General features: G+C 71.2%; 47 protein-coding genes (2 of these 47 cut by a window edge). 25 read left to right on the forward strand and 22 right to left on the reverse strand.

Translation table 11 applies throughout. From position 1 onward, the window contains the following. The 4 genes from RY076_RS18325 to RY076_RS18340 form a co-directional block, all read right to left on the reverse strand. Positions 1–453 carry the 5' portion of an arsenate reductase/protein-tyrosine-phosphatase family protein gene (locus tag RY076_RS18325; protein ID WP_323100593.1) on the reverse strand. The gene continues 219 nt to the left of window position 1, outside the view, so only the first 453 of its 672 coding nucleotides appear in the window; it begins with the start codon at positions 451–453; its stop codon lies beyond the left edge, outside the window. Further along, a complete protein-coding gene (locus RY076_RS18330; RefSeq protein WP_323100595.1) occupies positions 450–1,058 on the reverse strand; it encodes a dTDP-4-dehydrorhamnose 3,5-epimerase family protein in 609 nt (202 codons plus the stop codon). The genes RY076_RS18325 and RY076_RS18330 overlap by 4 nt, the downstream gene beginning before the upstream one ends. An 81-nt stretch (positions 1,059–1,139) precedes the next feature. Beyond that, on the reverse strand, positions 1,140–2,018 hold the full coding sequence (gene rfbA / locus RY076_RS18335; RefSeq protein WP_323100597.1) for a glucose-1-phosphate thymidylyltransferase RfbA: 879 nt from the start codon (positions 2,016–2,018) through the stop codon (positions 1,140–1,142). Positions 2,019–2,040: 22 nt separating this feature from the next. Continuing rightward, positions 2,041–2,976 (reverse strand): beta propeller repeat protein, encoded by a 936-nt coding sequence (locus RY076_RS18340; RefSeq protein WP_323100599.1) that lies wholly within the window; start codon positions 2,974–2,976, stop codon positions 2,041–2,043. A 176-nt stretch (positions 2,977–3,152) separates the two neighbouring features. Here RY076_RS18340 and RY076_RS18345 point away from each other — a divergent pair, with 176 nt between their 5' ends. Further along, complete coding sequence (locus tag RY076_RS18345; protein ID WP_413785796.1) at positions 3,153–4,736, forward strand: tyrosine-protein kinase domain-containing protein; 1,584 nt, start codon at positions 3,153–3,155, stop codon at positions 4,734–4,736. Positions 4,737–4,823: 87 nt separating this feature from the next. On the opposite strand, the gene RY076_RS18350 is transcribed toward RY076_RS18345, so the two are convergent. Next, positions 4,824–5,417: an arsenate reductase/protein-tyrosine-phosphatase family protein gene (locus tag RY076_RS18350; RefSeq protein ID WP_323100603.1), complete on the reverse strand. Its 594-nt coding sequence runs from the start codon at positions 5,415–5,417 to the stop codon at positions 4,824–4,826. Positions 5,418–5,910: 493 nt separating this feature from the next. Between RY076_RS18350 and RY076_RS18355 the strand changes: the two genes are divergently transcribed. Then, positions 5,911–7,296 (forward strand): right-handed parallel beta-helix repeat-containing protein, encoded by a 1,386-nt coding sequence (locus tag RY076_RS18355; RefSeq protein WP_323100604.1) that lies wholly within the window; start codon positions 5,911–5,913, stop codon positions 7,294–7,296. Positions 7,297–7,360: 64 nt separating this feature from the next. Here RY076_RS18355 and RY076_RS18360 read toward each other — a convergent pair whose 3' ends face one another. Beyond that, positions 7,361–8,704 (reverse strand): UDP-glucose dehydrogenase family protein, encoded by a 1,344-nt coding sequence (locus RY076_RS18360; RefSeq protein ID WP_323100605.1) that lies wholly within the window; start codon positions 8,702–8,704, stop codon positions 7,361–7,363. Between the two features lie 73 nt (positions 8,705–8,777). On the opposite strand from RY076_RS18360, the gene rfbB reads away from it, so the two are divergent. The 8 genes from rfbB to RY076_RS18400 all read left to right on the forward strand — a co-directional run bounded on the left by rfbB (position 8,778) and on the right by RY076_RS18400 (position 17,907). Next, the gene (gene rfbB, locus RY076_RS18365) at positions 8,778–9,791 is read left to right on the forward strand and encodes a dTDP-glucose 4,6-dehydratase (protein ID WP_323100606.1); all 1,014 of its coding nucleotides are present in this window, start codon (positions 8,778–8,780) and stop codon (positions 9,789–9,791) included. Continuing rightward, positions 9,788–10,651 (forward strand): dTDP-4-dehydrorhamnose reductase, encoded by an 864-nt coding sequence (gene rfbD / locus RY076_RS18370; protein WP_323100608.1) that lies wholly within the window; start codon positions 9,788–9,790, stop codon positions 10,649–10,651. The genes rfbB and rfbD overlap by 4 nt, the downstream gene beginning before the upstream one ends. 68 nt (positions 10,652–10,719) lie before the next feature. Next, positions 10,720–11,307 (forward strand): acyltransferase, encoded by a 588-nt coding sequence (locus RY076_RS18375; RefSeq protein WP_323100609.1) that lies wholly within the window; start codon positions 10,720–10,722, stop codon positions 11,305–11,307. A 22-nt stretch (positions 11,308–11,329) separates the two neighbouring features. Further along, positions 11,330–12,619, forward strand: coding sequence for a nucleotide sugar dehydrogenase (locus RY076_RS18380; RefSeq protein ID WP_323100611.1), 1,290 nt, complete (start codon positions 11,330–11,332; stop codon positions 12,617–12,619). A gap of 91 nt (positions 12,620–12,710) precedes the next feature. Further along, positions 12,711–14,453 (forward strand): glycosyl hydrolase family 28-related protein, encoded by a 1,743-nt coding sequence (locus tag RY076_RS18385; protein WP_323100612.1) that lies wholly within the window; start codon positions 12,711–12,713, stop codon positions 14,451–14,453. A gap of 52 nt (positions 14,454–14,505) precedes the next feature. Next, on the forward strand, positions 14,506–15,594 hold the full coding sequence (locus RY076_RS18390) for a DegT/DnrJ/EryC1/StrS family aminotransferase (protein WP_323100613.1): 1,089 nt from the start codon (positions 14,506–14,508) through the stop codon (positions 15,592–15,594). Continuing rightward, the gene (locus RY076_RS18395; RefSeq protein WP_323100615.1) at positions 15,594–16,583 is read left to right on the forward strand and encodes a Gfo/Idh/MocA family protein; all 990 of its coding nucleotides are present in this window, start codon (positions 15,594–15,596) and stop codon (positions 16,581–16,583) included. The genes RY076_RS18390 and RY076_RS18395 overlap by 1 nt, the downstream gene beginning before the upstream one ends. A gap of 7 nt (positions 16,584–16,590) precedes the next feature. Then, a complete protein-coding gene (locus RY076_RS18400; protein ID WP_323100617.1) occupies positions 16,591–17,907 on the forward strand; it encodes a lipopolysaccharide biosynthesis protein in 1,317 nt (438 codons plus the stop codon). Here RY076_RS18400 and RY076_RS18405 read toward each other — a convergent pair. The 7 genes from RY076_RS18405 to RY076_RS18435 form a co-directional block, all read right to left on the reverse strand. Beyond that, the gene (locus RY076_RS18405) at positions 17,816–19,222 is read right to left on the reverse strand and encodes an O-antigen polymerase (RefSeq protein ID WP_323100618.1); all 1,407 of its coding nucleotides are present in this window, start codon (positions 19,220–19,222) and stop codon (positions 17,816–17,818) included. The genes RY076_RS18400 and RY076_RS18405 overlap by 92 nt on opposite strands. Before the next feature lies 1 nt (position 19,223). Next, positions 19,224–20,117, reverse strand: a complete 894-nt coding sequence (locus tag RY076_RS18410) for a glycosyltransferase family 2 protein (RefSeq protein WP_323100620.1) — start codon at positions 20,115–20,117, stop codon at positions 19,224–19,226. Continuing rightward, a complete protein-coding gene (wecB, locus tag RY076_RS18415) occupies positions 20,114–21,244 on the reverse strand; it encodes a non-hydrolyzing UDP-N-acetylglucosamine 2-epimerase (protein ID WP_323100621.1) in 1,131 nt (376 codons plus the stop codon). Before wecB ends, RY076_RS18410 begins: the two co-directional genes overlap by 4 nt. After that, on the reverse strand, positions 21,238–22,347 hold the full coding sequence (locus RY076_RS18420; RefSeq protein ID WP_323100623.1) for a polysaccharide biosynthesis C-terminal domain-containing protein: 1,110 nt from the start codon (positions 22,345–22,347) through the stop codon (positions 21,238–21,240). The genes wecB and RY076_RS18420 overlap by 7 nt, the downstream gene beginning before the upstream one ends. Next, complete coding sequence (locus RY076_RS18425) at positions 22,344–23,375, reverse strand: polysaccharide biosynthesis protein (protein ID WP_323100625.1); 1,032 nt, start codon at positions 23,373–23,375, stop codon at positions 22,344–22,346. The genes RY076_RS18420 and RY076_RS18425 overlap by 4 nt, the downstream gene beginning before the upstream one ends. Positions 23,376–23,582: 207 nt before the next feature. Continuing rightward, complete coding sequence (locus RY076_RS18430) at positions 23,583–24,179, reverse strand: GNAT family N-acetyltransferase (protein ID WP_323100626.1); 597 nt, start codon at positions 24,177–24,179, stop codon at positions 23,583–23,585. Between the two features lie 26 nt (positions 24,180–24,205). Beyond that, positions 24,206–25,351, reverse strand: coding sequence for a glycosyltransferase family 4 protein (locus RY076_RS18435; protein WP_323100627.1), 1,146 nt, complete (start codon positions 25,349–25,351; stop codon positions 24,206–24,208). A 9-nt stretch (positions 25,352–25,360) separates the two neighbouring features. On the opposite strand from RY076_RS18435, the gene RY076_RS18440 reads away from it, so the two are divergent. Together RY076_RS18440 and RY076_RS18445 are read left to right on the forward strand one after the other, a co-directional pair. Continuing rightward, a complete protein-coding gene (locus tag RY076_RS18440) occupies positions 25,361–26,731 on the forward strand; it encodes a DegT/DnrJ/EryC1/StrS family aminotransferase (protein ID WP_323100628.1) in 1,371 nt (456 codons plus the stop codon). Next, positions 26,731–27,348: a sugar transferase gene (locus RY076_RS18445; protein ID WP_323100630.1), complete on the forward strand. Its 618-nt coding sequence runs from the start codon at positions 26,731–26,733 to the stop codon at positions 27,346–27,348. Before RY076_RS18440 ends, RY076_RS18445 begins: the two co-directional genes overlap by 1 nt. Before the next feature lie 48 nt (positions 27,349–27,396). Here the strand turns inward: RY076_RS18445 and RY076_RS18450 are convergent, their stop codons facing one another. After that, positions 27,397–29,211, reverse strand: a complete 1,815-nt coding sequence (locus tag RY076_RS18450) for a nucleoside-diphosphate sugar epimerase/dehydratase (protein ID WP_323100631.1) — start codon at positions 29,209–29,211, stop codon at positions 27,397–27,399. A gap of 334 nt (positions 29,212–29,545) precedes the next feature. On the opposite strand from RY076_RS18450, the gene aqpZ reads away from it, so the two are divergent. From aqpZ to RY076_RS18480, 6 genes are all read left to right on the forward strand, one after another. Further along, entirely contained in the window at positions 29,546–30,361 is an 816-nt protein-coding gene (gene aqpZ, locus RY076_RS18455; protein WP_323100633.1) for an aquaporin Z, read from the forward strand. A 41-nt stretch (positions 30,362–30,402) separates the two neighbouring features. Then, positions 30,403–32,238 carry a hypothetical protein gene (locus RY076_RS18460; RefSeq protein WP_323100634.1) on the forward strand — a complete coding sequence of 612 codons (1,836 nt, stop codon included), beginning with the start codon at positions 30,403–30,405 and terminating at the stop codon, positions 32,236–32,238. Between the two features lie 34 nt (positions 32,239–32,272). Beyond that, positions 32,273–32,953 carry a SatD family protein gene (locus RY076_RS18465; protein ID WP_323100636.1) on the forward strand — a complete coding sequence of 227 codons (681 nt, stop codon included), beginning with the start codon at positions 32,273–32,275 and terminating at the stop codon, positions 32,951–32,953. Then, positions 32,950–33,735 (forward strand): hypothetical protein, encoded by a 786-nt coding sequence (locus RY076_RS18470; RefSeq protein ID WP_323100638.1) that lies wholly within the window; start codon positions 32,950–32,952, stop codon positions 33,733–33,735. Before RY076_RS18465 ends, RY076_RS18470 begins: the two co-directional genes overlap by 4 nt. A gap of 157 nt (positions 33,736–33,892) precedes the next feature. Further along, positions 33,893–34,246 (forward strand): hypothetical protein, encoded by a 354-nt coding sequence (locus tag RY076_RS18475; protein ID WP_323100640.1) that lies wholly within the window; start codon positions 33,893–33,895, stop codon positions 34,244–34,246. Positions 34,247–34,391: 145 nt separating this feature from the next. Beyond that, on the forward strand, positions 34,392–35,381 hold the full coding sequence (locus RY076_RS18480) for a malate dehydrogenase (protein WP_323100642.1): 990 nt from the start codon (positions 34,392–34,394) through the stop codon (positions 35,379–35,381). Positions 35,382–35,623: 242 nt separating this feature from the next. Here the strand turns inward: RY076_RS18480 and RY076_RS18485 are convergent, their stop codons facing one another. The 8 genes from RY076_RS18485 to RY076_RS18520 all read right to left on the reverse strand — a co-directional run bounded on the left by RY076_RS18485 (position 35,624) and on the right by RY076_RS18520 (position 48,528). Continuing rightward, positions 35,624–35,944 (reverse strand): DUF3017 domain-containing protein, encoded by a 321-nt coding sequence (locus tag RY076_RS18485; RefSeq protein ID WP_323100644.1) that lies wholly within the window; start codon positions 35,942–35,944, stop codon positions 35,624–35,626. A gap of 9 nt (positions 35,945–35,953) precedes the next feature. Next, positions 35,954–36,811, reverse strand: a complete 858-nt coding sequence (locus RY076_RS18490; RefSeq protein ID WP_323100645.1) for a bifunctional methylenetetrahydrofolate dehydrogenase/methenyltetrahydrofolate cyclohydrolase — start codon at positions 36,809–36,811, stop codon at positions 35,954–35,956. 77 nt (positions 36,812–36,888) lie between these two features. After that, on the reverse strand, positions 36,889–38,163 hold the full coding sequence (locus RY076_RS18495) for an NAD(P)/FAD-dependent oxidoreductase (protein ID WP_323100646.1): 1,275 nt from the start codon (positions 38,161–38,163) through the stop codon (positions 36,889–36,891). Between the two features lie 413 nt (positions 38,164–38,576). Further along, positions 38,577–40,562 carry an ABC transporter ATP-binding protein gene (locus RY076_RS18500; protein WP_323100648.1) on the reverse strand — a complete coding sequence of 662 codons (1,986 nt, stop codon included), beginning with the start codon at positions 40,560–40,562 and terminating at the stop codon, positions 38,577–38,579. Further along, positions 40,559–42,547 carry an ABC transporter ATP-binding protein gene (locus RY076_RS18505; protein ID WP_323100649.1) on the reverse strand — a complete coding sequence of 663 codons (1,989 nt, stop codon included), beginning with the start codon at positions 42,545–42,547 and terminating at the stop codon, positions 40,559–40,561. Before RY076_RS18505 ends, RY076_RS18500 begins: the two co-directional genes overlap by 4 nt. Before the next feature lie 115 nt (positions 42,548–42,662). Beyond that, positions 42,663–44,336 (reverse strand): sialidase family protein, encoded by a 1,674-nt coding sequence (locus tag RY076_RS18510; RefSeq protein ID WP_323100651.1) that lies wholly within the window; start codon positions 44,334–44,336, stop codon positions 42,663–42,665. Between the two features lie 246 nt (positions 44,337–44,582). After that, complete coding sequence (locus RY076_RS18515; RefSeq protein WP_323100652.1) at positions 44,583–47,579, reverse strand: oxamate carbamoyltransferase subunit AllG family protein; 2,997 nt, start codon at positions 47,577–47,579, stop codon at positions 44,583–44,585. Continuing rightward, positions 47,572–48,528 (reverse strand): oxamate carbamoyltransferase subunit AllH family protein, encoded by a 957-nt coding sequence (locus tag RY076_RS18520; protein ID WP_323100654.1) that lies wholly within the window; start codon positions 48,526–48,528, stop codon positions 47,572–47,574. The genes RY076_RS18515 and RY076_RS18520 overlap by 8 nt, the downstream gene beginning before the upstream one ends. A 144-nt stretch (positions 48,529–48,672) precedes the next feature. On the opposite strand from RY076_RS18520, the gene RY076_RS18525 reads away from it, so the two are divergent. From RY076_RS18525 to RY076_RS18555, 7 genes are all read left to right on the forward strand, one after another. After that, positions 48,673–50,340 carry a PucR family transcriptional regulator gene (locus tag RY076_RS18525; RefSeq protein ID WP_323100655.1) on the forward strand — a complete coding sequence of 556 codons (1,668 nt, stop codon included), beginning with the start codon at positions 48,673–48,675 and terminating at the stop codon, positions 50,338–50,340. A 152-nt stretch (positions 50,341–50,492) separates the two neighbouring features. Further along, entirely contained in the window at positions 50,493–51,968 is a 1,476-nt protein-coding gene (locus RY076_RS18530; protein ID WP_323100657.1) for a uracil-xanthine permease family protein, read from the forward strand. A gap of 204 nt (positions 51,969–52,172) precedes the next feature. After that, a complete protein-coding gene (locus RY076_RS18535; protein ID WP_323100658.1) occupies positions 52,173–53,072 on the forward strand; it encodes an FAD binding domain-containing protein in 900 nt (299 codons plus the stop codon). Next, on the forward strand, positions 53,069–53,629 hold the full coding sequence (locus RY076_RS18540; protein ID WP_323100660.1) for a (2Fe-2S)-binding protein: 561 nt from the start codon (positions 53,069–53,071) through the stop codon (positions 53,627–53,629). The genes RY076_RS18535 and RY076_RS18540 overlap by 4 nt, the downstream gene beginning before the upstream one ends. Then, entirely contained in the window at positions 53,626–56,079 is a 2,454-nt protein-coding gene (gene cutA, locus RY076_RS18545; RefSeq protein WP_323100662.1) for an aerobic carbon-monoxide dehydrogenase large subunit, read from the forward strand. Before RY076_RS18540 ends, cutA begins: the two co-directional genes overlap by 4 nt. Further along, complete coding sequence (locus tag RY076_RS18550; RefSeq protein ID WP_323100663.1) at positions 56,076–56,759, forward strand: SRPBCC family protein; 684 nt, start codon at positions 56,076–56,078, stop codon at positions 56,757–56,759. The genes cutA and RY076_RS18550 overlap by 4 nt, the downstream gene beginning before the upstream one ends. Before the next feature lie 3 nt (positions 56,760–56,762). Further along, positions 56,763–57,671 carry the 5' portion of a carbon-nitrogen hydrolase family protein gene (locus tag RY076_RS18555; protein WP_323100664.1) on the forward strand. Its footprint extends 15 nt past the window's final position, so only the first 909 of its 924 coding nucleotides appear in the window; it begins with the start codon at positions 56,763–56,765; the stop codon falls past the right edge of the window.

Here is a 57,671-nt window from a genome sequence, read left to right on the forward strand (position 1 = left end):
CAGGGCCTCAGCGCGCGCGGCGGACAGGTCGGTGTCGGCGAGCAGGTCGGCGAGCTCGCCGAGGGTGAAGGTGCGGCGCAGGACGCGCGGGTTGAGCGCGACGGCGTCGGAGCGGTGCTTCTGGGTGGCCGCGACGACGAGGTCGGCTTCGGCGAGGATCGCCGGCGTCAGCTGCCGCGAGGCGAACCCGGCGGCGTCGGCCCCGGCCCGCTCGAGCAGCTCCACCGAGCCGGGCTCGATCGGTGCGCCGACCATAGCCCGGGTGCCGGCGCTCGACACGACGAGCCCGGCGTCGCCGAGCAGCTGGGCGAGGCGGCGCTCGATGTAGGGCGAGCGGCACACGTTGCCGGTGCAGACGACGAGCACGCGGCCGGCCGGGACCGCGCCACCGGCGTCGGGCGACACCTCCCGGCTCACCGGGCTCTCGAGGCTCTCGGGGCTCTCGGGGCTCATCGGGCCGCCTGCTCGGCGAGCTCGCGCGAGAAGGCCAGGCACGCGTCCCACGTCGGCAGGAGGCCGGCGGCCGCTCCCTCGTCGAGGGTGGGGGCGGCGGCGTCCTTGGCCGAGACGATCGGCTCGAAACCCGCCGGCAGGTCGAGGCCGACGCGCGGGTCGAGCGGGTTGATGCCGCCCTCGGTGGCGGGGTTGAACACCTCGGAGCACAGGTAGACCGCCGTGCCGTCCTCGACGCAGGCGAGCGCGTGCCCGAGGCCCTCGGCGACGTAGACCGAGCGTCGGTCGATGGTGTCGAGCAGCACGGAGTCCCACTCCCCGAAGGTCGGCGACCCGATGCGCAGGTCGACGACGTAGTCGACGAAGACGCCGCTCGTGGCGGTGACGTACTTGGCCTGCGAGGGCGGCACGTCGGCGAAGTGGATGCCCCGGAGTGCACCGGCCCGCGACACCGAGATGTTCGTCTGGCGCACCGCCATCTCGTGCCCGATGGTCCCCGCGAGGTGGTCGACGCGGAAGCCCTCGGCGAACAGTCCCCGGTCGTCGGGGAACTGGCGGGGCGTCACCTCGAACGCGCCGGCGATGCGCAGCGGTCGGATGTCCATCAGGGGTGTCCTCCGGTTGTGAGGTTGTGAGGTCGTGAGGAGGTCGGGTCAGGCGGCGCCGTCAGTGGGGTCGGGCGGCCGCTACAGCGAGTCCCTGCCCTCGTCGAGGAGCCCGTGCAGGTAGCGACCGTAACCGCTCTTGACCTGCTCCTCGGCATGCACCCGCAGGCCGTCGTCGTCGAGCCAGCCGTTGCGCCAGGCGATCTCCTCCACGCAGCCGATCTTCTGCCCCTGCCTGGCCTCGACGACGTGGACGAACTGGCTGGCCTCCATGAGGCCCTCGAAGGTGCCGGTGTCGAACCAGGCCGTGCCGCGGGGCAGGACGCTCACCGTGAGGTCGCCGCGGCGCAGGTAGGCCTCGTTGACGGCGGTGATCTCGAGCTCGCCGCGGGCGCTCGGGGTCAGGCCGGCGGCGATCCCGACGACGTCGTTGTCGTAGAAGTAGAGGCCGGGCACGGCGAAGCTGCTGCGGGGCCGCTCCGGCTTCTCCTCGATCGACACGACGCGCCCGGTGTCGTCGAACTCGACGACGCCGTAGGCCGTCGGGTCGGCGACGCGGTACGCGAAGACGTGCCCTCCGGTCAGCGTCGTGTGCTCGGCGAGGCGGGTGCCGAGGCCGGGGCCGAAGAAGATGTTGTCGCCGAGGACGAGGGCGACGGTGTCGCCGCCGATGAAGTCGGCGCCGAGGACGAACGCCTGGGCCAGGCCGTCGGGGCTCGGCTGCACGGCGTAGCTGATCGACATGCCCCACTGGGAGCCGTCGCCGAGGAGCCGGCAGAACTGGTCGGCGTCCCACGGCGTCGTGATGACGAGCACCTCACGGATGCCGGCCATCATCAGCGTCGAGAGCGGGTAGTACACCATCGGCTTGTCGTAGACGGGCATCAGCTGCTTGCTGATGCCGCGCGTGATCGGGTGCAGCCGGGTGCCGGTACCGCCGGCGAGCACGATCCCCTTCATGGTCAGCCAGCGTAGGGGGCGGTCACGTGGTGCGGGTCCACGTGCGCAGGTCGCCGCCGGAGCGCCAGACGGTGTCACCGACGGCGAGCCAGCCGGCCGCGTCGACGACGGAGATCGAGACGCGTCCCTCGGGCAGGCCGTCCGGGGTCGCGATGCAGGCGACGCTCGTCGCCGACTTGCCCGTGACCCGGGCGAGCTCGACGCCCTCGCAGCCGTCGGCGACGCGCGCGACGTAGGCGCGGGCGGAGCCCTTCTCCTCGCGCACCGACAGGGCGAGGGCGCCGTCGGCCTGGGCGAAGGTCTTCCACGTGGCGCCGCCGTCGCCGGAGGTCGTCAGCGATCCGTCACCGCAGAGGGCGCGCGCGGCCGTGCCGGAGACGCGAGCGAGGTCGACGAGCGAGCCCGACCCGCACGGGCGAGCGTCCGGGCGCTCGGGTGTCACGACGGTGCCCGACGCGCCACCGGGGGTTCGCGACCAGCCGCCCTGGAGGGCGCGCGGGCCGTCCCACGTGCGGGCGCCGTCCTCGGTGATGTACTCCCCCGCCTTGCAGCCCGCATCGGCGGCGATGACGAAGGCGCGGTCGGCCGAGACGGGCTGGACGCGTCCGAGCGCCTTGGCCTTGGCCGGGAGCGCCCGGGTGCCCCACGTGCGGCCACCGTCGCCGGTGACCTCGATCGCGGCACCACCCTTCTCGCACGTGCCGAGCACGGCGCGCCACGCCCGGGAGTCGTCGAGGGCGACGACGACCTGGCGCAGCGGCACCGGCCGGGTCTCGGGGGTCTGCGAGGGTGTCGGGGTCGAGGTCACCGGGGTCGAGCGCGGCGCCGGCGTCACGGGCTCGGCGCCCACGGCTTCGGGGCGGAAGGCGAGCGCGACTAGGGCGGCGTCGACGACGAGCAGGACGAGCAGGCCCACGAGGGCGAGCCGTCCGGTCGAGGAGCGCATCCAGCGGGTCACGAGCCTCACTCTACGGACCCGCCGGGACGAACCGGCGCAACTCGGGCGCGTCGGCACTAGGATGCGGCGCAGAGCGAACGTGTCGGATGTACCCCGGGGGATCGACCTACCGAGAGTTCCCGGAGGCCGACCGACGGAGAGAGACGAGACTTGTGGAGCTCCAGGACTACCTGAGCGTGATCCGGAAGCGGTGGATGATCATCGCCGCCGTCACACTCGTGACCCTCGGCCTCGCGGCCGCCTACACCGCGTTGTCGCCCCGCACGTACGCATCGTCCACACGATTCTTCGTGTCGACGACGAGCGACGACTCGGCAACGTCGCTGCAGCAGGGCAGCACCTTCACGCAGGCGCGCGTCAAGACCTACGCTCAGGTCCTCGAAGACCCGAAGGTGCTCCAGCCGGTCATCGAGAAGCTTCACCTCTCCACGACGCCGGCGGCCCTGGCCGGCCAGATCAGCTCCTCGATCCCCCTCGACACCGTTCTCATCGACGTGACCGTCACCGACAGCACGCCCGTCGGTGCGCAACGCATCGCGTCGGCCATCGCCGAGGTGTTTCCGAAGTACGTCGCCGAGATCGAGAGCCGCCCGGGCAAGGACTCGCCCATCGAGGTGGCCGTGACCACGCCGGCCACGCTGGAGACCGCGCCGGTCAGCCCGAAGCCGACCCGCAACCTCGCGCTCGGCCTCGTCATGGGTCTGCTCCTCGGTTTCGGTCTCGCGCTGCTGCGCGATGTGCTCGACAAGTCGGTCAAGAACCAGCGCGACCTCGAGATCGTCACCGACCGCACGCTGCTCGGCGCCATCGCCTTCGACACCGACGCGTCGGCGCACCCGCTCATCGTCCAGGTCGACCCGCGCAGCCAACGCGCGGAGGCCTTCCGCTCGCTGCGCACCAACCTGCAGTTCATCGACGTCGCCAACCCGCCGAAGTCGATCGTCGTCACGTCGTCGCTGCCCGGTGAGGGCAAGTCGACGACGACGGCCAACCTCGCCCTCAGCCTCGCCGAGACCGGCCTGTCGGTCGTCGTCATCGAGGGTGACCTGCGGCGGCCGCGCCTGCTCGACTACCTCGGCTTCGAGGGGTCCGTCGGCCTCACCGACGTGCTCGTCGGCCGGGTCGAGGTCGACGACGTGCTCCAGCCGTTCGGCCGTACCGGGTTGCGACTGCTCGGCGCGGGCCCGATCCCGCCGAACCCGAGCGAGCTGCTCGGCTCGGCCAACATGGAGCGTCTCGTCGAGGACCTCTGCAACCGCTTCGACTACGTGCTCATCGACGCTCCCCCGCTGCTGCCGGTCACCGACGCCGCCGTGCTGAGCACGATCGTCGACGGGGCCATCGTCGTCGTCGGCGCGGGCGTGGCCCAGCGCGAGCACGTGCGCCGGGCCCTCGCGTCGCTCGAGGCCGTCAACGGCTCGGTGCTCGGCGTCATCCTCAACCGGGTGCGCGTCAAGGACCTCGGCTCCGGCTACGGCACGTACGAGTACGACTACCGGCCCGAGAGCGAGCGGCAGCGCGCGAAGGACCGCGGCCCGCGTCGGTTCCGCCGGCCGGTGGCCGACCCCGACGACCGCCACGACGTCCTGCCGCGTGGCTCCGCACGCCCGGCCGAGCCGACCATCAACGACACCGGCTTCGGTGCAGGGCACGGCCCAGCGACCAACGGCGCTCCCCCGCCACCCGCGGCCGCCGCCACGCCTGCCCGCCCGGTCCAAGGACGCGACGCGGACGCACCCGCGCAGGGGATCTTCCGCTGAACGAACTGGATCTTCCGCTGAACGAACGACGGAGGCCGCCGCACCCCTCGGGGAGCGGCGGCCTCTCGCGTGCGTGGCTGCGGGGGTTCAGACCCGGGCCGACCCGACGACCGACGCGAGCGCGGTGACGACGACGTCCAGCTGGTCCTCGATGCGGGACAAGGCGTCCTCGTGCACGCGTGCGGACTGCCTGAAGGGATCGACGACGTCGATCTCGTCGGCGTCGCGGGGCACCACCGTGCCTCGCGCGGCGGCCGCCTCGGTCACCACCTGGTCGAGCCACGGCTGCGTCGGCAGGATCGAGCGCCAGGTGCGCGACTCGGCGCACAGGTCGGCGAAGTCGCCGAGGGCGAAGATGCGACGCATCGCCGCCGGGCGCAGCCGGGCCACCTGGCCCCGGTGTGCCCGGGTCATCGTCAACACGAGGCCGGCGGCATCGACCATCTCCGGGCTCACCTGGCGCGCACGGAAGTCGGTGACGTCGGCCCCGAGGCGACGCAGCTGCTCTCGCGTCGCGTCCTCGATGCCCGATCCGACGACCGCGCCGGTCCCGGCGCTCTGGATCAGAGCCCCGGCGTTGGGCAGGAGCTGCCGCAGGCGACGCTCCGCGTAGGGCGAGCGGCAGATGTTGCCGGTGCAGATGAAAAGAATGCCGCGGGTCTGAGGGTTGTCCCCGAGCACCGAACCCCCTAGGTCGATCTCGACATGCCAACTGGCATGGACCCATGGTAGGTCGCCAATCTGGGCATTCCCGGGAGAACCGCTCGGATTCGTCAAGAAAGGGTAAATACAGTCAGATCGGAAGGAATGAATCAGGCATACGGCGCATGTCGGGTTTCCTTGGTACGCAACAAAACTCAAGATTGCGAAATCGACGGACGAGAGTCCGAACCGGGATCTACCTTGGTCGCACGTCGAGTCGCTGGGGGGCGAGGTTCTCGACGGGTCACGGGGAGGGGAGGGACCCGCCATGTCCATGCGCCGATTTTTCGCAGCCTCGGCAGCTGCCGCCACAATCTTGGCTGCGGGATCACCGGGAAGCCAGTTGCGGGCCAGCGAGGTGACCGACCTCGGAGCAATGGACCCGGTTGTCGCATCCGCCGTCAGCACCCCGGGCACTGAGACACAGTCGGCACTCGACGATCGATACCTTCAGCTTGGGGACGCTGCTGCCGTGGTCGACGCTCACGTGGGTCCGACGCTCTCCGCGCCGTCGTCTGGCGACAGCACAAGCATCCTGAGGGCGTTCCTGGCCACGTCCACGCCACGGGGGGTGAAACGGCTCATTGGCTCGTTCTCCGTATCAAGTGGCTTGATGGTCCCCGCGGGTGTGTATCTCGACGCCTCCCAGGCCACCATCACCCAGACGGCCTCAAACGCCGTCACCCTCACCCTTGGCTCCGGATCCACGCTGTTCGGCGGGCAGTTCATCGGCAAGGGCACCGACTACGTCGCAGGTAGCTCCCCGCTTGCCATGGGCGTCTCCGTCGCTGCCGACAACGTCACGATTTCCCAGACGAGGTTCACCAACTTCTCCGGTGCGGCGATCCGGCTCAGCGGCACAGCCGGTGTCCGGATCGTTGGCGTCACCATCGTTGGCGTCGGGCCGGGCATCTCCTCGGGAGTCGGTTCCCCGGGCTTTGGCATTCTCCTCAGCGGCGGTAACTCATACGTGGGGATCAACGACGTCGACATCTCTGGGACGTCCCAGGGCATCATCGGGTCGCTCACCGACACGCACGTTATGATCGATGGCTCGCACATTCACGACATCCGCGGCCAGCACGGGGTGTACCTACAGAACGGCACTGGCGTGAACATCGCCGGCCTGGACCTGAGATCCATCCCCTTGAACGGGCTGAAGATCCAGTTGTCTGCGGCAAGCGCTGGTGACTCGGTCGCGACCTCGATCACGGGGGTCACGGCCGACTCGTGCGGAGACGTCGCCGTCAGCCTCAACAACACGGCCTCCGACCTCAGATCAGCCAAGAAGTTCCGAGCCGTCACCGTCTCAAACGTCACGGCCACGAACTGCGGGCGGGGGCTGTACCTCGGGTCGGTGCGAGGCGGCACCATCAGCAACGTCGCCGTCTATAACTGCATGCTCGACGGACTGACAATCCTCGACAGCCACGACGTCGAAGGCACGGCGCTCGTGGTCGACACCTGCGGTCGCGTCGGTCTACGTTTCTCGTCCACGACGGGGTCGAGTCAGGATCGAATCCGTTTGTCGGGCGTCCGCATCCACAACGCCGGGAACAAGAACGTGGCGAGGAACATCTACGGCGTCTACGTTGCACAGGGCTCCAACATCACCCTCGATGGACTCGTCGTCACCGCCACCAACAGGTTCATGCAGTACGGCCTGTTTCTAGCCTCCACGGTTGCAAGGGACCAGCGGACGTTCGCCTTGCGGAACGCCGATCTGTCCGGCGACACCGGTTCGTCGGCCAGATTCCAGAATCCGAGGACCACGGTCAAGGACTGGGGCAACAACCGGATGACAGGTGCCCCGACGTTCAAGCCAACAGGAGTGTCCGCTGTCGTTGCGGTGCCCTAGTCGACGTGGCCGCACAACCGCTGCGAGAGGAGTCGGGCGTTTGACCGCAATTCGTGTCGCAGGGTTACCAGCCGATCCTGGCGCGGCGGCCCATCCCGCGGTAGTCCCATCCGGCCTCGGACCACGCCTGGGGGTCGAGGACATTGCGTCCGTCGATGACGCGCGGGACCGCGACGAGCGTCTTGGCGCGCGCAGGGTCGAGCTGGACGTACTCCTTCCACGCGGTGAGGAGGATGACGAGCTCGGCGCCGGCGAGGGCCTCGTCGGCCGTGTCGACGATGTGCAGGTCGGGGCGCATCCGTCGCACGATGCCCGAGGCGGCGGGGTCGGTGGCCACGACGTGGGCGCCGCGACCCCACAGGCGTCCGGCGATGTCGAGGGCCGGCGAGTCGCGCACGTCGTCGCTGTCCGGCTTGAAGGTGAGGCCGAGGACCGCGACCTTGACGCCGACGAGACGTCCGCCGGCCATCTCGGAGGCGAGGTCGACGGCATGGTCGCGGCGGCGCATGTTGATCGAGTCGACCTCGCGCAGGAAGGTCAGCGACTGGTCGACACCCATCTCGCCGGCCCGGGCCATGAAGGCGCGGATGTCCTTGGGCAGGCAGCCGCCGCCGAAGCCGATGCCGGCCTGGAGGAACTTCGGCCCGATGCGGTCGTCGTGGCCGATGGCCTCGGCGAGCTTGGACACGTCGGCGCCGGCGACGTCGCACAGCTCGGCCATCGAGTTGATGAACGAGATCTTGGTGGCGAGGAAGGAGTTGGCGGCGACCTTGACGAGCTCGGCGGTCGGGTAGTTGAGCAGCAGACGGGGCGTCCCCGCCGCGATGATCGGCGCGTAGACCTCGTCGAGTAGGGCGCGGCCTAGGTCACCGCGCTCGACGTCGTCGGGCAGTCCGTAGACGACGCGGTCGGGGTGCTGGGTGTCCTTGACGGCAAAGCCTTCGCGCAGGAACTCGGGGTTCCACACGACGACGGCGTCGAGGCCCGCCTCGGCGAAACGGTCGGCCATCGCCTGGGCGGTGCCGACGGGGACCGTCGACTTGCCGACGACGACGATCGGGCCGTCCGGGTGCGGCTGGGCGTTGGCGATGATGTCGTCGACGGCCGACCACACGTAGCTCATGTCGGCCGCGTAGCTGCCGCCCCGCTGCGGCGTTCCGACGGCGATGAAGTGGACGCGGGCGTCGGCGAGCTGCGACTTGTCGGTGGTGAAGACGAGGGTGCCGGCGTCGACGCCCTGGCGCAGCAGCGGCGCGAGGCCAGGCTCGTGGAACGACGGGATCCCCGCGGCGAGCTTCTCGACCTTGTCGGGGTCGACCTCCACCCCGACGACGTCGTGGCCGAAGTCGGCCATGCAGGCGGCGTGGACCGCACCGAGGTATCCGCATCCGATGACCGAGATCTTCACGCCGGGCAGCATATCGAGGGGTGGGAAACAGGAGGTGGCCGCGAGGTTTCCCCCGCTTCGTTACCCTCGCCTCATGCGCGTCCTCGTGACCGGCGGTGCCGGGTTCATCGGCTCGAACTTCGTGCTCCGGGCCCGCGAGACGCGCCCGGACTGGACGTTGACGGTGCTCGATGCCATGACGTACGCCGCCAACCGCCGGTCGCTCGCGCCCGTCCTGGCCGAATCCGGTGGCGACGGTTCCGTACGGCTCGTCGAGGGGTCGGTGGCCGACGCGTCGCTCGTCGACCCGCTCGTCGCCGACCACGACGTGGTCGTGCACTTTGCCGCCGAGTCGCACAACGACAACTCCCTCGACTCGCCGTGGCCTTTCGTCGAGAGCAACGTCGTGGGCACCTTCACCCTGCTCGAGGCGATCCGCCGCCACGACCGGCGCCTGCACCACATCTCGACCGACGAGGTGTACGGCGACCTCAAGCTCGACGACCACGAGCGGTTCACCGAGAAGACGCCTGTCAACCCGTCCTCGCCGTACTCGGCCACCAAGGCGGGCGCCGACCTGCTCGTGCGGGCCTGGATCCGGTCGTTCGGCATCAAGGCGACGGTCTCGAACTGCTCGAACAACTACGGGCCGCGCCAGCACGTCGAGAAGTTCATCCCGAGGCAGATCACGAACATCCTCGACGGAATCCGGCCCAAGCTCTACGGTTCCGGGCTCAACGTGCGCGACTGGATCCACGTCGACGACCACAACGACGCCGTCATCGCGATCCTCGAGCAGGGCCGGCTCGGCGAGACGTACCTCATCGGCGCGGACGGCGAGCGCGACAACCTCGACATCGTCCGGATGCTCCTCGAGATCATGGACCGGCCCGCCGACTGGTTCGACCACGTCGATGACCGCCCCGGCCACGACCTGCGCTACGCGATCGACGCGACGAAGCTGCGCCTCGAGACCGACTGGCGGCCGCGGTACGCCGACATCCGCGCGGGCCTCGAGCAGACGGTGGAGTGGTACCGCGCCAACCCCGAGTGGTGGCAGGCGGCCAAGGTCGAGGCCGAGCGCACCTACGCCAGGCTCGGCCGATGACCGTCGGCCCCGACGCCGTCGGCGCCGGTCGCGTGCTCGTGACGGGCGCGAGCGGCATGCTCGCCCACGACCTCGTGCCGGCGCTCCGAGCCGCCGGCTGGGTCGTCACGGCCATGGACCGCGACGACCTCGACGTCACCGACGCCGCCCAGTGCGTCGCGGCCGTCGAGGGCCACGACCTCGTCGTCAACACCGCGGCCTACACCCGGGTCGATGACGCCGAGACGGACGAGCCGGCGGCCTTCGCCGTCAACGCCATCGGGGCCGCCAACGTCGCCCGGGCCTGCACCCGGGGCGGCGCCCGCCTCGTGCACCTCTCGACCGACTACGTCTTCGACGGCACCGCGACCGAGCCCTACGCCGTCGACCACCCGGTCGCACCACGCTCGGCCTACGGGCGCACCAAGGCGGCCGGCGAGTGGGCCGTGCGTGCGCTGTGCCCCCAGTCGTGGGTCGTCCGCACGGCTTGGCTCTACGGTGCCGGCGGGCCGAACTTCGTCGCCACGATGCTGCGCCTGGCCTCTGAGCGCGACACCGTGTCGGTCGTCGACGACCAGGTGGGCCAGCCGACGTGGACGGCCGACCTCGCCGACCTCATCCTGCGGCTCGTGGCGGCCGGCGCGCCCTACGGCACCCACCACGGCACCTCGAGCGGCCAGACGACGTGGTTCGGGCTCGCTCGGGCGGCCTTCGAGCTGAGCGGCCTGCCACCGGAGCGGGTGTTGCCGACGACGTCCGACGCCTTCCCCCGCCCCGCCCCCCGCCCCGCGTGGAGCGTGCTGTCGCACGTCTCGCTCGTCGACGCCGGCATTGTCCCGATCCGCGACTGGCGCGAGGCCCTTGTCGCGTCTCGCGCGTAATGTCGGCTTCGTGGTGGTGTGCCCCGTAGACTCACGGTGGCTTTTCCAGCAGTGGACGGGGTTTCGGGATGTTCGTGCACGACAGCGCCGATGTCGCTGCCGAAGCGGTGATCGGTGACGGTTCGAAGGTCTGGCACCTTGCACAGGTTCGCGAGGGGGCTGTCCTGGGCCGCACCTGCGTGATCGGCCGCGGCGCCTACATCGGCGCCGGTGTGCGCCTCGGCGACAACTGCAAGGTGCAGAACCACGCGCTCGTCTATGAGCCCGCGGTCGTGGGGGACGGCGTGTTCATCGGCCCGGCCGTCGTCTTCACCAACGACCACTTCCCTCGTGCGGTCGCGCCGGACGGTTCGCTGAAGTCTGCCGAGGACTGGGAGCCCGTCGGGGTCACCGTCGGCGACGGTGCCTCGATCGGGGCCCGTGCGGTCTGCGTCGCGCCTGTGACGATCGGGCGCTGGGCCATGGTCGCGGCCGGGGCCGTCGTGACCAACGACGTGCCCGACCACGCACTGGTCGCCGGGGTCCCAGCTCGCCGGATCCGCTGGGTCGGCCGAGCCGGCGTGCCACTCGAGCAGACCGACACCGTGTGGCGCTGCCCGGAGACGGGCGAGACCTACGAAGAAGTCGGCGACACCCTCCGCCTCGTGCAGGCCTGAGCCACTCACAAAGGACCACATCGTGAAGATCACCACCGTCGGGCTCGGCAAGATCGGGCTCCCGCTGGCCGTGCAGTTCGCCGCTATGGGCCACGACGTCGTCGGCGCTGACGTCAACGCGTCGACCGTCGAGCTCGTCAACGCCGGCCGCGAGCCCTTCCCCGGTGAGGCGTACCTGTCCGACAAGCTCGCCGATGTCGTGGGCGCCGGCCGCCTGACTGCGACGACAGACACGACCGCCGCAGTGCGCGAGAGCGATGCCGTGGTCGTCGTCGTGCCTCTCTTCGTCGACACTGACGGCGTTCCCGACTTCGGCTGGATGGACTCGGCGACACGCGACATCGCGGCCGGACTCCGGGCCGGCACCCTCGTCGCCTACGAGACGACGCTGCCCGTGGGCACGACCCGCACCCGGTGGAAGCCGATGCTCGAAGAAGGCTCGGGCCTGACGGAGGGCGCCGACTTCCACCTCGTCTTCTCCCCCGAGCGCGTCCTCACCGGACGCGTCTTCGAGGACCTGCGCAAATACCCCAAGCTCGTCGGCGGCCTGAGTGCCGAAGGGGCCAAGGCGGCCACTGCCTTCTACGAGTCGGTGCTCGAGTTCGACGACCGGCGGGACCTTGAGCGTGGCAACGGCGTCTGGGACCTCGGCTCAGCCGAGGCCGCCGAGATGGCCAAGCTCGCCGAGACCACCTACCGCGACGTCAACATCGGCCTCGCCAACCAGTTCGCTGTCTTCGCCCAGCGGGCCGGCATCGACGTCTACCAGGTCATCGAGGCGTCAAACTCCCAGCCCTACAGCCACATCCACCGCCCGGGCATCGCTGTCGGTGGACACTGCATCCCGGTCTACCCGCGGCTCTACCTCTGGAACGACGAGGACGCGACGGTTGTGCGGGCTGCGCGCGAGGCCAACGCTGCGATGCCCGGCTTCGCCGTCGGGATGGCGAAGGGCGCCTACGGCGACCTCACCGGCGCGAAGGTCGTGGTGCTGGGGGCGAGCTACCGCGGCGGGGTCAAGGAGACTGCGTTCTCCGGTGTCTTCGGCACGGCCGAGGCTCTGCGGGCCGAGGGCGCCGAGGTGACGGTGCACGACCCGATGTACTCCGATGAAGAGCTCAGCGCGCTCGGCTTCGAGCCCCACGCCATGGGCGCGGAGGTCGCCGTCGCGATCCTCCAGACCGACCACGCCGAGTACCGAGGACTCACCGCGGCGGACCTGCCGGGTGTGACCGTCGTCATCGACGGTCGCAGCGTGCTGGACGCGGATGCCTTCCCCGACGCGCAGGTGCTCACCATCGGCCGAGGTTGAGTCCTCCCGTCTGCGATCTCCTCGACCGGCAGCACGGAACCTATCGGGCAAATACCATGAATGGGACAGACCTGGCCAAGGGGAGGCAGCGATGACCGACTACGCACGCAGGCAGTGGCTCGGGCGAGCGGCAGTCGGCGGCGTGGGCGCCGCGCTGACGGTCGCGGCAGTCCCACCCCCGGCCATGGCGGCAGCGGCGACGTCCGCCGGCGTGAACGTTCGTGACTACGGCGCCCTGGGCGACGGAACGAGCGACGACACGGCGGCCGTGCAGCGTGCGATCGCCGCGGCGGGGGGCGACCTAGTGTACTTTCCCGCCGGCACGTACCCGCTCAACAAGGTGGCCGTCACCACGGCAGCAGACCTCATGCTCGGGATCGGGGCCACCCTGCGGCACCTGCCGGCGGGCGCCGACGACTACATGATCGGATTCGCATCGACGTTCCTGCGGATCCGAGGCGGCGTCCTGGACGGCAACAAGTCCAACCAGACAGGGCGCACGTCCCTGGTGGCCGGGGCCGTGCCCTCAGGCCGCCGCCTGGTCCTGGAAGGCGTCACGGTGGTCAACTCAGTGAAGGCCGCCGTTTACGCATACACGTTCGGCGGGACAATCTCCATCGACTCGTGCACCTTCGAGGGACAGGCCGAGCACGACGGCACCCCGGGCCACTACACCGCCATCCTCGCGGTCGTCAGCGGTCAGGCCGGGGCCAAGGGATCCGTCTCGTTCAACCACAACCACGCGGTCGGGACCGCTGCCCCGAGGATCACCGGCGGGTTCCCGGGCGGGGTGTTCATGGCCCCGAGCACCGGCTCGACCACGGGTACGGGCGCGACCCTCGAGGCGGTGGGGAACCACTTCCGGGGCTACGGCCAGAACTGCGCCGGCAACACGATCTCCCCCATCCACACCTACCCCGCAGTCTCGGGCGCCCGCGTCATCGGCAACTACTTCGAGGCCTGCGGGTCTGCGGCCGTCTCCGCCAAGAGCCTGGGTAACTTCGTCTGCGCCGACAACGTGATCGTCGACGGGACCGTCAATGAGGCCGGCGCGCCGGCCGAGGGCGCCATCACCTATGCCCCCTCCTACCTCGCCGGCTCCACCAGCTACCCGCGCGCGGTCATCAGCGGCAACGTCATCACCAAACCCGGCGGTACCGCCGCACGCCCCGCCAACGGCATCTGCGTCTTCGGCTCCGCCACCTCGACGGCGAGCCAGGTGATCGTGTCGAACAACGTGCTCGAGGGTTGCGGCACCGCTGTCACCGCCGCCTACGCCACCGACCTGACCATCGCCCAGAACATCATCACGGGACGTGACACCGGGCCCGTGGCGACGTCCGGCGCGATCCGCCTCGACAACTGCTTCGGGCGCATCAGCATCAGCGAGAACAAGATCCTCAACCGCCTGAACCACGCACTCTCCCTCTACACCGGCCTGGGCAAGGCCCAGATTCGCCTGCACGGCAACGAGATCCAGCAAGAGGCGGCCGGATACTACGGCGCCTTCCTCGGCGGCCTGGACCAGGCGTCCGTGGTCGCCAACACCTTCTCGGGCGGCGGCAGCTCCCTCACGGCGCGCGGGTCCGGGACGCAACACCTCAAGCGGTTCCACATGGATGCGTCCAACACGTTCGCCCCCGGCCGCAGCCCGAACTTCGTGTGGGCCGACATCGACGCCGTCTTCGGCGACGTCGCGTACGTCAACTCACCCGTCGGCGCCGTGGCGCCCGGGGAGGTCGGCGTCCGCTACACCCAGCGCAACGGCACGCCGGGCAAGACGCTGTGGCTCTCGACCGGGACCACACGCACGTCGTGGGTCGCCCTCAGCTGAACGACGACCCGACGCTCACACGTCAACACGCCACATCGATCGCAGGAGAACCATGCAGCCCTTCATCCCCCCGGCCAAGCCGATCATCGGCGACGAGGAGCGGGAGGCCGTGGACCGGGTCATGCGTTCCGGCATGCTCGCCCAGGGGCCCGAGGTGGCCGCCTTCGAGCGTGAGTTCGCCGAGCACTTCTCCCTCGGGCGCGCGTGCGTGGCCGTCAACTCGGGAACCTCTGGCCAGCACCTGGGGCTCCTGGCGTGCGGCGTCGGCCCTGGCGACGAGGTGATCGTCCCCTCCTTCACGTTCGCCGCCACCGCGAACTCGGTCGCCCTCACGGGGGCCACCCCCGTGTTCGCCGACATCGACGCCGACGACTTCTGCCTCTCCCACACCGCGGTCGAGGCGGCCGTCACCGAACGCACCGTGGGCATCATGCCGGTCCACCTCTACGGCCACCCCGCGAAGATGCACCGCCTGACCCAGGTCGCCGAGCGGCACGGCATCCAGGTGTTCGAGGACGCGGCGCAGGCGCACGGCGCCTCGCTCAACGGAACCCCCGTGGGCGCCTTCGGCTCGTTCGCGATGTTCTCGCTCTACCCAACGAAGAACATGACGTCCGGTGAGGGCGGCATGGTCTCGGTGGCCGATCCGGACATCGAGCGACTGCTCCGGCTCTATCGCAACCAGGGCATGGAGAAGGCCTACCACAACGAGGTCGTGGGACTGAACAACCGGATGACCGACATCCACGCCGCCATCGGTCGAGTGCAGCTGACCAAGGTGGATACCTGGAACGAGCAGCGTCGTCGCAACGCGCACTTCTACTCGACCCACCTCGAGGGCGTCGTCACTCCGACGGTGGCCGACGGAGCGGTCCACGTCTTCCACCAGTACACCGTGCGGGTGCAGGACGACCGGGACGGCTTCGCGGCGGCACTCAGGGACGAGCACCAGGTGGGGTCCGGCATGTTCTACCCGGTGCCCAACCACCGGCTCAAGCCCTTCGACGTCGATGCCGACCTCCCCGAGACCGAGCGGGCCGCCGCGGAGTGCCTGTCGCTACCGGTTCATCCCTCGCTCACCGAGGGCGACCTGGAACGCGTCGTGGCTGCCGTCAACTCGCTCGTCAAGGCAGGTGTCTGATGGCGAACCTACGGGCCGGCCTCATCGGCCTCGGGATGATGGGCCGCCACCACGCCCGGGTGCTGTCATCGCTCGACGGCGTCGACCTCGCCGCCGTGGCCGATCCCGGCGGCGACCCGCACGGGGTCGCCTCAGGCCTAGGGGTGCTCGACGGCGTGGACGCCATCGTGCGGGCGGGCGTCGACTACTGCGTCGTCGCGGTGCCCACGGTGTTCCACGAGGAGATCGGCCTGACCCTGGCCGAGGCCGGCGTGCACGCGCTCATCGAGAAGCCCCTGGCCCCCGAGGTCGAGTCTGCTCGGCGGCTGACCGATGCCTTCGAGCGACAGGGGCTCATCGGGGCCGTGGGCCACATCGAGCGATACAACCCGGCCCTGCAGAACGCTCGTCAGCGGATCGAGGCCGGCGAGCTCGGCCGGGTCTTCCAGGTGACGACGAGGCGGCAGGGCCCGTTCCCGGCCCGCATCGCGGACGTCGGAGTGGTCAAGGACCTGGCCACGCACGACATCGACCTGACGGCATGGGTGACGCAACGCACCTACACCCACATCAGCGCGCAGACCGCGTTCCGCAGCGGCCGCGAGCACGAGGACCTCGTTGCCGCGACGGGGCTGCTGAGCGACGGCACCGTCACCAACCACCTCGTCAACTGGCTCTCGCCCCTGAAGGAGCGCGTCACCACCATCACCGGGGAGAAGGGCGCCTTCGTCGCCGACACGCTGACGGCCGACCTCACCTTCTACGCCAACGGCTCCGTGAAGGTGGTGCGCGACGACATCGCACAGTTCAGAGGAGTCTCGGAAGGCGACGTCATCCGGTACGCGATGACCAAGCCCGAGCCCCTGCGCACCGAGCACGAGCAGTTCCGCGACGCCGTCCTCGGCCGTCCGTCCGACATCGTCACCATGCGCGCCGGGACCGAGACGGTGCGCATCGCCGAAGCCTGCATCGCCTCGGCTCGACAGGCCACCGCGCAGCCGGTGGGCTGAACCGACGATGTCTCCCGCTGCCACGGCCCGACGCGCGGCGACCCTGCTGCGCCGCCACACTGGGCTGCTCTCGATCGCGGGTGGCAGCGCCGCGGGACAGCTGGCCGCGTTCCTGTTGCTGCCGGTCGTGTCGCGCCTCTACGACCCCTCCGACTTCGGTGCCCTCGCCGTGGTCACCGCCTACGCCGTCACGCTGGCGACCTTCGCGACCCTGCGCCTTGAGCTGGCCGTCCCCTTGGCTCGGTCCGACGACGATGCCTTCCGGCTCGTCTTCCTCGCGCTCGCCTGCAGCCTTCTCGTGGCTGTCCTGACCGGCGTGGGCCTGGCCTTCTTCGGCGAGGACGCGGGTCGAGCGCTCGGACATGCGGACTACTCCTCGGTCCTGTGGATGATGGCGCCGCTGATGTTCGCCTACGCGGCGTACCTCGCGCTCGCCCAGGCGGCGGTGCGGCAGGAGCGCCTGACCGCGGTGGGCACACGCAACACTCTCCAGCCCTTGGTCACGACCGGCGCGCAGGTCGGCCTCGGAATCATCTGGCCGACACCGGCCGCCCTGATCGCCGGCGCCGCGCTGGGGTACGGGACCGGAGCTGCATCTCTGCTGCGACCGCGTCACGCACGCCGTGCACGCCGGGAGCTACAGCCGGCCGACCTCTGGGAGACCGTCTCGCGCCACCGCCGCTACCCACTGACGCTCCTGCCCGCCGGCGTGATGAACACTCTCGGCCTGCAGCTGCCGGTCGTGTTCGTCGCGTGGCGGTACGGGACCGACAGCGCCGGCTCGTTCGGCATGGCTCTGCGGGTCCTCGGCCTACCCGTCACCCTCATCGGGGCCGCCATGGCGCAGGTCTACCTGGCTCGGGTCGCCAAGCAGGTGCGATCCGGGCAGGCCAACGCCTGGGTCTCCTTCGTGCGTGCCACCCGAGCACTGCTCCTGGCCGGCGCCGGCTTCCTCGTCGCGGTGCTGGCGCTGGCTCCGTGGGCCTTCTCCACGGTGCTGGGCGCGCAGTGGGCCGACGCGGGACGCTACGCGCAGGTCCTCGCCATCGCTGTGGCTTCCCAGCTGGTGGCCGTGCCGCTCTCGCAGACTCTCATCGCGACGGGTCGGCTCGGACTGCAGCTCGCCTGGGACGCCACACGGCTCGTCGTGGTGACCGGCGCCTTGCTCCTGCCGGCGACCGTGGGCTGGAACGCCACCGCCACGATCCTGACCTACAGCCTCGCGAGCGCACTCATGTACGCGGTGATGTGGCTCCTCTGTGCCCGCGCGGCTCGCTCGAGCGATGCCCGTGCGGAGCCCGCGGCCGAACCGGTGACGAGCTGATCGAGCGCTGACCCGCATCCGGTTCGAGCGTCTCAGGTGACACGTCCGCGTGCGCGCTGGCCGCTTGGCGACGCCCCCACAGCCACAAGACGGCGTACGTGACGAGACCCGTATTGAGAAGGCTCTCCGGACCACCGGCGGCCCAGAAGCCGATCGAGGTCGACACCCCCGCGACCCCGACGGCCTCGAGTGAGCCGCGGACGCTGCCATCCATCGAACGCAGGCTCACCAAGGCGACGAGGGCCCCGAGCACCACGGGGACGATGACGATGCCACCCCATCCAAAGTTGTGGTAGATCGACCCCCAGACAGACGGTGGAGCTGTTCCTCGGTCGGTGCCGTAGAGCATCTGGTAGATCCGGTTGGGCAAGTCCGTGCCGGGCGAGCCCGGAAGGATCCCGAGCAGACCTCGGGCCCACTCAGCGCCCCACTGGATGGGTTGCTCGTAGATGTAGCGGAACCCGGCCACTGCCGACTCCTGTTGGACCTGGAACACGCGGCTCCCAAGCTCGCGCCCAGCGATCCAGATGCGATCGACGACCGAGGCGTCCTGCCCCAGCAGGGTGTTGCTCCGGCCCAGAGCGACGGTGGAGGTGAGCATGAACACCAGACCTGCAGGCAGGATCAGCCAGCTGCGACGCGGCAGGTTGCGACCGTTCATCAGGTAGAGGAAGTACGCCGCCACGACGAGGAACTGGATGAAGGCGCCGCGCTGGCCCGTTCCCAGGATTCCGAACAGGGCGATGGCGACAAGGCTCGCTCCGAGCACGACATGGCTTTGCCGTTCGCGCCGCCAGTACACGAAGATCACAAGCAACAGCCCCGGCAGGATCGCGTTCTTGAACTGGTTGACGTACCCGGGATAGAGGTAGCGGTCGCCGGAGTAGGAGTCGAGGCGCGCGCCGGCGATATCCGCCTGGCCACCGGACAGCGAGTTCTTGAGCCCCTCGAAGAGCGCGCTGTAACCGACCGCGCTGTAGTACAGCACGATGATCAGGCACGAGAGGGCGACGAGCGCCCACACTGCCGGCAGCGGACGGACAGCGCGAAGCCGCTGGTGCGCGACGGGTCGGCGCGCACCAGCGGCCAGAACGAGGCCACTGCCGATGAAGTAGCCGATCATCGACACCAGCACGACGTAGCCGTACACCGTGTCGCTGGGCAGCGACGGCTCGAGGGAGGCGAAGGTCCCGATCGCCATGATCATCTGGATGTAGACGAACAGGGCATTGGCGTTGAGGATGCCGAACCGCCGCATGACGCTGACGTAGTACACCGCGAAGGCGACGCCGAGGACCAGCAGGAGGTCGAGCACGCTACTGGCCCCGCAGCCCGGACAGGAGCCGGAAGAAGCGCTTGCGCACGGCCCACAGGGCTGGGCTGGCCATGGCCGCCAAGCCCAGTCGGTCCGGCAGGGGCATCGAACGGTAGGCAAGCAGCTTCAGCACGCGCCCTTCGTGCCGAAGGGACTCCATGGCAGCCAGGTGGCCGAGGCGAGTGGTCAGGCCAGGGCTGAGGTCGAACCTCTGCTCCTCCAGCAGGGCGGACCACGCCCGGTGACGGGCGTGCATCGCCGCGGTCATCTCCGTGAAGGGCTTTGACCGGGGGTTGGAGTTGCCGGCGTGGATCCGGTAATGCAGGACCACGTGTGGCACGGACACCAGCTCCGAGGCCAGCTCGCCGATCAGCTCGCCGATCCACAGGTCCTCGGACGGCAGCGTGGGATCGATGGGGAAGATCACCTCGGCCAGGCCGCGCGTCATGGCGATCACGCCACCTGACTTGCTGGTCGCGTCGCCCTTGGGCAGCACCATGCCGTCGTGGGCCAGCGAGTCGGAGAGGGTCTGCAGCTTGAAGGACGCCGCGACCCGGTCGGTCGGAGGCCTTCCTTGGAGGGCACCGGCGCGGACCGCCAGTGAGTCGGGCGTCAGCAGGTCGTCACCACCGAGAAGCACGATGACGTCGCCACCCGCGGCCGCGAAAGCCTCGTTGAAGGCCGCGACCTTCCCTCGCTTGGCGCCGTCGCCGAGCTTCTTGACGCGCGGGTCGCTCGCAGCTGCCTGGTCCAGCCTGACCCCCGTCGCATCGGTCGACCCGTCGTCGACGAGGAGCAGCTCCCAGTCCTCATGGGTCTGGTCTCGCACGCTCTCGACCATGTCGAGCACGTACCGCTCCTCGTTGTGCACCGCGGAGAGAACGGAGACCTTCACGCCGTCCCCCGGATCCCGGCCCAGGCATGGTGGCGTCGCGCTGTGGAGACGACGAAGCGCACGGCCCGCTCGGAGGTGTCACGGATCGCGTAGTCGTCGGGAAGCCTGGACGGGCCGTCGGACCGAGCGCCGGAACGCACGAGCCTGACCGCCTCGACCACGTTGTCGGCACTGAGACCGGTCATCAGGATGCCGCCGGTGTCGAGCGCCTCCGGGCGTTCGATCGAGTCACGCAAAGTCACTGCCGGGAAGCCGAGCAGCGTGGACTCCTCGGCGATCGTCCCCGAGTCGGACAGGACGCACGCCGCGTGCAGCTGAAGGGCGTTGTAGTCGTGGAAGCCGAACGGCTCGTGGAAGACGATGCCCTCGGTCGGCCCGGCATCCGGGAGCGCCTCCAGGCGCTTGCGCGTGCGTGGGTGCGTGGAGACGAGGACGGGCAGGCCCCACTCGCTGCGGACCGCGCGGAGGCACTCGAGCAGCGCCGAGAGACGTTCGGGCGAGTCCACGTTCTCCTCCCGGTGCGCGCTCACGAGGAAGTAGCCGGACGGCTCGAGCTCGAGGCGGGACAGGACGTCCGCGGACCGGATCGCCTCCGCGTTCGCCTCGAGCACCTCGCGCATCGGTGAGCCCGTGAGCAGGATGCGACGCGGGTGCAGGCCCTCGGCGAGCAGGTTGCGACGCGCGTGCTCGGTGTACACCAGGTTGAAGTCGGCGACGTGGTCGACGAGCCGGCGGTTGGTCTCCTCCGGCACGTTCTCGTCGAAGCAGCGGTTGCCGGCTTCCATGTGGTACACGGGAATTCGCATCCGCTTGGCCATCACCGCCGCGATGCAGCTGTTGGTGTCACCCAGCACCAGGACGGCATCGGGGCGCTCCTGCTGCAGCACGGCCTCCGCCTTGATCAGGGTCTCGCCGAGCACGCGCCCGAGTGAGCTGGTGTCCACGCCGAGCATGTGGTCCGGCTGGCGCAGACCGAGGTCGCGGAAGAACACCTCGTTCAGCGAGTAGTCGTAGTTCTGGCCGGTGTGGACGAGGACGTGGTCCACCGAGGCGTCGAGCCGTTTGATCACCTCCGAGAGCCGGATCAGCTCCGGTCGTGTCCCGACGATGGTCATGACCTTCAGCATGCGAGAACCTTCTCGAGGAGCACCGGCTCCCGGTGCGTGTCGGGGTCGGCGGGGTCGAACAGCTCGTTGGTCCAGAACAGGGTGACGAGCTCGGTGTCACCGGTGTTGATGATGTTGTGGGCCCACAGGGTCGGCATGTCGATGACGACCGGGCGCTCCCCCGACACCTCGAAGTCGACGAGATCGTCGGTCAGGACCCGGCGGAGGCTGATGCGCGCCTGCCCGGACAGCACCACGAACCGTTCGATCTTGCGCAGGTGGAAGTGCTCTCCCCGGGCGATCCCGGGTCGGGTCGTCGACACAAACGTCTGCCCCTCGCCCCCGTGCGAGCGCACCGTCTCCACGAGGCGCCCGCGGTCGTCGCTGTGCTCGGTCAGAGCGATCGGGTACACGAGCGGGAAGAGACGCGCCCGCAGGGTGTTGAACAGGTCCACGTCGAGCTTGCCGTCCAGACGAGGGATGTCGCCGTTCGCGTACGTCGCCACGAAGCTCCGAAGTCGCTCCCACACGGCAGCAACCGACGTCTGCGTGCCGTCGGGGGTGCGCACACCGGCCTCACCCACCAAGCCATCGAGAAGTACCTCCGCTGCATCCTGCACGTGCAGCAGCGGAACGGGGCGATCGACGATGTCGGGTTCGCCTCCGGTCACTGCGAGGTCGACGAACGTGGCCACGAAGGAGTTGTACTGCGGCCGCCCGTGCTCCCCGAAGAGGTTGGGCAGCCTGACGTCGACGACGCTGGCACCGGTGCGCTCCGCAGCGCTCTGAAGGATCTCGGCCGCCGCGGCCTTGCCCGCGCCGTAGGGGGTCCCGTTTCCGCTCTGCACGGAGTTGGCGTACACGATCCTCCGGGGCCGCGGGGACGCCTCGAGGGCTGCCGCCAGGTCTTCGGCCAGGCGAACGTTCTCACGCTCGACGTGGTCGGGCTCTCCACGGTTCACCCCCGCGATGTGGATGACGGCGTCTGCGCCGGCGACCAGCTCCGACAACGAGGCCCACGACTCACGGTTGACTGCGAAGACCTCGTGCTCACTCAGCGCCCGGCACCGGACGCGCAGGTGCCAGCCGAGGAAACCGTCAGCCCCCGTGACGACGACCTTCACGCCGGGACGCCCGCGAGGAGACGGTCGAACTCCGGGAGCCGGAGCAGCAGCTGCTTGGTGGCCTCCACGTCGAGCCGCTCGGTGTTTTCGCTGGTGTAGTCGTCCACCCGCGCGGGCAGGTCCTCACCCTCATCGAAGTAGAGCTCGTACTGCAGTGAGCGGGCGTCGAGGGGGACCCGGAAGTAGTCGCCCTGGTCCTGCGCCTTCGCGATCTCCTCACGGCTCAGGAGCGTCTCGTGCATCTTCTCGCCGTGACGCATGCCCAGGCGGGTGATGGTCGGTGCCGACTCCCCCAGCAGCTCGGCTACCGCGCGCGCCAGCGTGTCGACGGTCGAAGCGGGTGCCTTCCGGACGAACAGGTCCCCGGGCTCGGCGTGGAGGAACGCGTGCTCCACGAGGTCGACCGACTCCTGCAGTGACATCAGGAAGCGCGTCATCGACGGTTCGGTGACGGTGAGCGCACGCCCCTCCTGCACCTGCCGGACGAAGAGCGGGATGACCGAGCCGCGGCTGTACATGACGTTGCCGTACCGCGTCACCGACACCGTGGTGCCCGAGCCGGGGTGGTTGCGCGCGAACGCCTGTGCGGTCTTCTCCATCAGAGCCTTGGACATGCCCATGGCGTTGACTGGGTAGACGGCCTTGTCGGTGCTCAGGCACACGACACTGCGCACACCGGCCGCCGCCGACGCCTCGATGACGTTGCGGCTGCCGACGACATTGGTCTTCACCGCCTGCTCGGGGAAGAACTCGCAGGAGGGCACCTGCTTGAGGGCGGCGGCATGGAAGACGAAGTCCGCCCCGACGGTCGCGGACTGGACGCTGTCGAGATCGCGCACGTCGCCGACGAACAGCTTGAGACGGGAGTCGTCGACGCGTCGGCGCATCTCGTCCTGCTTGGCCTCGTCGCGCGAGAGGACCCGGATCTGACCGACGCCGCGCCCCAGCAGGTGCTCGACCATGATCGACCCGAACGAACCGGTACCTCCCGTGATCAGGACGGTGGCCCCGTCGATGGAGGTGGTCATGACCTCACGCCCTCTCGGCTCGTGCGCCTGTCCATGTCCGTGCACATCCGCCGCTCGTCCCATCACTTCGTCCCGGTCGGTAGCATCCCAGCACCCGTCCTCGACGGCCGCCACGAGATGGCCGCTCCATCATCTCGACAATTCAGGCATTCCGCATGACCTGCGTGGGCGTTTCGCCCCCGCGCTCCGGCTGCCCACCGCTCACGGTCAGGCGAGGTCCTTGCCGTAGGCGTTCATCTGACGGCCCTCACGCGTGGTGAACTGCTGGGTCAGCGACCAGCCGCACCGGCGGTAGAAGGCATTGACCTTGTCGTTGCCCTGCCCGTCCGTGACGAGGCGAGCCTTGTCAGAGCCCAGGGACGCGGCGCGAGAGCACCACTCCTTCATCAGCGTGGACCCCACACCCAGGCCGGCAGCCTGGGGGGCCACGAAGATCGAGCTGAGCAACGCGGAGGAGCTGTCCGACCCCTCACCACCCCGGTAGGCGACCGCCCGGACGAGGCGTGGGGTCCGCGTGGGGTCGGCCAGCACTGCACGCGCACTCGCGACGGCGAATCCCACCAGCTGACGCTGGAGCAGGCGCTTGAAGAACCCGTCCGGCCTCGTGGTCCCCACCGCCGCACCGAGCAGCTGCCCGCGGTCGTCGACCGCCACCGCCGTAATCGCGGTGGGGTCGTCCAGGAACCCCTTGTAGAACTGCTTGAGGAACGGCTCTCCGAGCTGGGTGAGGAAGAAGTCGGGAAACGCCTCCCGGTGGACGCCGGCGGCGGGCGCCACGTCCTCCTCGCTCAGGTCGCGAATCATGACGGACGCGCTGGCCAGACTCCCAGTCACGAGGCTCTCCGATCTGAGGCACCGGTGCTCGCCGCGTCCGTCAGGAGCGCCTCGATGGCTGACACTCCCTGCTCCGCGGAGAACCGACGCTCGTAGTAGGCACGCGCCGCCTGTTTCATCGACGGCAGGTCCGTGCCGGGTTCCGCGAGGACACCCCGAAGGACGCCCGCGAGGGCGTTGACGTCCCCGAGCGGCACCGAGAACCCGGCTCCGGCCTCGTCGACGACACGCTCGACGTCGGCGCCGGCCGAGGCGATGATGGGCACGCCGGCGGCCAGCGTCGCCTGCGTCTTGCTCGGCATCGTGGCCGAGGAGACCGAGTGCTGCCGGAGGCCGATGTAGGCGAGGTCCGCGGTGGCCATGAGCCGGGTCATCTGACTGGGCTCGACCCGCCCGATGAACCGGACGTTGCTCTGCCCTCCGGCCCGCGAGCGAAGCGCGCCTTCCGAGATCCCCGACCCCGCGATGACGCAGACGAGGCGAGGGTCATCCACCTGCCCACATGCGTCGATGAGCGTCTCCAAGCCTTGGGCCTCCCCCAGCGCGCCGGCGTACAGCACGACCATGGCTGAGTCGGGGATGCCGAGTTCCGAGCGCATGGAGTCATCGGACGGGTGAAAGATGGCCTCGTCGGCCCACATGGGCACGTAGTGCAGGCGATGCTCGTCGACTCCGCGACGACGCAGGATGTCTCCGACGCTGGGAGCGATATAGGCGACCGACGTCGCCGCCCGATAGAGCGTCGAGCACCAGCCCTCGAGCAGCCTGCGACTGAGCCTGGCTCCGGCGCCGTCACCGGAGAAGCCACCAGCCAAGAGCGTGTCGGGCCAGAGGTCCAGGACGTGCACCACGGAGGGCACGCCGAACGCGTACCTGGCCAGCAGCTGGGTTCCCCCCACGGTCACGGGCGAGTAGTTGACCCACAAGGCGTCCAGGCCACGCAGCGCCGGCAGGCCGTTGACCATCGACGAGGCACCGAACGAGCCGTAGTTGGCGACACGCCTGAACGTCGAGCTGTCGTGGCTGGGATAGAGCGCGACGCGGTGCACGTCGACCCCGCCCTTCCGCTCCAGCAGGTGCCGCCGCAGCGTGTACCCGTCGGAGACCCGGCCCGTCGGGTAGTTCGGAAACCCGGTCAGCACACGGACCTCGTGACCTCGGTCGGCCAGCCCGCGGGCCAGCACCCCGGGCAGCGCGGCCGGCCCCGGCTCCGGGTCGTACCACTGGGTGAGGAGCCCGAACCGCATGCCCCGCTCCATCCGTCCGGTGCCGACGAGCGCGCCATCAGGGCACCCGTCCATTACGGGGCTTATCCTACATATTGCCAGTTATGCCGTAATCAAGTCGAAGAGGATGTCTTGGGCGCACACGAGCTGGATTTCCTGCCTTTTGCCCTCCCCGACATCGGCGAGGAGGAGATCGCCGCCGTCGTCGAGTCGATGCGGTCCGGCTGGCTGACCAGCGGGCCGAGCGCGGCAGCCTTCGAAGCCGAGTTCGCGGAGTTCGTGGGTGGTGGCGTCGAGGCTGTGGCCGTGAACTCCGCGACGGCCGGGCTCCACCTCGCGCTCGAGGCGGCCGGCGTCGGACCCGGCGACGAGGTGATCGTGCCCACGTGGACCTTCACCGCGACGGCCGAGGTCGTCCGGTACCTCGGCGCCGACCCGGTGATCGTCGACGTGGACGAGCAGACGCTCAACCTCGACCTCGAGGCCGCCAAGCGCTCTCTGACGCCACGAACCCGCGCGATCATGCCCGTCCACTTCGCGGGGCTCGGGGTCGATCCGCGTGCCCTGGCCCAGTTCGCGGACGCCCACGACCTGCGGGTGGTCGAGGACGCCGCCCACGCCCTTCCGTGCATCACGGGTGGTCAGATGGTCGGCGCCGGACAGTCCGAGGCCACGGTCTTCAGTTTCTACGCGACGAAGACCATCACGACAGGCGAGGGAGGCATGGTCGTCACCCGAGACCCCCAGCTGGCCGCACGCGTCCGCACGATGCGGCTGCACGGGATCAGTCGCAACGTCTTCGACCGCTACCGCAGCACCAAGCCCTCTTGGCACTACGAGGTCGTCGCCCCCGGCTACAAGTACAACCTGCCGGATCCGGCCGCCGCGATGGGACGCGTGCAGCTGCGCCGTGCCCAAGCCATGCGCGACCGACGAGCGGCGATCGCGCGACGGTACGACGAGGCGTTCTCGAACCTCGCACTGCGGCTGCCGGAACGCGCCGGCCCGGATGACCAGCACGCATGGCATCTCTACGTCGTACGCCTGAGCGACGCAGCGGGCGAACCCCGGGACCGCGTCATCGAACGGCTGGCCGAACTCGGGGTCGGCACCAGCGTGCACTTCATTCCCCTGCACGAGCACCCCTACTGGCGCGACACGTACGACCTGGACCCGAACGACTACCCCGTCGCCGCACGGGCCTTCCAGCGCTCGTTGAGCCTGCCGCTCTTCTCCTCGATGACGGACCGGGACATCGACCGCGTCATCGGCGCCGTTCGGCAGGTGCTGTCCTGATGCGGGGCCCGCTGCTGAGGTCACGGCGAGCGAAGCGGACTCTCGACGTCCTCGTCGCCGGGACCGGCCTGCTCGCGCTCTCCCCGGTGCTGGCGGTGCTCGCCGCCGCGGTCCGGATCGAGTCGCACGGGCCGGCCATGTTCCGACAGGAGCGCGTTGGCCTCAACGGCCAGACCTTCCGCATCCACAAATTCCGCACCATGCAGGTCAAGCACGACGGTCGCTTGGTGAGCAGCACGGGGGACGCCCGTGTGACCCGTGTCGGACGGATCCTTCGCAAAGCCAAGCTCGACGAGCTCCCCCAGCTCATCGACGTGCTCCGGGGCCACATGAGCCTCGTCGGCCCGCGCCCGGAGGTGCCGTTGTACGTGGCCCAGTGGCCCGACGACCGGCGACGCATCATCCTGTCGGTGCGTCCGGGAATCACGGACCCGGCCAGCATCGAGTTCCGCAACGAGGCCGACGAGCTCGCGCTGGCCGAGGACCCCGAGGTGTATTACGTCCGCGAGCTGCTACCGCGCAAGACCGCGGCGTACGTCGACTATGTGCACAGCCAGTCGCTGCGCAAGGACCTGTCCGTGCTCGCCCAGACGGTCCGCGCGGTCATCAGTGGCTGAGGATCCTCGCAGGCCGGACCACCGCCGGGTCGGGCGGGGCCTGCGCCCTCAGCCGCTACGCGCCACGGCGACCGAGCCGGACGACTCGGCACGCATCCACTCCCTGCCCTCGGCGCCGCCGGCGAACTGAGCCTCGAGCACGTGGACCACTTGGATCGGCGGCACGTCGACGCTGTTGACCAACCGGTGGCCGGTGCTGTGACGGTCCTCGGTCGGGGAGAACAGCTCCTCGCCGAGCTTCTCGCCCGGACGCAGGCCCGTGAACACGACCTCGATGTCGCGGCGCCCGCTCATCCGGATGAGAGTCTCGGCGACCTCGAGGATCTTCACCTGCTCGCCCATCTCGAGCACCATGACCTCGCCGTCGTTGCCGATCGAGGCGGCCTCGAGGACGAGCTGGCAGGCCTCCGGGATGAGCATGAAGTACCGCTCGACCTCTGGGTGGGTCACCGTGACCGGGCCCCCCATGTCGATCTGCGCCGTGAAGGCGTGCACCACCGAGCCCCGCGAGCCGAGCACGTTGCCGAAACGCACGGACACGTAGCGCCCGTCTGCCCGCCGGGCGAAGTCGGCGGTGAGGCGCTCGGCGATGCGCTTGCTGTAGCCGAGAACGCACGTGGGGTTGGCGGCCTTGTCTGTGGAGATGTTGATGAACGTGGAGACCCCGATGCGCTCGGCAGCCTCGAGGACGTTGAGCGTGCCGACGACGTTGCTCTTCCAGGCCTCGAGCGGGTGGGCCTCGAGTAGCGGCAGGTGCTTGAGGGCGGCGGCGTGGAAGACGACCTCGGGGCGAGCCCGGTCGAAGGCCTCGGCGAGGGCGACGGTGTCGCGGATGTCGGCGAGCACGAGGTCGTCCGAGTCGAGCAGTCCGTGCCCGGACAGGCTCATCTGCGTGGCCTGCAGACCGGACTCGTCGCGGTCGAGCATGTAGAGGCGGGCCGGACCGAACTTGGCGATCTGGCGGCAGAGCTCGGAGCCGATCGACCCGCCGGCGCCCGTGACGAGGATCCGGCGGCCGGAGATCTGCTCGGCGATGGCCGTGGTGTCGAGCTCGACGGGCCGCCGTCCGAGCAGGTCGGCGACGTCGAGGTCGCGCAGGTCGTGGGAGGTGGGACGCCCGCCGATGATGTCCTTGAGCGGGGGCAGGCTGACGACCTCGAGCCCGGCGTCGGCGGCCCGAAGGGCGAGGTCGCGCAGCGTCGAGGCCTCGGCGTTCGGCAAGGCCACGACCAAGGTGTCGGCGTCGAAGCGCTCGGCGACCTCGGCGAGGTCGGATCGGGTACCGCGCACCCGCACGCCCTCGAGCCGGAGCCGGTGCTTGCTCTTGTCGTCGTCGAGCAGGGCGACGGGGACGAAGCCGCTCGCGTCGTCGTACTTCATGCTGCGGACGAGGCGGCGGCCGGCCTCACCGGCGCCGAAGACGATGGCCTTGCGCTCGGCAGCCGACTGCGCGGCTCGGTGGGAGCGCACGGTGCGCACCACGAAGCGCAGCGCGAACATGGCGGCGAGCGCGAGCGCGGCCGCGGTGAGCGGCACACCACGCGGCACCACAGGCGGCGAGACGAGCATGCCGGTGAGGAAGAGCAGGGCCCCCACGACGGCCGTGGTGGTCGTCAGCTCGACGACCTCTTCGAAGGAGCCGAGGACGTGGCTGATCGAGTAGGGGCCGACGACGTAGCCGAGCAGGAGCTGGCCCACCATCGCGGCGAGCGCGAACCAGGCCGCGCCGTGCACGAACTCGTTGTCGAAGCGGAAGTCGAGACGGATCCACAACGCCGCGAAGATCATGACGACCCAGAGGACGGCGTCGACCCCTGCCCAGCCGAGACGAACCCAGCGGGCCCTTCGAGTCTTCGCCGTCACCGTGTCATCACCCTGTGTACCCCTGGTTCCCTGCCGACCCCGAATGCGCCGCAGACCCGGGTTCTCGAGCCACCCCTCGACCGGCCGTGGAGACAGAAAGTACAAAAGGGGTAATCAGCGCGAGATCATGCTACCTGCGCGAACGCCGCTAACCCGGCATTTGATTGCCTACTTCACTATCTGGACATCCTTCAAACCGCAACTCGAAACCAAGACGCGGGCAGACCACCAGGCGGGTTGGCGAGGTCCCCCGCCGAACAGCACCTCGCCACTACGCTGCGACGCACCGGCATCCGCCCGGGGTCTTCACGTCGACGTCCGCTGGAGGAGCACGATGTACACCCCCAAGATGAGCTCGCGCCTCGCCGTCGAGGCCCTCGGAACCTTCTGGCTCGTGTTCATCGGCTGCGGGTCGGCGATCTTCAACGGCAAGTTCGTGCGCCAGGACCTCAGCGACTCCGCCCCGGTCCAGCTCGGCATCGGCCACCTGGGCATCGCCCTCGCGTTCGGCCTCGCGGTCACGACGATGGCCTACGCGGTCGGCCACGTGTCGGGGGCGCACTTCAACCCGGCGGTGACCATCGGCATCGCGATCGCCCGGCGGTTCGAGTGGCGCGAGGTCCCGCTCTACCTCGTCGCCCAGCTCGTCGGCGGCCTGCTCGCCGGCGCCGCCCTGACGGGCCTGTGGACCTCGCAGGGCCTGCCGGCCACCGGGAATCTCGCGGCCAACGGCTACGGGGCCCACTCCCCCGGCGGTTTCGGGCTCGGCGCGGTCCTCGTCGTCGAGGCCCTCGTCACCGCGTTCTTCGTCTACATCATCCTCGGGGCGACCAAGGACGACGCCCCGAAGGGCTTCGCGCCGCTCGCCATCGGGCTCGGCCTCGTCCTGGCCCACCTCGTGGCGATCCCCGTGAGCAACGCCTCGATCAACCCGGCACGCTCCACGGCGGTCGCTTTCTTCAACGGCAACGACGCCCCGGCCCAGCTCTGGGCGTTCTGGGTCGCGCCCATCGTCGGCGGCCTCATCGCCGGCGCGACGTTCGCCTGGATCACCGGTGAGGACAAGGCGGACCTCGACATCGCCGGCTCGACCGACGACGCCGACAACGCGGCCCGCGACGCCGAGGGGCACCCGGTGCTCGACCGTTGACAAGGCCGGATGCCGCACCGTCGTCAGGGGCCCCGGGGTCCATGGCCGTGTCGCTGGGTGTGACGATCGGCGCGCTCCTCGCCATGGGCATGGCCGCATGGTTGGCCACCCATGGACTCGATCTCACGGACGAGGGCCTGTACCTCAACGCCATCAGCCATCCTGCGGATGACCGTTCGACCCTGCTGCTGTTCGGCTTCGTCTATCACCCGCTGTACGTGATGGCGGGCGGTGACGTGGTGGTCATGCGATGGATCGGCATGGGCCTGTCGGTTCTGGCGATGGCCGCGCTCTCCTGGGTGGCAATGGGCACGAAGGCCCTTGTCGGCCACCGTCCACTCCGCCTACCTCTGCGGGTGGCAGTGAGCGCAGGAGTCGGAGCGACGGCCTTGGCCACCGTGGCACAGATGCCCATGTCGCCGGGGTACAACTCCCTGACGCTGCAGGGACTCGCGGCAGCAACGGCTGGCCTCGTGCTCGCCGTGACGCGGCACGGGATACAGCGCAAGACCGGAGCGGTCCTCGTGGGTCTCGGCGGCTGGCTCACGTTCATGGGCAAGCCGACGACCGCCGCCGCTCTCGCTGCCATCGTCATCGTCACCTTTCTCGCGCTCCCGGGGCGCTGGCGGAGCTCGATGTGGATGGCTCCGGTGGCAGCGGCCGCTGCCGGCGGCCTTTCGCTCGCAGTGTTCTCCTCCGGGCCGGGCGACCTCGTGACAGTGCTGTCCAACGGCGTCGCCACCTCCCAGGCGTTGGGAGGCCACGACAGTCTCATCAGACGCGACCCGTTCCTCGGCCAGCCGACGACTCTGGCCTTGCTGGTCTTGGCTGGTGCCCTCGCTGTCGGGGCTGCCCTCGTGGCTGCCCGGCTGGACCAGAGGAAGGGCACGCACCTGAGGGGAACGCGCGCAGCTGCCCTGGTTCTCCTTCTCGTCCTGCTCGGCGTACTCGGCGTTTGCGCCCGCGCGATCGTGTGGCGTTGGGGACAGGCCCCGGTCACCATGGCGCTGGCGGCCAGTGACGCCGCGGCCAATCTGCTGCTCGGCTCGGGGGTGGCGATAACCGCAGTTGCAGGCGCACTGGCATGGGCCGCCACAAGGCAACCGCGCCGCCGCGCGGGCTTTCTGGCGCACATCGATGGATCTCGCCGCACCCACCTGACGTTGGTGGGCGCGCTGCTGTGCATGCCCCTGGCCCAGGCCTTCGGGACCAATGTGAACCTGTGGGCGGCGCAAGGGCGAGCCGTCTCTTTTTGGCTCTTGGCCCTCAGCCTGCTTTTGGTACGACACGTCTCCGCCCCTCACACGCGACTTCTCTGGATGACGCCGAGCCTGGTCGCGGTCACCCTCCTCATCGCCACCTTGGCTGCGTCGGCGGCAGCCCCCTACCGCTACGCCCCCGCCGCCTCCGCCACGGTCGAGACCCGGGTAGCAGGGGGCTCCATCCGACTGACGAGTGCGGACCACCAGGCCGCTGCCGACCTCACGACGCTCGCCCGACGCCTCGGCTTCGACGAACGCACCCGAGTCCTCGATCTCACAGGAGACTCGCCGGGTTCGATCTTCGTTCTCGGTGCCCGAGCCGTCGGGCAGGGATGGATCATCGGCGGCTACCGCGGGAGTGAGTCGGCAGCACGGCTCGCGATCGACAACGACCGGTGCAACGTGCAGGGCGCCTACCTCCTGGTGTCGCCCTCAGCTCCCAGGGCCATCCCCACGCGCGTCCTGACGGAAGTCGGACGTGCCCTGGACCGCGACTATGACGCGGTGGGGGTGTTCTCTCGCGCGCGCCCGTCCGTCGGTGCTGCTCCGCGTGTGGAGGCCGTGACGGTCTACCGACCTCGAGCCACGGCTCCTCGATTGCCGTGCAGCAAATGACTTCACTCGGCGCGAAAGAAGATATCATCTTCATATGACTCAGATGAAGGTTAAACCTTCACCCGTCGTGCTCATCGGGGATGTCGTCGACTCGCGGCTCCACCCCGACCGCCAGCAGCTGCACGACGCGCTTGAGGCGGCGATCGGCGAGGCCAACGCCTCCTCGACGCCGCTCGACCCGCTCGTCATCACGCTCGGCGACGAGTTCCAGGGCGTGTTCGCCACCGTCGGCGACGCGCTCACCGCCAGCTTCCGCGTCCGGGCCCACCTGCACCCCCTCGCCGACGTCCGCTTCGGCGTCGGCCGCGGCGAGGTCTCGACGCTCGACCCGGTGCGCGGCGTCCACGACGGTCCCGGCTACTGGGCGGCCCGCGACGCCATCGTCGAGATCGAGGAGCGCGCCACCCAGCCACGCTCGCGAACAGCGCGCACCGGCTACTCCCCCGGCGCGTCCGATGCCGGCGAGGCCGGCGAAAACAAGGACGCGCTCGACACGGTGACGGCCCTGCGCGTCGCGCTCGACTGTCTGGACTTCATGGTTGGGTCGATGTCGACGACCACGCGCGACATCCTCGGAGGACTCATGGACGGCCAGAGCCAGCGCGACGTCGCGACGCGGCTCGACATCAGCGCGTCCGCGGTGTCGCAGCGGGTGCGGCGCGACGGCGTCGGGGTCGCCCTCGACGCCATGGCTGCCCTCGGGCGGCTGTCGTGACGTGGCTGTCGGTCGTCCTCGTCGGGCTCGGGGTCGCCGACCTCGTCCGCTCCTCGTCCTGGCGCCGGTCGCGGCTCGTCGCCCACGTGGCCGCGCCGGTGGTGATCGCCGCCCTCGCGTGGGTCGCCGGCCTGACGTCGTGGCCCGACGTCCTCGCCCTCGCCCTCGCGGCCGTCGTCTCCGCGGTCTGGATGGAGCTGTCCCGCCACGCACAGCGCACCGGGCGCCGGGCGCTCGAGGCGCTGGCCGCCTTCGCCGTGGTCGTGGTCGGCCTGATCCTCTTCTCCGGCGCCGCCAGCACGCCCGGCGGGGCCCTCGCGACCTGGCTGCATTGGGCCGACCTCCCCGGCGGCGCGTCGCACTCGCCCGCCCGCGTCCTGCTCATCGCCGGTCTCGTCGCCTTCAACGTCGCCACGGCCAACGTCATCGTGCGCCTGATCCTGCTCACGATCGGGGCCCTGCGACCCGACCAGGTCGCCGCTCCCCCCGTCCCCGACCCCGCGGACCGTCTCAAGGGCGGCCGGCTCCTGGGGCCCATGGAGCGCCTCGTCATCCTCGGCCTCGGCCTCGCGGGCGAGCTCGGTGCGGCCGGCTTCGTCATCGCCGCGAAGGGGCTGCTCCGCTTTCCCGAGGTGCAGGCGGCAGCCCGCGGCGGGTCCCGTACCGGGCCCGGCAGCTACAGCGGAGGCCCCGCCGGCATCGACGACGTCACCGAGTACTTCCTCGTCGGCAGCTTCGTCAGCTGGATCCTCGCCCTGACCACCCTGGCCCTCGGCCACTGACGCCGCCCCACCGCTCCACGGCGGCGCGGGACCGATCCACATCCGGTGTACCGTCGAGGTACTGGTTCCACCTCGGGGCCGCACCGAAAGCGGGTCGCATGACCGACAGCCCATTGTCAGCATCGACGACCTCGGTGACCACGTCAGCCGCGCAACGGTGAGCAGCCACGAGCCGACCGGCCTCGCCCCCGGAGAGCGGGCCTCGAGGCTCGGGCACTACGACATCATCGTCGAGGACTCCGCCGTCGGCGCCCAGTGGTTCGCCTCCTGCATCTGCGGGTGGGTCTCCCAGCTGCGGCCCTTGCACGAAAACGCCATCGAAGACGCGATCACGCACCTGCGAGCCGCGCTGCGCGAGTGGGATCGGACGGATCGACCCGTGCCCACCGAGCGGCCCGAGCTCGCGCGGCCCGAGCTGCGGATGGCGGCCCGGTACCCGCACTACGGCGCGAAGCGGTCCAAGCCGCCGACCCCGGTGTCGCGCTACCGGCGCCCGCCCGCCGCGTCCTGACCCGGACGCGGGGACCGCAGGCGCACGAACACGCCCTGGCCGCGGCCGGGTGACCAAGGCCGCACCCGGGCGGCGCCGGGCGGGCCCACGCACGCTGGTAGCGTCGGAGCGTCCACGCGCCAGACCGATGTGAAGGGCCATCCCCGTGAGCACTACCCCCGTCAAGGTCGCCGTCACCGGCGCCGCCGGCCAGATCGGCTACAGCCTGCTGTTCCGCATCGCCAGCGGTGCGCTGCTCGGGCCCGACACCCCCGTGGAGCTGCGACTCCTCGAGATCACCCCGGCGCTCAAGGCGCTCGAGGGCGTCGTCATGGAGCTCGACGACTGCGCCTTCCCGACGCTCGCCGGCGTCCAGATCGGCGACGACGCCACGAAGGTCTTCGACGGCGTCAACCACGCCCTCCTCGTCGGTGCCCGCCCGCGCGGCCCGGGCATGGAGCGCGGCGACCTGCTCGAGGCCAACGGCGGCATCTTCGCCCCGCAGGGCAAGGCCCTCAACGAGGTCGCGGCCGACGACATCCGCGTCACCGTCACCGGCAACCCGGCAAACACCAACGCGCTCATCGCCATGAGCAACGCCCCCGACATCCCCACCGAGCGCTTCTCGGCCCTGACGCGTCTGGACCACAACCGCGCGATCAGCCAGCTCGCCGCCAAGCTCGGCGTGCCGGTTACCGAGATCAGGAAGATGACGATCTGGGGCAACCACTCGGCCACGCAGTACCCCGATCTCTTCCACGCCGAGGTCTCGGGCAAGAACGCCGCCGAGACCGTCGGCGACCAGGACTGGCTCGCCGGCACCTTCATCCCCACCGTCGCCAAGCGTGGCGCGGCCATCATCGAGGCGCGCGGCGCCTCGTCGGCCGCCTCCGCCGCGTCGGCCACGATCGACCACGCCCGCACGTGGGTCGAGGGCACGGCCGACGGCGACTGGGTGTCCATGGCCGTCCGGTCCGACGGTTCGTACGGCGTGCAGGAGGGGCTCATCTCCTCCTTCCCCGTCACGGTCAAGGACGGCGCCTGGAGCATCGTGCAGGGCCTCGACATCGACGAGTTCTCCCGCGGCAAGATCGACGCCTCGGTGGCCGAGCTCGCCGAGGAGCGCGACGCCGTCAAGGGTCTGGGCCTCATCTGAGGCGACTCCCACAGCACATCCGGCGGGCGTCAGTCACCACTGGTGGCCGGCGCCCGTTCGCATTCCCTTCACCGACAAGGCAACACGTCGACTCCCTTCCCGCACATCGAGTGAGCACCCGGCCACACGCGTCACACAGTCGGGCTGTGAAGCATGTGACTCAGTACTCACTCGATGGGGAGGGGAGGGACGCGCCGAGCCGGACGCCTCGGAGGCGGCATCGTTGTCTGACGACGCTCGCGTCAGCGGGAGGTGCGGTCGACCGTCGTGCGGCTCGGGCCGTCGGACGCGACGTTGACCGTGGCCGAGGCGATGAGCACGCCGATGCCGAGGACGAGCAGGATGACGACGTCGAGGGCGCGCGAGCGCACGTTGAGGCCGCCCGCCTTGCGCGCCGGCCGGGCGATGAGGCGGATGACGGCACCGATGCCGAACGCCGCCGCCATGACGCGACCGCCCCACCGGACGTCGTAGAAGCCCATCATCAGCACGCCGATCGCCGCGAGGCCCGCGACGAGGTACCACCAGCTGAGGACGACGAACCCGCTACCCCGCCACTGCATCGACGCTGCTCAGGCGCCGGCGCCGGCGACCGACGCCTCGGCGGCCGCGACGATGTTCGTCAGCAGCAGTGCACGGGTCATCGGGCCGACGCCGCCGGGGTTGGGGCTGACCCAGCCGGCGACCTCGGAGACCTCGGGCGCCACGTCACCGGCAACCTTGCCGTCGACGCGGCTGACGCCGACGTCGAGCACCGCCGCACCGGGCTTGACCATCTCAGCCGTGATGATGCCGGGCACGCCGGCCGCGGCGATGACGATGTCGGCCTGGCGCACCTCGGCGGCGAGGTCCTTGGTGCCGGTGTGGCACAGGGTCACCGTGGCGTTCTCGCTCTTGCGGGTCAGGATGAGGCCGAGGGGGCGGCCGACCGTCAGGCCGCGCCCGACGACGACGACCTTCGCGCCGGCGATCTGCACGTCGTGGCGGCGCAGCAGCTCGATGCAGCCCATCGGGGTGCACGGGAGCGGCGCCTTCTTGCCGAGGACGAGCCAGCCGAGGTTCGTCGGGTGCAGGCCGTCGACGTCCTTGCGGGGGTCGACGCGCGAGAGCAGCGCCATCTCGTCGAGGCCGGTGGGCTGCTGGACGAGGAAGCCGGTGCAGGCGGGGTCGGCGTTGAGCTCGTCGATGACGGCCTCGACCTCGGCCTGGGTGGCCGTGGCCGGCAAATCGCGGCGCAGGCTCGTGATGCCGATCTCGGCGCAGTCCTTGTGCTTGGCGTTGACGTACCAGTGGCTGCCGGGGTCATCGCCGACGAGGACCGTGCCGAGACCGGGGACGACCCCCTGCTCGGCGAGCCGCGCCACCCGCTCGGCCAGCTCGGCCTTGATCGTCTTGAGGGTCGCCTTGCCGTCGAGGATGCGTGCCGTCACGGGTGACATCCTGCCACGGCCCGTGGTTCGGGCCACGGCCGCTCCTGCGGCGCCGTGGCTCCACCCAGGGGCCTCGCTCAGCCGGCGAGGTCCTCGAGCGGGACGTCGGGGTCGGCGAGCCGGTCGCGGTCGACGACGGTGCGCTCGCGCACGAGCTTCTGGACGGCGTCGATGGTGTCCCAGACGTTGGCGTGCATGCCGGCGAGGACCCGCACGCCCTCCCCCTCGGGCACGACCCAGAACGCCATGAACTCGTTGGTGTCAGGCTTGCCGCGCAGGAGGACATCGGCGCCCGAGTCGCGCGGCACGTACCCGGCGTACTCGAGCCCGACGTCGTACTGGTCGGAGAAGAAGAACGGCACCGGGTCGTAGGTCTGCTCGCCGGTGGCCATCGAGCGGCCGGCCGCGAGCCCGCCGTCGTTGGCGTTGGCCCAGTGCTCGACGCGGACGTTGCGGTCGAGTGTCGTGCTGTGCCAGTTCGCGACGTCGCCCGCGGCCCAGACGCCGTCGGCCGAGGTACGCAGGGCGGCGTCGGTGACGATGCCGTTGTCGACGTCGATGCCGGCGCCCTCGGCCAGCCCGGTGTTGGGGGTGATGCCGACGCCGACGACGACGGCGTCGGCGGGGATCCGGTCGCCGGTGCTCGTGACGACGGCCTCGACGCGGCCGTCACCCTCGAGGCGGTCGACGCCCTCGCCGAAGCGGAACTCGACGCCGTGGCCGCGGTGCAGGTCGGCGAACCAGCCGCCGATGGTGTCGCCCATGACGGCGTTGAGCGGGGTCGGCTGCGGCTCGACGACGGTGACCGACGCGCCCGCCTCGGCCGCGGCGGAGGCGACCTCGAGCCCGATCCAGCCGGCCCCGACGATGACGATGCGGGCGCCCTTCGTCAGCTGCTCCTTGAGGGCCTCGGACTCCTGCATCTCCCGCAGGTAGAGCACGCCGTCGAGGTCGGCGCCGGGCACCGTGAGCGCGCGGGCCGAGGAGCCGGTGGCGAGCAGGAGCTTGTCGTAGCCGACGACGGTGCCGTCACGGAGCGTGACGGTGTGGGCCTCGGTGTCGAGCGAGGTGGCCGGGGTGGCGAGTCGCAGGTCGACGCGCTGGTCGGCGTACCAGGCCTCGTCGTGTGGGAAGACCGACGCCGGTTCGTCCTCGCCCTTGAGCACGCCCTTGGACAGCGGTGGCCGCTCGTAGGGCAGGCGGTCCTCCTCGGTGACGAGGACGATCGAGCCCTTCTCGTCGCCTTCGCGGATCCCCTCGACGGCCTTGGCGGCGGCCAGGCCCCCGCCGACGATGACGTAGGTGGCGTGCTCGCCCTGCGGTGTCCTCGCGTCGCTCATGTCCTCGCTCATGCCTGCCCCATACCCTCGCCGCGGCCCGTACGGCCGCCCTCGCCCATGGCACTCATGGGGCCACCCAAACACGACGCGCCCACGGCGTCGAGACCCCGGAGCGGGGGCCGTCGGGGGCTGGGTCACGGATCCGAAGCAATTTCCCGCAACTCACGCAGAAATGGGAACTTTCCTGCCTAAGGTGTGCGCACCACCCAGGAGGGGGTCGCCGTCCCCCGCGACCGAAGCCGGCACTGACAGCCGCCGGCGGCCGCGTCGCGACTCCCCCGCCGGTTGCGACGGTCGGCCACCGCCCTCCTCGCGACCACCAACCCGGACCGTGGCAGGCAGGGGAAGCCACGGCACGGCACGAGGGCCCGCCCCACCTCCCAGGGGCGGGCCCTACTGTGCGACAGGCAGTTTCGCCGGGCCCGTCAGGAGGTCCAGGCCCGCCAGAGGGCCGCGTACTCGCCGTCGAGCGCGACGAGCTCCTCATGACTGCCGAGCTCGACGACCCGGCCGTCGATGACGACGGCGATGCGGTCGGCGTCGTGGGCCGTGTGCAGCCGGTGCGCGATGGCCACCACCGTGCGGCCGGTCAGCAGGGCGTTCATCGACCCCTCGAGGTGGCGGGCGGTGCGCGGGTCGATGAGCGAGGTGGCCTCGTCGAGGACGATGGTGTGCGGGTCGGCGAGGATGAGGCGCGCGAGCGCGACCTGCTGCGCCTGGCCCGGCGTCAGCGCCTGGTGACCCGACCCCAGCTTGGTGTCGAGCCCCTCCGGCAGACGCTCGACCCAGTCGAGGGCGTCGACCGCGCGCAGGGCCTCACGGACGGCGTCGTCGCCAGCACCCTCGCGGGCCAGCACGACGTTGTCGCGCACCGAGCCGATGAAGACGTGGTGCTCCTGGGTGACGAGCGCGACCTCGGTGCGCAGGACGTCGAGGGGCAGCTCGACGAGCTCGACGCCACCGACGGTGACCGAGCCGGTGCGCGGGCCGTGGATGCCCGACAGCAGCCGCCCCAGCGTCGACTTGCCCGAGCCGCTCGGCCCGACGATGGCGAGCCTCTCACCGGTGGCCATCGTGAGGTCGATGCCGTGCAGCACGTCGTGGTCGGCGCGGTAGGCGTAGCGCAGGTCGCGGCCCTCGAGGTCGGGGCCGTCCGGACGGGCCTCCCCCGGCGTGCGGTCGGGCGGCACGGTGGAGATGCCGAGCAGACGCGTCGTGGAGGCGATGCCGACCTGCACGCGGTCGACGGTGTGCACGAGCATGTCGAACGGGCCCCACAGCGCCTCGGCGTAGAGGATCGCCGTGGTGATCTGCCCGAGCGTGGCCCAGCCCTGCGCGTACCCAATGGCACCGAGGAGCAGCACGAGCACGCGCGGCAGGCTGAAGGTGACGTCCATGACGGCGAAGAGCAGGTTGCGCAGCGTCATCGTGTAGCGCTCGGCCTGGCCCGACACCTCGATGTCGTCGTCGCCGCGACGCAGCCGGTGTCGCGCGACGCCGAGCGCCTCGACGGTGCGCGCGCCCTCGACGGTCTCGGTGAGCGTCGTGTTGATGCGCGAGTACGTGCCGCCCTCGGTGAGGTAGCCCTTCGGCGCCCGGCGCAGGTAGCGGCGCACCTGGATCATCGCGAGCAGCATGAGCACGATCGAGGGCAGCGAGAGCCACAGCGAGTTCGTCGTCATCGCGACGAGGGTCAGCACGACCGTGATGCTCGCGAAGATCGACTGCGGCAGCGCCCACCGCACGCTCTCGCTCATCGTGCCGACGTCGCGGGTGACGCGCGTGACGAGGTCGCCGGTGCTCGCGCTCTCGACGCGCGAGAGCGGCAGGCGCAGGATGGCGCGGACGACGTACTCGCGCGCCGTGGCGAGGACGCCCTGGCCGAGGTAGGTGGCCGACAGCTGGGCGGCGAAGGTGAACAGCCCCTGCACGACGACGAGCCCGGCGACGACGAGCGCCGACGAGGTGGCACCGGCCATCGCGGCGTCGACGCGCCCGGCCTCGACGTCGGCGACCGTGGAGTCGACGAGCTGGCCGAGCAGGCGCGGCACGAGCAGGCCGGCGCCCGCGGCGAGCGCGTTGGCGACGATGACGAACGTGACCAGGGCCTTCTCGTTCGACAGCAGGCCACCGATGAAGCTCACGACGTCGCGGTTGGAGGCGATCGGCAGACCGGTGCGGGCGTTCATCGTGTCGGCGACGAACTCCCGGGCCCGCCGCTCGCGGAGCAGGTGCCGACGCCGCAGCGCCGCGAGCCGCTCCCCCACCGATGCCGACAATGGCGGGCGCAGCTCCTCGGGCACGGCCGGCGCCTTGTGCGCGGCGCCCCAGGTGCGCGCGGACTCGGTCGCGAGGTACTCGGGCAGCAGGTCGCTGAGCACTGCAGTGGACGGCGTCGTGGTGGCGTTCATCGCACCTCCTCCGGGTCGGTCGCGGTCAGGTCGGCGGGCAGCAGGACGCTGCGGGCCGGGTCGGTCAGGGCGGGGTCGGGGCCGACGGCATCGCTCCCCGGTGCGTCGTCGCGGGCGAGGACGGAGTGGTCGGCCTCGCCGCGCGCGACGACCGAGCGGTACGCGTCGGAGCGGGCGAGCAGGTCGACGTGGCGGCCGCGTTCGGTGGCTCGGCCGTCCTCGAGCAGGACGATGTCGTCGGCGTGGTGCAGCAGCAGCGGCGAGGCGGTCATGACGATCGTCGTGCGGCCGGAGCGGTGGGCGCCGAGCCGTTCGGCGATGCGTGCCTCGGTGTGGGCGTCGACGGCCGAGGTGGGCTCGACGAGGACGAGCACCTCCGGGTCGGCCGCGAGGGCGCGCATGAGGACGAGCCGCTGGCGCTGACCGCCCGAGAGGCCACGCCCGCGCTCCTCGAGCTCGCCCTGCCAGCCGCCCGGCAGCGCGTCGAAGACGTCCTCGGCGGACGCCGTGTGCAGGGCGCGCTCGGCGTCCTCGCGGCTGAGTCGGCCGAGGGGGTCGACGGCGCTGCGCAGCGTTCCGGCGAAGACCTGCGGCGCGGTGTCGCTGACGAGGATGGCGTCGCGGACGTCGTCGAGCTCGACGCTCGAGAGGTCGACGCCGCCGACGGTGACGCCCCAGGGGCGCCGCGCCTGCTCCTCGTCGCGCTTCGCCTGGGCCTCACGGGCTTTCGCGCGCACGGACCGCTCGCGCCTCGCGGCCCGGCCCTTGAGCTCCTCGGGGATCTCGTCACTGACGAGCGCGCCCTCGTCGCGGGGCAGGTACCGGCCGATGCGGTCGGCGAGCGCCGCGGAGTCGTCGGGCACGGCGCAGACGACCATGGTGAGCCGGCCCGGCTCGAACGAGGCACCGGAGCGGTCGTCGACGATCGTCGCCTCGTGCGGCAGGGCCTGCGGCTCGTCGGGGTGGACCCACGGCGGGCGCTGGCCGAGCACGGCCACCGCCTTGCGCGCCGACACGACCGAGCGGGTCCACTTCTGGGCGAACTCGACGAAGGTGCGCATCGGCTGGATGAGGAACAGGCCGTAGCCGAGGAAGCTGACGAGCTGGCCGACGGTGAGCCGGCCCTGGGCGACCTCGCGCGTGCCGACCCACATGAGGGCCACGACGAAACCGCCGGACAGCAGCACGCCGACCGACTCGACGGCCGCGAGCCAGCGACCCGCGGCGACGCCCGAGTGGCGCACCCGCTGCGACTGGGCCGCATAGTTGCCACCGAAGGTGTCCTCGCCGCCGATGCCGCGCAGGATGCGCAGGCCGGCGACGATGTCGGTGGACATCGAGGTCAGCTCGGAGTTGCGTGAGCGCTCGACGCCCTGCCAGCGCTGCATCGGGCGCAGCAGCGGTGAGCCGAGCACGACGAGCAGCGGGGCGGACACGAGGACGAGCACGCCCATGCGCACGGAGGTGTTGAGGACGATGCCGGCCACGACGAGGTAGGCGGCCAGCTGCGAGAAGGCGCGCGTCGTGATCTCCATGAGCGCGCCGAACTGGTCGCCGTCGCTGCCCGACACCGAGAGCACCTCGCCCGTCGGCGTGCGGCGGGTCAGCACGTGGCCGAGCTGGAGGGCCTTGCGCGTGACGAGCTTGGTCGTGCCGTAGAGCGCGATGAGCCACTCCCGCACGATGAACGTGTGGAAGACGATGCCGCTGCTCGCGCCGACGAGGGTGACCGCCGCGAGCGCGAGCACCCACCCGAGCGTCGTGCTGCTGTCGCCGGCGACGATGCCGGTGTCGATGGCGCGGCCGACCATCCACGGGCCGACGGTCTGCGGGACCATCCACACGAGGGCGGCGGCCAGGCCGGCGACGAAGAGCACGCCGTTCTGCCGCACCATCCACCAGAGGAAGCGGCGCGGGTTGCGGGTGTCGGGCTCGGGGGCCCCGCGCTCGGTGTAGGCGCGGGTCGGGGGCGGGAAGTCTCGCATGGCCCGTCCACCCTAGGCCGGACGACCGACACCGCCCCACCGGTTTTTCGGTGTCCCGGTGGGTCGGTGTCGAAGGCCTCCGTCGGCGGCCGGTCAGTGGCGGGTCAGCGGCCGGTCACGGCGTCGGGTCGGGCAGCGCCGCGGAGCGGATGTCGCTGTTGCCGAACGTGGCCGGGCAACCGGGGACGATGCTCGGAGGTGTCGCGTTCGGGTTCGAGTAGAGCGCCGCGCGGAACGCGTCGACGGACGGGCAGTGCGCCGCGTCGCGGGTGTCGTTCCAGACCGCCACGACACCAGCACGCGTCGCCGCGGCGTAGACGTAGTCGCCGAGGAACTCGTCGGTCAGGGCGTTGGCCGAGGAGCCACGTGGGTCACCCACGGCGCCGCGGTGGATCGAGGTGAACCCGGTGAGGGCTCCGCCGACGACGTCCGAGTGCAGCACCTCGCCGACGAGACCACGCGGGGCCGTCGTGTTGTCCTGGTAGACCGTCGTGAAGGCGTTGACGACGATGTACGCGTCGGAGCCGTTCGGCGAGATCGCCGGTGCGGTGTAGACCGGACGGTCGCCGGTGGGCAAGGGCACGGTGTCGGGCCCGGTCCACGTCGTGCCGCCGTTGCGTGACGTCGCGACCATGAGCCGCTCGCGGTTCAGGCCGTTCGCGCCGTCGGACCACGTCATGACGATCTGGTTCGTTGCGTCGGTGCCGGAGGGTGCGCCGTTGGCGATGTCGACGCTGGGTGCGGGTGCGAGGTCGACGCGCGCGCCGCCGAGGCCGTCCATGACGGGCCGACCCTGGACGGTGTCGAAGACGCCCGGCGGGACGACGCTGGTGATGAGCGTCGGGCCGGTGAAGTGCGCGCCGGCGTCGGTCGAGCGGTACATCATCTCGAAGCTCGTGCCGTTGCGCCTTCCGACGCCGAAGACGTACACGACGCCGTGGCTGTCGGTGCGGACGGTGCAGCCGTCGGGCTGGCCGCTGATGCCGTTGTCGGTGGCCGGGCCGACCTGCTTCGAGATCCACGTGGCGCCCCCGTCGGTCGACCGCGCGACGATGAGCGGGGTCGGCAGCGCGTTGCCCTTCTCCTGGCTCCGGAAGGAGGCCCAGCAGACGTACGTCGTGCCGAAGTGGGGGCTGCTGGCCGCGTTGTCGGACCAGATCTGCTCCTTGTCCGAGAACGTCGTCGAGGACTGCTTCGAGACGAGCACCGGCGCGGACCATGCCGCGTTGTGGCCGGCCGTCGCGCCCGCGAGGTCGTCGGTGTGCGAGACCGCGATGGCCTCGAAGCCCTTGAACGTCTGGTCCGTCCTCGTCGCGCCGAAGTTCGCCGTCAGGTTGGCGTAGTAGAGCCGCGAGCCGTTTGCCCAGGCGAAGTGCCCGGACGCGTCGGGCCGCGGGCCGAAGGCCAGACCCGGGTCACCGTCGGAGACGAGGCCGGCCTCGTAGTAACGAGGCAGCGTGCCGATCGGGCCGACCGTCGGCTGGCACGCGGCCGGGCCGACGAGACAGGCTCGCGCGCTCCAGCCGGTGTACATCGGCTGGGTCCACGACGTCCCTCCGGTGGAGGACAGGTAGATGCCGGAGACGCCGACGCCGGCCGTGAAGGGACACGTGTTCGGCGCGCCGGCGGCGCACGACTCCATGTCGATCTCCTCGTTGGCGCCGGCGGCCACCACCGAGGGGGCGTGGGCGTCGATGGCGACGGCGGGTTCGTTCTGCTTGTTCTGCGAGAAGGGAGTGGCCGGGCTGCCGTTCGTCACGAGGACGTCCGACGGCGCGGCGGCTGCCACGGCGGTACCCAGCAAGGCGGTAGCCAGGGATACCAGGGCAGCGGTCACGATGCGTGGTCGACGCATGACTGCTCCGATCGTCGGTCGGGGATGGTTGACGGTCGTCGCGTCGGCGCCCGTGGCGGCCACCTTCCAGAGTGCTCCCGGTCGGACGCGTCCGACAAGACATCCGGCCCGGGGAGTCCCGGATGCGCGGAAGGTCGGCCACGTCGTGACGTGACCGACCTTCCCGGAACGGACAGCAGCTCAGCCGGTGGCGCCGGCCAGGGCTTGCAGGGCCTGGGTGAAGCACTGCTCCGGCGGGGTCACGAGGCCGGCGCCGACCTGGCCCGTGCCGGCGACCCGTCCGGCCATGCCGGTGTTGATCTGCGGCAGGATGCCGGTGCGCGCCACGGCGGCGACGTCGATGCCGGTCGGGGTGCCGCGGAACTCGAGGATCGGCACCTGGTAGGCCGTGTGCTCGCCGACGGTGATCTCGTACATCGTCTGGGTGGCTCGCAGCGCGAACGGCACGTCGCCGCCGACGAACTTGACGATGGCCGGCGCTGCCGCCATGGCGAACCCGCCGATGCCGGCGGTCTCGGTGATGGCCGAGTCGCCGATGTCGGGGTTGGCGTCGTCCGGGCCGTACGAGCCGAGGAAGAGGCCTTCGGGAGTGTTGGCCGGGCCGGTGAACCAGGCGTCGCCCGTTCCGGACACGCGGATGCCGAAGTCGGTGCCGTTGCGCGCCATGGTCGTCACGACGCTCGAGCCCGGGATGCCGTGCGCCGCAAGAGTGCTCAGCTTGCACGCCGGCATGCCCAGGTTGAGGAAGAAGTGCTCGTTGGCACCGGAGAACCGCACCGCCTCGGCGATGTCGGCCGACGACGCGTCGGCGGTGATCATCGTGGGCAGCAGCTCGCGAAGGAGCATGAGCGAGCCGGCACGGTTGCGGTTGTGGCCCTCGTCGCCCATCTGGAGCATCTGGGCGATGACCGCCTTGATGTCGACGGGGCCCGACGCGTCGACGCGGGCCCGCACGGCCTGCTGGAGGATCGGGCCGAGCACGGAGTTCATCCAGTGCAGCCGGTCGATGACCTCGGGGCCGTACGCGCCGTAGCGCAGCACCTTGCCCAGGCCCTCGTTGAGCGAACACCACGACGTGTTGTCGTGCACGTCGTCGCGCAGCTCGTAGAGCCACATCGACGGGCTGATGACCCCCGCCATCGGGCCGACGGCGTCGCGGTGGTGGCACGGCTCCAGGGTGATGCCGTCGCCCTTCTCCAGCTTCGCCTCCGCCTCCTCGGCGGTGTCGGCCAGGCCCTCGAAGAGCATCGCGCCGATCAACGCCCCCTTGAGCGGCCCTGAGGCGCGAGCGAACTCGATCGGCGGCCCGGCGTGCAGGAACGTGCCGCGCTCGAGGCCCAGCGCCTCCGACGCAGGCCGGACGTCGACGAGGTCGGCGCCGGCGGCGACCATGCGGCGCAGCGCCTCGGCGTTGGCGGCGTCGCGGCGCGGGTCGGCGAGAACCGCGGACAGGTGAGCCTCGGTTCCCGGCAGCGGTGGCTGCCACGCGGCCTCCGTCACGCGGACCGCCTGCGCGCGCAGGGACTCGGTGAGCAGCGGGATGCCGGCCGTCGCGACCGCGACGTCGGCGTCGAGGAGCCCGTGCAGCGGCGTCGCCGGGACGTCGGAGGCGGCCGAGCCGGCACCGGACGCCGTTCCCGGAGTCGCCCGCGGGGCCGTCGTCGGCGTCGACGCCAATGCGGGGGCCTCGGGCACCTCGCTACCGAGGAGCCGGACCGCCTCACGCGTGGCGGCTGCGTTGGACAGCAGCACCGTCGCGCCGGCCTCGACGAGGGCCTCGACCGAGGCCTCGAGGCCCTGCGGGTCGGACGCCGTGCCGGTGACCGCCACGACGACGGGCAGCGTGCGCCCGGCGTCGGCCGCCGTGGAGCGTGCGGCGCGGACGGCGTCGGCGAGCTCGGGCGCCGGGTCGGCGTGGGCGCCGTGGCCGAGGACGAGGTCGAGGAGCAGGACGCCGCACGTCGGGTCGGCGGCCTCGGCGGCGATGCGCTGCAGCCGCAGGGACGGGTCGATCATGGGGTGGGCGCGGCCGCGGGTCATCGTGTCGTCGCCGAAGTCGACGACGACGTGGCCCGCGTCGCGCAGGTCGGCACCGAGGGCGAGGTCGGGGCGCAGCGGGATGTTGGAGCGGATGTCGCCGAGCGCGGCGCCGGCCACGAGCATCGCCTCGTCGGCCAGGGTGCCGCCGCAGAAGAGGCCGCGTAGGCTGTCGCCCGTGGCCTTCTCGTGTGACGAGACGCCCTGCCACACAGGCCATTCGGGCTGGGTACCGCCAGCTGCAGCGACGACCGCCTCCACCGAGGCCGTGAGGTCGGCACGGCCCTCCCCCAGCGTCGCCCAGTGCACCGGCTTGCCGAGCCCCCCGGCGAAGGCCTCGAGGTCGGCGAGCACCTCGGCCGCCGGGGGCTTGGACACGACGACGATGCGGTCGGTGGCCGGGTCGGCCGCGAGCGCGGCGAGGGCCTGACGCGTCGAGCGCCCGCCCACCGCCGCCGACAGGTCGCGCCCGCCGACGCCGAGGCAGTGGCTGATGCCCAGGCCGGCGGCGTCGAGCAGGCACATGACCTGCTGCGCGCCCGTGCCCGAGGCGGCGACGAGGCCGATCGTCCCGGGTCGCACGACGTTGGCGAAGCCGAGCGCCACGCCTCCGACCACTGCGGTGCCGCAGTCCGGGCCCATGACGAGCACTTCGGCCTCGGCCGCGGCGTCCTTGAGGCGCACCTCGTCCTCGACGGGCACGTTGTCGGAGAACACCATGACCGACACCCCGGCACGCACGGCGTCGAACGCCTCGACCGTCGCGTTGGCACCCGGGACGCTGACGAGCGCGAGGTCGGCGCCCGACGTGGCGATGGCCCCGCCGAGGGTGCGCCGCGCCGGCGCCTCGCCGAACCCGCCGCCCGAGGACGCCGAGCGCAGCCCGGCCAGGGCGTCGTCGACGGCGGCCCGGGCGGCCACCACCCCCTCGTCGGTGCCGCGCACCGCGACGACCAGGTCGTTCGGCGACGCGTCCGGCACCTCGAATCCCATGCCTCGGATGACCTCGAGGTTGAGGTCGGTGGCCATGGCCACCTGCGCCGCCTCGACGCCGTCGGTGGCGGCGACGGTGCGCGACACCTGCATGAGGCTGACGGAGTCGTGGTAGGCGCCGGTTCGCAGCTCGACGTGCTCAGGCACTGCGGGATCCCTTCTCGGTGGGGTCGGTTCGGTGACGATGGTTCGAAAGGCTCTGGGAGTCGGCGGGTTCGGCCTCGTCGAGCGCGAGCAGTGCTCCGGCCAGGCCTGACACGAGGTCGTGACCCGACGAGTGGCCGATCGACAGAACGGGTCCGAGGAGGTCGGAGACGGCCGCGACGACTGCGGCCGACGGGGCCTGCGACCGGGCGGCCACGGTGGGCCCGACCTGCAACGAAGCGACGAGCCGGGCGGCCTCGGGGGTGGCGTAACCCTCGCCGGCTGCGACGAGCAGGGCGGCCGACAGGCTGGTCGTGCGCCCGAGCGCGGACCGCACCGCGGTGCGCACCATCGAGAGCGCGCGACCGGCGTCGGGGCGGTGCTGGAGCCCGGCCGCCGATGCGGGTCCGGACCCCCCGGACGCCACGAGGGCGAGCAGGGCGCCGCACAGCGCGTCGTCACCGCTCGGCGTCAGGCCGCGACCGGCCCCGACGAGGCCGCGCACGGCCGGCCCGACCGGACGCCCCGCGAGGGCGTCGGCGACGAGCTCACGGACGAGCTGGCCCAGGACGCCGGGCTCGGGCAGCAGCCCGGCCGCACCGACCCGCCGCACCCCGGGACGCACCCGCGACGGGCGGGCGAGCCGCGAGGCCACGAGCTCGGAGTGCGGCAGCCGCACGCGTCCGGCACCGACGTGCACCGTGTCGCCCGGGCCGACGCCCCACCGCACCGTCGTCGACGGCTCGGCGAGCCGGAGGCCGATGGGCAGGGCGAGCGCGTCCGAGGCGAGCACCGCGAGGACGTCCGCATGCGCGCCGAGGCCGAGGTAGAGGCAGGTGGGAAAGGCTGCGAGCACGGTGCAGGGTCGCACCGCACCCGCCACCGCACCGGCGACGAGCGGCGACACCGCGGCGGGCACGAGCACGTCCGAGGGGTCCGTCAACGCCTCCACCGCCTCTCGTCCCGCGCCGATCCTGACCGCGACGCTACCGAGGCTCGGTAGGGTGCTCTCATGGTGAAAGTTGCCAACGATCCAGCCCTCCACGACGGTGACTTGCCAGCGGCCGCACGGTCGCGGGCCGGGGGCGAGCCCGAGGTGTCCGGCATCTCCCTGCGTCTCATCGCCGGCCTCGCGGCCGGCGTCCACGGGGCCGTGCACGCCACCGGGGCGCAGCTCGACATGTCCGTCGACAGCACGACGCCGCTGCGCACCGCGCTGCACGCCGCCGCCCTCGGCGACGCCCTGACCCACCAGCTCGTGCTCTCCGACGCCGCCGGTCTGGCCGAGGCGACCGCGGGCGCCGAGTCGACCCCCGGCGCGCCCGCCTCCGGCCCCGCCGTGGTGGCCGCGCTCGCCGACGCGCGCGCCGCCGGCCTCGTCCTCTCCGGCGTCGACGGGGCGTCCTCGCGGGCGCTGCGCGACGCCGCCCGACGCGTCGGCCTCGCGCTCATCGACGTGCCCCTCGAGGCCGTCGCGACGTTCACCACCGAGGTGCTGAGCGCGATCCTGGCCCACCAGACCGCGACGCTGCGCCGGCTCGAGGACGCCGACCGTGCCCTCGTGCAGATCGTCCTCGCCGGCGGCTCGCTCGACGACCTCTGCGAGCAGGTCGTCGGCTTCCTCGACGGCGCGGCGATGGTCACGACGACCGACGGACGCGTCATCGCCCGGGCCGGCTCTCAACGCGAGCTCGATCACGCGCTGTCGCTCGAGTGCTTCGACCGCACCGGGCGGCTGCTGACCGAGGCCGAACCGATGGGCCCCCGCCCGGACGGCCCCACCGCCGACCGCGCCGCCGTGCGCATCGTCGCCGGCCACCTCGACCACGGCGTGCTCGTCGCGTTCTGCAGCCACCGGCACCTGACGGCCGACGACGCCCGCCTGCTCGAGCGCGCCGCCACCGTCGCGGCCCTCGCCATCACCAAGGACCAGGCCGTCCTGGCCGTCGAGGGCAAGTACCGCGCCGAGTTCCTCCGCGACGCCCTGGCCGGGCGCGCCGGCAGCCCGGCCGACGCGGTGGCCCACGCCGCCTCGCTCGGCTGGGACATCGACCGGCCCCTCGTCGTCGTCGTGGCCGAGACCGACGAGGACGACGACCGCACGACGCGCGACCCCGAGGAGGTCCGCTTCCTGCAGCAGCGCTTCGCCCGGGCGTGGACGCACGCCGTGGCGGTCCGCGACCCGCGCTCGCCCGTCATGGGGTTCAGCCGTGAGGTCGTCACCCTCGTGCCGGTCCCGGAGGGCGCCGACACCGACCGCGTCATGCGCGTCGTGGGGGATCTCGTCCGCGTCGTGCGCGGCGACGGCGGCGGCGGCCGGCGCAGCTTCTCGGCCGGCGTCTCCCGGCCCATCACCTCGGCGGCCGGGCTCGCCCAGGCCTACGACGAGGCGCTGTCCGCCGTCACAGTGGGGCGCCAGATGCACGGGGACGGCGCCCTGGCGCACGTCGACGGGCTCGGCATCTACCGGCTGCTCGCGCTCGTGCCCGACGGCGCCGACCTGCGCCGGTTCGTGCACGAGTCGCTGCGCGAGCTCGCGACCGACGACTCCGCCGAGAACGCCGGGCTGCGCGACACCCTCCGCGTGCTGCTCGACACCAACCTCAACGTCGCCGAGACGGCCCGTCTGCTCTTCTTCCACTACAACACGCTGCGCTACCGCATCGGCAAGCTCGAGAAGATGCTCGGACCCTTCACGACCGACCCCGACCTGCGGCTCACCCTGGCGCTGGCGCTCAAGATCCACGCGATGCGCGGCATCTGACCCGCTTCGCCCTACGGCACGACCTGCCAGAGGGACTCCGTCGGCGTGTATCAACGTTTGACGAACGCAATCCCCTGACCCGGGAGTAGTTTTCGCCCATCCCGGAGTGGGACGTGACCCGCATCACGCATGCGGCAACCATAGGAGTCGGAATGGCTTTGGGCTGGAAACTGCACGGGGACGGCAAGACGCTGGGGATCGACGACGTCGTCGCCCCCGACGAGCGGCTCTCGTGGGGCAGGACGGTCGGGCTCGGCGCCCAGCACGTCGTCGCGATGTTCGGTGCGACGTTCGTCTTCCCCCTCGTCATGGGCCTCAACCCGCAGCTCGCGATCATGATGAGCGGCGTCGCGACGATCTGCTTCCTGCTCATCGTCAAGGGCAAGGTGCCGAGCTACCTCGGCACGTCGGCGAGCTTCGTCGGCGCGGTCATCGCGATCCGCGCCCAGGGCGGCACGTCGCAGGAGGTCACCGGCGCCATCATGGTCGCGGGTCTCGTGCTCGCGCTCGTCGGTGTGGCGGTCCACTTCCTCGGCTCGACGGTGCTCCACAAGGTGCTGCCCCCGGTCGTGACCGGTGCGGTCGTCATGCTCATCGGCTTCAACCTCGCACCGGTCGTCGCCGGTATCTACTGGCCGCAGGACCAGTGGGTCGCACTGCTCGTCATGACCTTCACCATCATCTGCGCCGTCGCGTTCCGGGGCTTCATCTCCCGCATCGCGGTCTTCCTGGCCCTCATCTTCGGCTACGTCATCTCGTGGCTCTTCGACAAGATGTTCGGCCAGATCACGTCCTACGACGCAGGCGCGGGCAAGATCACGACGCACTTCCGCACGAACTTCGACGGCATCACCAACGCGTCCTGGTTCGGCTTCCCGCCCCACACCGAGATGGTGGGTGGCAAGGAGATCGTGGGCATCCACGCTCCCTCCTTCTCGATCGCCGCGATCCTGCTCGTGCTCCCGGCCGTCATCGCCCTCGTCGCCGAGAACACGGGCCACGTCAAGGCCGTCGCCGAGATGACGAAGGCCGACCTCGACCCCTACATGGGTCGCGCCATCGCCGCCGACGGCGTCGGCACGGTCATCGCGAGCTCCGTCGGCGGGTCGCCGACGACGACCTACGCCGAGAACATCGGGGTCATGGCCGCGACGCGCGTCTACTCCACGGCGGCGTACTACGTCGCCGCGATCGTCGCGATCATCTTCGGCCTCTCGCCGAAGTTCGGCGCCCTCGTCGCCTCGGTGCCCGGTGGCGTGCTCGGCGGGATCACCGTGGTGCTCTACGGCATGATCGGCCTGCTCGGCGCGAAGATCTGGAAGGAGAACGGGGTCGACTTCGGCAACCCGATCAACCTCGTCCCGATCTCGGCCGGCATCATCATCGGCATCGGCGGCGTCGAGCTGAAGTTCACCGACAGCTTCACCCTCGGCGGCATCGCCCTCGGCACCATCGTGGCGGTCGGCGCCTACCACCTGGCCAGGACGCTCGCGCCTGCCGACCTGCGTGAGCGGGCGGACGCCGCGGGGGGCACGATGATGTCGCTGGGCAAGGCCGAGTACGGCGACAGCGACGGCATCGACGACCTCTACCAGGACGCCCCCGGCGGCCCGGACCGTCGACACTGACGCTCCCTCTCCCGAGGCGCACGACCCGCGTGGCCCCCGACGGTGTCGGGGGCCACGCCGTTTCCCGGTGGTGGTCGGGCCTCCTACCGGTCAGACATCGGCGGGCGGACCCGGTTCCTTCGGCAGAACGTGCCAAAACCGGCGGCACACCGATGCACCCGGACTCTCTGGTTCCACCCCTCAACGGAAGGCAGGATCGGTTCGGTGAAGCCCGCACCCTTCGTGCACCATGCACCGCGCTCCGTCGACGAGGCCGTCGCGGTGCTCGCGCAGGCCGGCCACGACGGCAAGGTCCTGGCCGGCGGCCAGAGCCTCGTGCCCGTCCTCAACATGCGCCTCGCCTCGCCCGGACACCTCGTCGACGTCAACGGCATCCCCGGGCTCGACGGCATCGACGTCTCCCCCGACGCCGTTCGCGTAGGCGCGCTCGTGCGCCACCGCGGGCTCGAGCGGTCCGACGCCGCAGCGTCTGCGCTGCCGCTGCTGCGCCAGGCGGTCGTCAACGTCGCCCACCCGGCCATCCGCAACCGCGGCACGACCGTGGGCTCGCTCGCCCATGCCGACCCGGCCGGAGAGATGCCGTCGGTGCTCGCCCTGACCGGCGGCGTCATCGAGGCGGTCGGGCCGAACGGTTCGCGCGAGATCCCTTGGGACGCCTTCTTCCTCGGCCCGCTCGAGACCTCCCTCGACCACGACGAGCTCGTCGTCGCGGCGCGGTTCGGCCGCTTCCCGGAGGGCACCCGCACCGCGTTCTCCGAGTCGGCCCGCCGCCACGGCGACTACGCGCTGGCCGGCGTCGGCGTGGCGGTGACGCTCGCCGACGGCGTCGTGGCCTCGGCCCGCGCGTCGTTCGTGTCGGTGACGCCGGTGCCCTCGGTCCTCGACCTCGGCGACGTCCTCGGCGGGCTCGAGCCGGGCACCGACGCGTGGGCGAGCGCCCTCGACATCGTCGCCGGCGCCGTGGACGAGCACATCGACCCCGACGGCGACATCCACGCCACCGCCGGCTACCGGCGCATGCTCGCGGCCGAGCTGACCCGCCGCACCCTGACCGCCGCCGTCACCGGCAGCCCGACCGCACGCCCGAGCGAGGAGCGCCGATGACCGACACCACCACCTCCACCGGCGAGCAGCTGCACGAGGTCACGATCCGCGTCAACGGCGTCAGCCGCACCGCGTCGGTGCCGGACCGGCGCCTGCTGTCGGACTTCCTGCGCCACGACCTGCGCCTCACCGGCACGCACGTCGGCTGCGAGCACGGTGTCTGCGGCGCCTGTACCGTGCTCGTCGACGGCGAGCCGATGCGCTCGTGCCTCATGTTCGCCGTCACGGCCCAGGCCCACGAGGTCACGACCGTCGAGGGCCTGTGCACGGCGCCGGACGCCCGCGTCGCGCCGACCGGCGAGTCGATGAACCCGGTGCAGCAGGCGTTCGCCGAGTGCCACGGCCTCCAGTGTGGGTTCTGCACCCCCGGCTTCCTCACCACTGTCACGGCCTACCTCGAGGAGAACCCGGCCCCGACGAGCGAGGAGGCGCGAGAGGCGATCTCGGGCAACCTGTGCCGCTGCACCGGCTACCAGAACATCGTCAAGAGCGTCCTGCGTGCCGCCGAGATCAAGGCCGAGCGGGCCTCCGGCCAGACCCCGGAGGAGCGCTCATGACGACCCAGATGTTCGGCGCGCCGGTCAAGCGCAAGGAGGACCCGAGGCTCGTCACGGGCGGCGGCCGCTACCTCGACGACCTCGGGCACGACGCCCTCGCAGCCGCGTTCGTGCGCAGCCCGTACGCCCACGCGCGCGTCGTCGACATCGACGCGTCCGATGCCATCGACGTCGACGGCGTCGTCGCCATCTACACGTGGGACGACCTCCCCGGACGCGTCGGCGAGCCGCTGCCGCTGCTCATCCCGCACCCGACCCTGACCCACGGCCGCACCGGCTACCCGCTGGCGCGCGAGGAGGTCAACCACGTCGGCGAGCCGGTCGTCATGGTCGTGGCCACCGACCGCTACGTCGCCGAGGACGCGTGCGACCGCATCCGCGTCACCTACGACCAGCGTCCTGCCGTCGTCGGCATCGAGAACGCCCGCGACGGAGCGCTGCTCGTCCACGACGACGTGCCCGGCAACGTCGCCGCCAACATGCTCCAGACCGTCGGCGACGTCGACGTCGCGATGGCCTCGGCTCCTCACCGGCTGACCCTCGACCTCGACATCGAGCGCAGCGCCTGCATGCCGATGGAGGGCAAGGGCGTCTACGCACGGTGGGACGACGAGAAGGGCGAGCTGCGGATGTACTCGTCGACGCAGACGTCGACGGGCGTGCGCGCGGCGGTGGCGGCCAAGCTCGACCTCCCGCTCGCCAAGGTCGAGTGCATCGCGCCCGACGTCGGCGGCGGCTTCGGCGTCAAGATCGTGCACCCGTGGCCCGAGGAGGTGCTCGTCCCCTGGGCCGCGCGCCTGCTGGGCCAGCCGGTCAAGTGGGCCGAGGACCGCCGCGAGCACTTCATCGGCGCGGCCCACGAGCGCGGGCAGCTGCAGCGCATCGAGGTCGGGTTCGACGACGCCGGAAGGCTGCTCGCGCTCGACGTCAAGATCTGGCACGACAACGGGGCCTACACGCCCTACGGCATCATCGTGCCGATCATCACCTCGACCCAGCTGCTCGGGCCCTACAAGCCGGGCACGTACCGTGTCGAGTTCTGGTCGCTCTACACCAACACCGTGCTCGTCACCCCGTACCGCGGCGCCGGTCGCCCGCAGGGCTGCTTCGCGATGGAGCGCACGATGGACGCCATCGCCGACTCCCTTGGTCTCGACCGCGCCGAGGTGCGCTCGCGCAACTTCATCCTCCCCGAGGAGATGCCCTACGACCACGGCCTGCTCTTCCAGGACGGGCGCCCGCTCAAGTACGACTCGGGCGACTTCCCGGCGAGCCTGGCCAAGCTCAAGGAGCTCGTCGGCTGGGACGGCTTCGCGCAGTACCGCGCGGCGGCCGAGGCCGAGGGACGCAAGGTCGGGCTCGGGATCGGCTGCTACGTCGAGGGCACCGGTGTCGGCCCCTACGAGGGCGGCCACATCCAGATCGAGACGAGCGGTCGCGTCAACGTGTCCACCGGGCTGACGTCGCAGGGCCAGGGACACGAGACGGTGTTCGCCCAGATCGTCGCCGACGAGCTCGGGGTGCGGCTCGAGGACGTCCACGTCACCACCGGCGACACCCGCAAGATGGCCTACGCCGTGGGCACGTTCGCGTCGCGCGCCGCCGTCATGAGCGGCAGCGCCATCGCCCTCGGCGCCCGCAAGGTGCGCGAGAAGGCCCTGCGCATCGCGGCCGACGCCCTCGAGGTGTCGCCCGACGACCTCGAGATCGTCGAGGGCACCGTGCGCGTCAAGGGCGCGCCCGGCAGCTCGATGAGCCTCGGCACGGTGTCGGTGCTGTCCAACCCGCTCCGGTACGCCTTCGACGAGGCCGCCAAGGCCGCAACGCAGTTCGCCGGCACGTTCGACCCCGACAAGCCGCCGGTCGCCGAGGGCGAGGAGCCCGGCCTCGAGGGCAAGGGCTTCTACTCCCCCACCCAGGCCACCTTCGCCAACGGCATGCACGCGGCGGTCGTCGAGACCGACCCCGTCACCGCCGAGATCCGCATCCTGCGCTACTGCGTCATCCACGACTGCGGCACGATGATCAACCCGATGATCGTCGAGGGCCAGGTGCACGGCGGCGTGGCCCAGGGTGTCGGTGGAGCGCTCTACGAGCGGATGGTCTACGACGAGTCGGGGCAGCTGCTCAACGCCTCGTTCATGGACTTCCTCATGCCCTACGCGTCCGAGGTGCCGACCATCGAGGCCGACCACCTCGAGACTCCGTCGCCGCTGAACCCGTTGGGCATCAAGGGCGCCGGTGAGGCCGGGTGCATCCCGGTCACCGCCGTCATCGCGTCGGCCATCGAGGACGCCGAGGGCTTCCCGATCACGCGCATGCCGATCTCGCCCAACGACCTGTGGGAGCTGCGCCGCCGCCACGCCGCCGGCGACCTCCCGTCCCTGCACCGTTCTTCGCGCACCGGCACCGACGCCGGTGCGCCCGCCCCCAAGGAGCCGACCGCATGAAGATCTCCGGATCCGCCACCCTTGCCGCGCCGCCGCAGCAGGTGTGGGACGCGTTCCACGACCCCGCGGTCCTGGCCCGCTGCCTGCCGGGCTGCGAGCGCCTCGTCGAGCTCGCACCCCACACGTACGCCATGACGGTCACAGCCGGTGTCGCCGCGATCCGCGGCACATACGACGGCGAGGTGTCGCTCGGCGACCCCGCTGCGCCCGACTCGTTCACGATGCGCGCCAAGGGCGCCGGCGCTCCGGGCACGGTCGACGCCGACGTCGTCGTGCGCCTGGTCGCCGGCGCCGCGGGTGGCACCGACCTCACCTACGACGCCGACGCGTCGGTCGGGGGCCCGATCGGCGGCGTCGGGCAGCGGATGCTCGCCGGCGTCACGAAGAAGATGGCCGGCCAGTTCTTCACGGCGGTCGACGCCGACCTCGCCGGTGGCGGGGCGGCAGCACAGCCGCCCGCCGCTGCGGCTGTCTCCCGCACGGGGACGCCATCGTGGGTCATGGGCAGCGAGGCGCCGGCCGCTGGGGCTCCGGCGAGCGGAACCGGGGCGGTCTACGCGGGCCGGGCCGCCGCGTCGGGCGAGCCCTCGCGGGTGCGCGACTTCGCGCTCGGCACGCTCGCCGGCGGCGCGATCGCCCTCGTGGGGGTCGTCGTCGGCTGGGCCATCGGGAGAGGATGAGGCATGCGCGCGTTCACCGCGGCGGCCGTGCAGGTCGCCCCCGTGCCGGCACCCCTGAGCGTCGACACGATCCGCACCAACGTCGAGCACTGCGTCGAGTGGACCCGCCGCTGCGTCGAGGCCACGGGGGCCGAGCTCGTCGTGCTCCCCGAGACCGCGACCACCGGCTTCACCCCCGGCTGCTCGAAGGAGGAGCTGTGGGACCTCGTCGCCGAGATCCCGGGCCCGCTCACCGAGCCCGTGCAGGCCGTGGCCCGCGAGCTCGGCGTCCACGTGTGCCTCGGCACGTACGAGCGCGGCCCCGAGCGCGGCGTCGTCTACAACTCCTCGGTCCTCGTCGGGCCCTCGGGTGACGTGCTCGGCGTCTACCGCAAGACCCACCCCTTCTGCTCCGAGATCGTCAGCGGCGGAGGCTGGGTCACGCCCGGCGACACCGTCACGGTGTGCGACACCGAGCTCGGCCGCATCGGGATGATCATCTGCTTCGACGGCGACTACCCCGAGCTGTCCCGCATCCAGGCGGTGCAGGGCGCGGAGGTCATCTGCCGCCCCTCGGCGCTGCTGCGCTCGGCAGACATCTGGGACCTCACCTCACGCGCCCGTGCCTACGACAACCATGTCTACGTCGTCGGTGCCAACGCCGTCGGCACCGACCCCGCCGGGGTGCTCTACTTCGGCAACAGCCACGTGGTGACGCCGGTCGGGCACATCGTGGCCAAGGCGGCCACGCACGAGGGCTGGGTCACGGCGCGCCTCGACCCCGACGAGGCCCTGGCGTCGCTGACGCCCGGCTCGAACGTCGGGCAGGCGTTCGACCACCTCCGCGACCGCAATCTCGACCTCATCCGCAACCACCGCGACGAGCTCGAGCGGCCGGCGTCGACCTCCTTCCCGCACGCACCGATCCACCGC

This window comes from Intrasporangium zincisolvens, assembly GCF_034724055.1.
Classification (GTDB): Bacteria; Actinomycetota; Actinomycetes; order Actinomycetales; family Dermatophilaceae; genus Monashia; species Monashia zincisolvens.

What these genes read in the sequence shown, in the direction of transcription:
- RY076_RS18395 (WP_323100615.1), top strand. Translation starts at nt 15,594, where the DNA reads ATGGCGAACCTACGGGCCGGCCTCATCGGCCTCGGGATGATGGGCCGC.
- RY076_RS18400 (WP_323100617.1), top strand. Translation starts at nt 16,591, where the DNA reads ATGTCTCCCGCTGCCACGGCCCGACGCGCGGCGACCCTGCTGCGCCGC.
- aqpZ (WP_323100633.1), top strand. Translation starts at nt 29,546, where the DNA reads ATGTACACCCCCAAGATGAGCTCGCGCCTCGCCGTCGAGGCCCTCGGA.
- RY076_RS18385 (WP_323100612.1), top strand. Translation starts at nt 12,711, where the DNA reads ATGACCGACTACGCACGCAGGCAGTGGCTCGGGCGAGCGGCAGTCGGC.
- RY076_RS18485 (WP_323100644.1), bottom strand. Translation starts at nt 35,944, where the DNA reads ATGCAGTGGCGGGGTAGCGGGTTCGTCGTCCTCAGCTGGTGGTACCTC.
- rfbA (WP_323100597.1), bottom strand. Translation starts at nt 2,018, where the DNA reads ATGAAGGGGATCGTGCTCGCCGGCGGTACCGGCACCCGGCTGCACCCG.
- RY076_RS18505 (WP_323100649.1), bottom strand. Translation starts at nt 42,547, where the DNA reads ATGCGAGACTTCCCGCCCCCGACCCGCGCCTACACCGAGCGCGGGGCC.
- RY076_RS18530 (WP_323100657.1), top strand. Translation starts at nt 50,493, where the DNA reads ATGGCTTTGGGCTGGAAACTGCACGGGGACGGCAAGACGCTGGGGATC.
- RY076_RS18390 (WP_323100613.1), top strand. Translation starts at nt 14,506, where the DNA reads ATGCAGCCCTTCATCCCCCCGGCCAAGCCGATCATCGGCGACGAGGAG.
- rfbD (WP_323100608.1), top strand. Translation starts at nt 9,788, where the DNA reads ATGACCGTCGGCCCCGACGCCGTCGGCGCCGGTCGCGTGCTCGTGACG.
- RY076_RS18375 (WP_323100609.1), top strand. Translation starts at nt 10,720, where the DNA reads ATGTTCGTGCACGACAGCGCCGATGTCGCTGCCGAAGCGGTGATCGGT.
- RY076_RS18540 (WP_323100660.1), top strand. Translation starts at nt 53,069, where the DNA reads ATGACCGACACCACCACCTCCACCGGCGAGCAGCTGCACGAGGTCACG.
- RY076_RS18425 (WP_323100625.1), bottom strand. Translation starts at nt 23,375, where the DNA reads ATGACCACCTCCATCGACGGGGCCACCGTCCTGATCACGGGAGGTACC.
- RY076_RS18550 (WP_323100663.1), top strand. Translation starts at nt 56,076, where the DNA reads ATGAAGATCTCCGGATCCGCCACCCTTGCCGCGCCGCCGCAGCAGGTG.
- RY076_RS18500 (WP_323100648.1), bottom strand. Translation starts at nt 40,562, where the DNA reads ATGAACGCCACCACGACGCCGTCCACTGCAGTGCTCAGCGACCTGCTG.
- wecB (WP_323100621.1), bottom strand. Translation starts at nt 21,244, where the DNA reads ATGCTGAAGGTCATGACCATCGTCGGGACACGACCGGAGCTGATCCGG.
- RY076_RS18465 (WP_323100636.1), top strand. Translation starts at nt 32,273, where the DNA reads ATGACTCAGATGAAGGTTAAACCTTCACCCGTCGTGCTCATCGGGGAT.
- RY076_RS18495 (WP_323100646.1), bottom strand. Translation starts at nt 38,163, where the DNA reads ATGAGCGAGGACATGAGCGACGCGAGGACACCGCAGGGCGAGCACGCC.
- RY076_RS18430 (WP_323100626.1), bottom strand. Translation starts at nt 24,179, where the DNA reads ATGATTCGCGACCTGAGCGAGGAGGACGTGGCGCCCGCCGCCGGCGTC.
- RY076_RS18460 (WP_323100634.1), top strand. Translation starts at nt 30,403, where the DNA reads ATGGCCGTGTCGCTGGGTGTGACGATCGGCGCGCTCCTCGCCATGGGC.
- rfbB (WP_323100606.1), top strand. Translation starts at nt 8,778, where the DNA reads ATGCGCGTCCTCGTGACCGGCGGTGCCGGGTTCATCGGCTCGAACTTC.
- RY076_RS18330 (WP_323100595.1), bottom strand. Translation starts at nt 1,058, where the DNA reads ATGGACATCCGACCGCTGCGCATCGCCGGCGCGTTCGAGGTGACGCCC.
- RY076_RS18445 (WP_323100630.1), top strand. Translation starts at nt 26,731, where the DNA reads ATGCGGGGCCCGCTGCTGAGGTCACGGCGAGCGAAGCGGACTCTCGAC.
- cutA (WP_323100662.1), top strand. Translation starts at nt 53,626, where the DNA reads ATGACGACCCAGATGTTCGGCGCGCCGGTCAAGCGCAAGGAGGACCCG.